The organism is Phocaeicola coprocola DSM 17136, from assembly GCF_000154845.1.
GTDB lineage: Bacteria > Bacteroidota > Bacteroidia > Bacteroidales > Bacteroidaceae > Phocaeicola > Phocaeicola coprocola.
Map to the genome: position 1 here is coordinate 1 of NZ_DS981459.1, position 54,210 is coordinate 54,210.

A 54,210-nucleotide genomic window follows, 5' to 3' on the forward strand; every position below is an offset into this window, starting at 1 on the left:
AAGTCGGTTGCCTGACAGTTCGTCATTCCGGCATGTTGCTTGGCATCGCGAAAGCAGAATTCGAGCTGGAAACGTGTCCTGTAGAAGTCTAAAACCTCCTTGGCATCCTGCATCTCGTCCGTGGAGAAATACAGCTGCCATTTGTCCGTTCTTCCATCCATAGGATACCATACAGCTAAGCTCACAAAACGTTTGAGTGCTTTGGAGTATGCTTTCAGTCCATAAAGTTTACCCTTGTTCACTTTATACTCGGTACATCTTGTGATGTCCAGATTTTCAAAATCAATCTTTCCGTCATACAATTTTGGACGTCCGCGTTTTCCTGTCCTATTTTCTAAGGTGGGATAAAACAACACTGCATCATTTCTGAAGCGGCTTATAACGTGGAATCCGTTCTCACACAATGGTTTGATGAAAGTTGCCTTTGAAAAGAACGCATCACATACGACAGTGCCAGAAATACGTTTCAGATGTTCCTGTATGCTGATAAGGTAAGAACTGTACCAGTCTACAAGATTCTTCCCGTAGCTTTCCAACGTTGCGTTATCAGGTGTCTGTACAGAGCCCAAAGTCATACATTCATGGTTGTCAACGTCTATAACTCCAATACCGGTTATTTCCAGTCCACGTTTGTATTCACCGGCACAACCGGACCAGAAATAGCCAATCCACGGCGTTTTGCTGCCTGATTTTGGAATGAAAGACGGATCAACGGCTATCGCCTTGCGACCACCTTTAAGGTGTTCCCTGATGATGGCTTCATTGAAGGAAAACCAGTCAAAGTCATCATTCTCAAAATTGTTCCGGTATGTCTGTTCCGAGAAACATCCATATCGTCCCATTTGAAGGAAATTGACGCGGTTAGGTATAGCCATGAACAATTTCATTGCATCCATGAATACTTTCTGAAAAGATTTGCTTATATTTACAACTGATTCGAGAGCGTTTCTGCACTCGGATTGGTATTGCATAAGGAGTGATTCTTTAGTCATAATTAAAAGTGGTGGAATACTTCTAATTTACTAATAATCAACAAATTATGCAATACTTTTTCTGTTGATTTTCAGCTGTTTAGCATATCTTTTTCATCCCTTTTCTTACTCCTTGACGATTCATTCTTGACAGTATTTCAATGATCTCTTGAATATATTTTTGAACCGGATTATGCCGATTCTATGTTTAATTTTAATTTATCGGTAAAAATTTACCGAAGTATTGCTTGTAAAAAAATTGTTATTAGTGTCTAATTTATAATTGATTATAGTTTGTATCTGATTCCCAGCATGAATGACTGTCCGTGCCATTCCTTGCGTTCAATTACATTTCCGTCTTTGCGTTCAGAATTTACACTTTCCGTATGAGGACCATTCTGTATAAATCTCAGCAACGGAGTATCCAGCAGATTGGATGCTTTAGCAAAAATACTGATACCGTTTTTAAAGCTTTTTTCAACAGAAGCATCCAGTTGTATGTAGCCGTCTTCCCAGATATCATCATTATACCAGTTGGAAATATCGCTTAGACGTTTTCCGGTATAGCTTCCGGCGAGCTGGCTTTCCCAGCCATATTTGGTACTCTTGAAGAGTAATGATAAATTGGCTACATGAGCTGCCTGTCCGAATAGCGGACGTGTCTGTGATACACTCTTCACATCATTGCCTTCCATGATACGCTTGTCGGTAGTAATAGAAGAGTGAGTATAGGTATAGTTGGCTTTGATTCCGAACCAGTTGAAGTACTTCATTATATCTACTTCAACTCCCAAGTTGGTAGCATTACCGAAGTTCATCGGTTTGTAGTATGTATCTTGACCTTCATTCAGCAAACCGTATTCTATCGGGTTCTGCAATCTTTTGTAGAACATACCTACCATGAACTGCTCGGATGATTTAGGGAAGAATTCATATCGCAGGTCGATGTTGTCGGCCACTGTATGTTTCAAATCCGGATTACCTTTTTCCTTGTAGTCTTCATTGATAATGCTGTAAGGTACAATCTCAAAGAAGCTTGGGCGGTTTATAGAACGTGCATACGAGAAGCGGAGGTTGGCGTTTTTATGTACTCCATATTTTACATGAAAGCTGGGAAGTACATCTGTATATTTCTGATTTCCTTCTGGATCTGCGTTTTCTGTTGGAAATTCCAAAACATATCCCTGATTTGTATGTTCAACACGTACTCCGGCGATAAACTCCCAGTTGAGATAGGTATATTTAGCCATTCCGTAGGCAGCACCTATTTTTTCGGAAGCGTCGTAGTTTAACGGGTCACTGATGTTGCCATATTTTTGTGCAGTAAACAGAATTTCATCATAGTTATTCCAGTCCTCACCTTGATATTGAGGATCTTCCACTCCTGTAGCCGAATTGAATTTATATTCATTGAAGAAACTGTCACGTTTTTTATCGCGGTACATACCTCCTACAGAGAAGTCGAATATAGAACCTCCGTCCAGTTTCAGTTTATACATCAAGTCAACATATCCAGACTTATCATTGTCGGAGTTGTGTTCCCACCGGCGTCTGGCCGCTTCTGATGTTCGTACGTGGCTACCTTGCATGAATATTTCTGCATTGTCTGGAGTTTCGCTGTATGCTTTTGAAATAACAGCCGACCAGTTCAGGCGCAGAGCTCCGTCATCCAGAAAAGCATGTTCACCTTTCAGGGTAGAGTTGACGATATACTGACGGTTCCATTTCATTCGTACAGAACCTTCTTTGTCATCATGCCCGTCGCGTACTTCTGCTTCACGCATATCCATGTATCCATTGTACCATGTCAACTTATGGTTGGCATTGATGTGGTAGTCCAGTTTAGCGTGTGCTCCGATGCGTGTTTGCTGTGAAGAATAATTACGATATTCAATACCGTCGTGGGTTGTTCCCGGCTGATAATATAGTTCGCTTTCTTTTCCTCGGTAAGTATTCAGAAAACTGCCGGCAAGCATAACACCCAATTTATCATCGAAGAAGCGGTCGCCGTAAGACAATCCGGCTGTCAAGTCGGGCAATGGCTTTTTCCATGTCATCCGTAAATTATCGGTGGTGAAATTATCCATTGTTACCCGGTTGTCTTCGGGCTTGCCCATTTGTTCGTAAGGTGATTGTTTTACGATTGCTCCGTGATTGAACGATTGAAAATCGCGGTCGAAATACATGGCGTTGTAACCTGTAGACAAGTTTACTGTAAATTGTCTTTCTGAAGGAGCATCCTTCATAATCAGGTTGACTGCACCTCCGATACCGTCGCCTTCCATGTTGGCGGTCAGTGATTTGGTAACTTCCAGACGGTCCAGCATTTCTGACGGGAAGATGTCTAACGGGACAAAACGGTTTTTATTATCTGGGCTAGGAATTTTTACCCCGTTTATCAATGTATAATTATAACGCTTGTCCATTCCTCGTAAAATGGCATACTGACCTTCGCCGCTGCTGTTTCGTTCGATTGTTACTCCAGACATTCGCTGAATAACATTTGCCACTGTGATATCCGGAGAAAGTTCTATAGCTTTAGCACTCATTACGTTTACCACATTCATCGCAGCGCGTTCGATGCCACGGGCACCAGCTTCTGTCCGTCCCGGATTATTGGCTATAACCGTGACACCTTCTAGCACTACATCATCACTTTTTAGCGGAATGACTATTTCTGTATCCTTATTCCCAATCTCTACCTCGCATTTCTTGTAGCCGACGTAAGAGCAGACTAGTGTATATTTAGGACGCGCAACCGACAGGTTAAAACTTCCATCCATACCTGAAACAGCACCTTTTCCCGGTTCTTCCTTTATAAGAATAGAAGCTCCTATTATCTCTTCTCCGGTTTGTGCATCCTTTACTTTACCTTTTATATCTCTTGCATTTATATTTGCAGTTGCAAGAAGTAGCAGACTTAATACCAAACTTGATTTCATTATGTTTTTTTATTTTGACGCTGCAAATGTATTCTTTGTGTTTTTCATGGTAGTTTCGAAGATGTTTCAAATGTAATACAAAGGCCGGAAATGTATGTTACTTATCTTATAGGATACGATATGAGCTGATCGAAATAAAAAGATGCTGAAGTCTTCAGAAAAACTTCAGCATCTTTTATTGAAAACTTCAGCATCTTTTATTGAAATATTGTACAAAAAATAAAAAAAGAAGAGCTTCTTTTTTTACGATCCAAGTATGTCGTTTAAAAGCTTCAGTATAATGTTGCTGACAAGTCGGTTGTATTACTGTCAACAGCAGGAAGCTCTATTGCATCAACTATTTTTTGCCAGTAATTTCTGACATCCTTCCAGTGATAATAGGGAGCTGTATCGGTAGGTAGTGGAAGTGTGACTTCATGTTCGTTGAGTAGTAGTTTAACCAGAATATCATCGTTGTCAAGCTTATGAAAGAAGATGAGCTGGATGTTTCCGCACATCGGAATGATACGGTAGGTTCGGTAGGTATCGGCTATTTTCTGCCAGTCGGCAGTTGCGAAAGACAGTTTGTCAATCCCCATCAGAGCTGCAAGCGGAGCCAGGTTAGTATCATGTCCGTAACGCAAGGTCACACAGTTTTTCTTCGAACTGATAACTGTATCAGCTGTTTCTATAAAGTTGCGCAACAGGTTACGTTCCAGCTTATACATGCATGAGCCACTTAGTGGAGAAGCTCCTTTCTCATAATACCATTCGAAGTTGTTTCTCTGCCAGAGGTCGTAACGTTCTTGTGAGGTAAACAGGAAAGATAAGTCTTCCTGATGGTAACTGCTCTGGCTGATACCGTGAAGCTCAAATAAGTCGGTCATGAGCTGTCTGGAGTCTTTTACGATATCTGCATTGATGAACAATTGTTTCATCAGGCGTTCCGGGTGAATGTATACACTGTCGGCAGCCTGATATACACTGTCGGCATTAGCTAGATGTGCTTCTTCGTATGTCGGATTTTTATATTTTATGTAATAGGCATCATGTTCGCTGACATCGGTTGTGATTACTAACCGGGGATTTAATCCTTTTAATTCGACACAAGCAGCTGCCATCGACAGGAAGGCACGGGTTTTGTAAGTAGAACGTGCATCGACATGTGTTCCGTCAGTGAATACTTGCGGGTAGTTTGTATACATACGGCGGATTAAATCTTTATGTTGCTGTGCCCCTTTAGGGGTCAGTTCGCCATATCTGCCTGCTGCTTCTTCAGCCAGCTTTTCGATTATGTTCAAGGCACGCTGTCCGTCGGTGGTGAGTTTATGTTGGCGTGCTGCTTCCTTTAATATACTCAACGGGCTATCGTATTTCTTTTTCTTTGTGAGATATCGTGAACCGTGACGTGCAAATGTGGAAATATAGAATGGAGTATATCCCTCAGGAACTGGGGTAAGTTTTGCCTCTGGTGCCTGGTAGGCATAATACTTGCCTGCGGAAAGTGCCGGATTGGCATTTATTTCCTCGAATGCACTTTGGGCAATTGCTGGCAGAGATACGATTCCAGCAAGTAGCATAGAAATAACTGTTTGTTTCATTTGTCTTTTCGTTTTTGTTCAGCGTGCAAAAATAGAGGCTTTCTGTACATAGTTATGCTTATGTTATAGTAAGATTGTTCAATCGGGGATAAATGAAACAAATGTGTAATATGGATGTAACATAAAGAAAGCCGTTTCAAACAACTGAACTGCTTGTTTGAAACGGCCTTATATAATTAAATGGATGTTGTATAGTTGATGTTCTCTTAAAAAATCCGCTATACGCTTGTTTATTTATATATCAGATATTTGATAAAGAAATATCCTCCGAAGACCTGGAGTGCCATACCAGGTAATCCGATTCGGAAATCCTGAAGTGCTGTATGCAGACTTCCACTTAAAGTCCATTCTCCCAATGTTCCTGCCAGCTGATAAAAGGCAACTACTGCCAGCAAGAGAAGTATAGAAACATGTTTACTGCGGTGTGCCACATATCCGGCTCCAGCAGCAAGAAGGAGAGATTTCATTAAAATGGCAGGAAGAACGGCAGGAGCAGGCATCCCGAACAGCCAGGAGTTGACGAGGGGAGAGGCTATAGCTGTGAGCAGTCCGGCTTTCCATCCGTATTTGTAGGCTCCGATGAGAGTAAAGAAGTAAATAGGAAGCCATGTTGTTCCTCCTGATGGAAAAAGGTGGAACAGTTGAGGCAGAACTACATTTCCTGCTACAAAAATCAATGCAGTAAGATATGTCCGTGTTTCGCTATAGTTTAATGAGTAAAGTTTTACAGTCGATTCCATAATTATGTTTTTATTTTTCTAGATTGTTGGTAGTTCTTATTTGTGCTACAAATTTTTCTATTATCGGATAGATTTCTTCTGCCGTGTCTGCTTCTGCACAAAGTGATTCCAGCGGACATCTTCCTGTCTGGGCACGATTGATGATAAATGGCACTTCTTTTCCGAACGAGGTTTTGATTCCTGCTGCTCGTAACAAAGAGAGAGCTGGAGTACTGATGATATCAGCATATACTTCTTTCATCTTTCCCAATACGATGAGTGCAGCAGCTCCTTTTCCTATAACTTTATCAGCCAACTGAGCGTTCTGCATAAAATCTCTTTCGTTTTGGTACAAGTCGTATAAATCAGCAACTCCATGCTGTCTGAATGCCCTGATTTCACCTTGGCTTTCTATTACACATGAGCAACCTTCCGAATGTAATAACTCAATGAGGCGTTTCATACTATACTTAGAGTGTTTCCTGTTTAAGTTGTTCTACATATCGGTCTATCCGGTGCAACTCCTTCGGTATATCGATTGATTGTGGATAATGAGGGTTGCATTGCCCGCATCCGATGCAATGGCTTGCCTGACGTAATTTGGGAACGCTTCGGTCGTAACCAACCAGAAAAGCACGTCGTGCTTTGGCGTAATTCTCGTCTTGTCTGCTTTTAGGCATATATCCTTCGTTTACGCATTTGTTGTAGTGTACAAGGATACCCGGTATATCAATCCCATACAGCGAAACATCATACAATCTCTATCTAATTGAAAATTAAACAGTTATTTCTGTTTAATTAATATCAGGTAACGATTTAGAAACGAGCGAATTACAATATTCTGTTTTCTTTTGCCTCTGTCAAAGAACGATTCTTTCAATGCAAAGTTACTACAAAAAAGTGAAATGCGGAAAGATATAGTGATAGAATTGAGTTACAAGGGTTTTGGTTGAAGTGGCGATAATCCGTGAAGCCATTACAATCCCTGCCGAAGCCAAATCCTGACGCCGCTACGTTACTTGTTCGTAACCATGCCCGAAAATGCGACAAACGGGTACGAATAGCGAAACAAGGCTCTAAGGAATAGTGAGTTATCCATAACTCATGCGAAAAATCAGGTTACGGAAAAAGATTGCGCCGTTCCTCCCCGTTTTGCGTACCAACACCGGACTCTTCACCAACTAATTTTGAAACCCAAAAATTAAGGACAATGAAGAGTACATTTTCAGTAATCTACTACCTCAAGCGTCAGGTAGTGAAAAAGGACGGGACAGTTCCCGTCATGGGACGCATCACGGTGGACGGCAGCCAGACACAGTTCAGCTGCAAACTGACTGTCGATCCGAAACTGTGGGACACCAAAGGTGGACGTGTCACGGGCAGAAGCACGGCGGCACTCGAAACGAACCGTATGCTTGACAAGATGCGGGTACGCATCAACAGGCATTATCAGGAAATCATGGAGCGTGACAACTTCGTCACGGCGGAGAAGGTGAAGAACGCCTTTCTCGGACTGGAACACCGCTACCACACGCTGATGCAGGTGTTCCGCCAGCACAACGAGGACTACGAGAAGCAGGTGGAGGCAGGCATGAAAGCCAAAGGCACGCTGCTGAAGTACCGCACCGTTTACAAGCACATGCAAGAGTTCCTCGACATCCGCTACCATGTGAAGGACATCGCCCTAAAAGAGCTTACCCCGGCTTTCATCTCCGACTTCGAGATGTTCCTGCGCACGGACAAGCACTGCTGCACCAATACCGTGTGGCTGTACGTCTGCCCGTTACGGACGATGGTATTCATCGCCATCAACAACGAGTGGCTGACGCGCGACCCGTTCCGCGAGTATGAAATCAAGAAGGAGGAAACAACACGCAGTTTCCTGACCAAAGATGAGATCCGCCTGCTGATGGAGGGGAAACTGAAAAACGCCAAACAGGAATTGTACCGCGACCTCTACCTGTTCTGCGCCTTCACGGGGCTGTCGTTCGCGGATATGCGCAACCTTACGGAAGAGAATATCCGCACCTACTTCGACGAACACGAGTGGATAAACATCAACCGCCAGAAAACGGGCGTGGTGTCCAACATCCGCCTGCTCGACATCGCCAACCGCATAATCGGCAAATACCGGGGACTGTGCGGGGACGGCAGGATATTTCCCGTTCCGCATTATAACACGTGCCTTGCCGGTATCCGTGCCGTCGCCAAGCGTTGCGGCATCACCAAGCATATCACGTGGCATCAGAGCCGCCACACGGCAGCCACGACGATATTCCTCTCCAACGGTGTTCCCATCGAAACGGTCAGCTCCATGCTCGGACACAAGAGCATAAAGACGACGCAGATTTACGCAAAGATAACCAAAGAGAAGCTCAATCAGGACATGGAGAACCTTGCCGCAAGATTGAACGGCGTCGAGGAATTTGCAGGTTGCACCATCTAAAAAGAAAAGCCATGAAACGTGACACAATCATCATCGAGGACAAGGCAGTCAGCGTAACCGGTAACGACGTGTGGATGACCGCCACCGAAATAGCCGGATTGTTCCATACGACCGTCCCGGCAGTGAACGCCGCCATCAGAGCCGTCCGCAAGTCGGACGTGCTGAACGACTACGAGGTGTGCCGCTACATGCAGCTTGAAAACGGGCTGCACGCGGACGTGTACGCCCTTGAAATCATCATCCCGGTCGCTTTCAGGGTGAATACCTACAACACCCACCTGTTCCGCACATGGCTGGTGGGAAAGGCACTCTCACAAGAGAAACGGCAGACATACGTGATGTTCATACAGAACGGAAAAGCCGGGTATTGCTGATTGCACATACCCCATAAGACAAGTAAACGGGTAGCACCACAAAAGGTGTCACCCGTTTACTTTTTCATGAAACCGCCTCACTCCAGCGGCTTGCGGTAGTTCGCTTCCAGTACCCCGCGCAGCCCCGTTTCCGGGTAAAGCACCTTCCCTCCCAAAAGTATGAAGGGCAACACGCGGTTGTTGCGGTATTCCTGCAAGGTGCGCCGGCTCACACGGAGCAGTTCCGACACCTCGCCGTCCGTCAGGTAACGTTCCCCGTCCAGCGGAGGACGGTAGCTTTCCAGAAATGCGGACAGCCATTTCGAGCCTTTGCGCATATCCTGCACCACAGAGGCTATCGGCTCGTCTTCCATCGTAAAAACATCGTTGTTCTCGTTCATCATAACTTCGGATTCAGTGGGTGAATAAATCAAATCATCTGCCGTGCGGATAGAGCGTGCCGACAAGCGGTATCAGCCGCTTCACCTCCTCTGGCTTGTAATAGAACCTGCGGTTTATCTGCGAGTAGCCGATAAGCCGCCTGTCACGCAGCGTCTGCAACGTGCGCGGGCTTATTCTCAACTGCCCGCAGACCTCCTCGCCCGTGAGCCATCTTTCCATGCGCCCCGTGTCGCTTTTGCGCCTCAGGGCGGCGACCTTCTCCGAGAGTGCGCCGAATGCCGCCACCATCATCTCGAAAGTCTTTTTCTCGATAGATACTATTTCCATATTCATGTCATTTAGAGTTTGCCGCAAAGGTAACGAAACGGCATACAAGACGTATCGTTTTCCGCTGAAAGGCTGCCTGTTGCGCCGTTTGACCGGGTTACGGAGCCATCTTCCGCAAAAATCTTACGTGAGTCACGTAGTGAGTTGTTAAAGCCCCTTTTGTTTATTGCCGAATTTTGTCGCAGAAACAAAAAGAAAGGACTGAACATGAAAGTGATAACAATGGAAAGTTCCGCCTACAAGGAGATGATGGCGCAGATTGCGAACATCGCAGGGTACATCCGCGAGGCAAGGGACGAGAAGAAACGGAAGCGGGAAACCGAAGACAAGCTGCTTGACACGGCACAGGCGGCGAAGATGCTCAACGTGAGCAAGCGCACCATGCAGCGTATGCGCACCGACCACCGTATCGAGTATGTGGTGGTACGCGGAAGCTGCCGCTACCGCCTTTCCGAGATACTGCGGCTATTGGAGGACAACACAGTAAGGAACGAGGAAGGGACAATAGACACCCTGTTCCACAACCACACGCTGCGCACGGGCGGCAAACCAAAAGGAAGGAGGACATAGGTCATGGAACTGCTCACACGAAACAACTTCGAGGGCTGGATGCAGAAGCTGATGGAACGGCTCGACCGTCAGGACGAACTGCTGCTGGCGATGAAGGCTGAGGGGAAACAGCCCACTATCACGGAAAGCATCCGCCTTTTCGACAATCAGGATTTGTGCATGTTGCTCCAGATAAGCAAACGCACCCTCCAACGCTACCGCAGCGTAGGCGCATTGCCCTACAAGACGCTGGGCAAGAAGACCTATTACAGCGAGGAGGACGTGCTGACATTCCTTTCCAACCATATCAAGGACTTCAAAAAGGAAGATATAGCCTTCTACAAGGCTCGTATCCATAATTTCTTTCATAAATAACCCATTAAAACATTTTTCAGATGGCAAAGAAAAAAGACGAAAAGGACGTGCTGGTAGTCCGTGACGAGAAGACAGGCGAGATCAGCGTGGTAGCCGGGCTGAACGCGGACGGCACACCCAAGCGCACCCCCGCAAAAGCGGAGAACGCGCAGAGTTTCCTGCAATTCGACCGACATGGCGACGTGCTGGACAACTTCTTCAAGAACTTCTTCCGGCAGTGCAAGGAACCCAGCCGCTTCGGTTTCTACCGCATTGCGGCAGACCAAGCTGAAAATCTCTTAGAGGTGATGAAGCAACTGCTGAAAGACCCCGAAGCGAACAAGGAGCTGCTCGCCCCTCACAAGGTGGACACCTCCGACTATGAGAAGAAGGTGCAGGAAGAGATGGCAGCACAACAGACAGAGAAACAAGAACCTCAAAAACAGGAGAACATGGAACAACGGAAAGAACAGCAACAGGACAAATCCGAACAGATGCAGGGCAAACGTGGCTACCAGCCCATCGACGAGAGTAAAATCAACTGGCAGGAGCTGGAGGACAGATGGGGCGTAAAGCGGGACAACCTTGAAAAGTCCGGCGACCTTACGAAGATGCTCAACTATGGCAAGTCCGACTTGGTAAAGGTCAAACCGACCTTCGGCGGCGAATCATTCGAGCTGGACGCCCGCCTCTCCTTCAAGAAGGACGGTGAGGGAAACATCAGCCTCGTGCCGCACTTCATCCGCAAGGAGCAGAAGCTGGATGAGTACAAGGAACACAAATTCTCCGACAATGACCGGAAGAACCTCCGCGAAACGGGCAATCTCGGTAGGGTCGTGGACATTGTGGACAGGGAAACGGGCGAGATCATCCCCTCCTACATCAGCATCGACCGCAAGACGAATGAAATCACGGACATTCCGGCAAGCAGGGTGCGCATCCCGGAGCGCATCGGCAAGACGGAAATCACCACGCAGGAGCGGGACATGCTCCGCGCCGGACTGCCCGTACGCGACAAGCTCATCGAGCGCAACGACGGCAGAAAGTTCGTCACCACCCTGCAAGTGAACGTGGAGCAGCGCGGCGTGGAGTTCGTGCCGGGAACCGGCAAGTCGCCCCGTACCGCACAGACACAGGAAACCAAAGGCGACACATCGAAAAGTCAGGCGCAGGGCGGGGAAAATGCCGCACAGACCAAGAAGGAGCAACGCCGCAACACGTGGACGAACGAGGACGGCAGCATCCGCCCCATCAGCAAATGGAGCGGCGTGAGCTTCACCGACCAGCAGAAAGCCGACTATGTGGCGGGTAAAGCCGTGAAGCTGGAGAACGTGACCGACAAGCAGGGCTTCCATGCCACGATGTATATCAAGTTCAACCCGGAGAAGGGACGCCCGTACCGCTACGACACGAACCCTGACAATGCACAGCAGGTTGCTCCGTCCAACGAGAGCCGCACGCAGGTGGCGGTGAACAACGATGGCAAGACCAACGAGGCTACAAAGAATCTGAGAGAGCCGTTGCAGAAAGGTCAGACCAACCCGAAGGACGCCCGCCAGCAACAGCAGCAGGAGAAGCCGCAGAAGAAAACGGGCAAGGGCATGAAAATGTAATCCCGTGTCCGCCACTGAATCCAAAATAAAATCCAAAGTATCAACAAAAAAGAAGAAGACATGAAGACAATCATTGCAGAAAAGCCCTCCGTGGCACGTGAAATCGCCCGCATCGTGGGCGCGACAAAGAGAGAGGAAGGATATTTCGAGGGAGGCGGTTATGCCGTGACATGGGCATTCGGACACCTCGTTCAGCTTGCCATGCCCGACGGCTACGGCGTGCGCGGATTTGTCCGTGACAACCTCCCGATTATTCCCGACACATTCACGCTCGTCCCCCGTCAGGTCAGGACGGAGAAAGGTTACAAGCCCGACAGCGGCGTGGTGTCGCAGATAAAAGTCATCAAAAGACTGTTCGACACAAGCGAACATATCATCGTGGCGACCGATGCCGGACGCGAGGGAGAGCTTATCTTCCGCTACCTCTACCACTATACGGGTTGCACCACTCCTTTCGTGCGCCTGTGGATCAGCTCTCTCACCGACAAAGCTATCCGCGAGGGACTGCGGAAACTCGAAGACGGCAGCAAATACGACAACCTCTACCTCGCCGCCAAAGCGCGGAGCGAATCCGACTGGCTCGTGGGCATCAACGGCACACAGGCGTTATCCATCGCCGCCGGACACGGCACGTATTCCGTGGGGCGGGTGCAGACACCAACGTTGGCTATGGTATGTGAACGCTACTGGGAGAACCGCCGCTTTACGTCCGAAGCATTCTGGCAGCTCCATATCGCAACGGACGGTTGCGACGGCGAAGTCGTGAAATTCTCATCCTCCGAGAAATGGAAAGAGAAAGAACCGGCGATGGAACTATATAATAAGGTAAAGGCGGCAGGTTGCGCCACTGTCACGAAAGCCGAGCGCAAGGAGAAGACGGAGGAAACTCCCTTGCTCTACGACCTGACCACGCTCCAGAAAGAAGCCAACGCCAAGCACGGCTTCACGGCGGAACAGACGCTTGAAATCGCGCAGAAACTCTACGAAAAGAAGTTGATAACCTATCCGAGAACGGGAAGCCGCTACATCCCCGAAGACGTGTTTGCCGAAATTCCCAAACTGCTCGCTTTCATCGGCACACAGCCCGAATGGAAAGACAAGGTGCGGGCAAAAGCCGCCCCGACACGCCGCAGCGTGGACGACGGCAAGGTGACAGACCACCATGCCCTGCTCGTCACGGGTGAGAAACCGCTCTTCCTCTCCAAAGAGGACAATACCATCTATCAGATGATTGCCGGGCGCATGGTCGAGGCATTCTCTGAGAAATGCGTCAAGGATGTGACCACTGTCACGGCGGAATGTGCCGGAGTGGAGTTTACCGTAAAAGGCAGCGTCGTGAAGCAAACCGGATGGCGTGCCGTCTATGGCGAGGAAAAAGAGGAAATTACCATCCCCGGCTGGCAGGAAGGCGACACGCTGACACCGAAAGGCTCGTCCATTACCGAAGGAAAGACCAAACCCAAGCCGCTGCATACCGAAGCCACCCTGCTCTCGGCAATGGAAACGGCGGGCAAGGAAATTGAGGACGACGCACTGCGGCAGGCGATGAAGGACTGTGGCATCGGTACTCCCGCCACACGCGCCTCCATCATCGAAACGCTTTTCAAGCGCGGTTACATGGAACGCTGCAAGAAGTCGCTTGTTCCCACCGAAAAAGGACTTGCCCTCAATTCCGTCGTCAAGACGATGCGCATCGCCGATGTTGCCATGACGGGCGAATGGGAAAAGGAGCTGGCGCGTATCGAGCGCGGGGAACTGTCCGACGACACCTTCCGCAAGGAGATAGAGGCGTACACACGTGAGATAACCTCCGAACTGATCTCGTGCGACAAGCTCTTCGGCAGCCGTGACTCCGGCTGCGCGTGTCCCAAGTGTGGCACGGGCAGGATGCGGTTCTACGGCAAGGTGGTACGCTGCGACAACACGGAGTGCGGACTGCCCGTGTTCCGGCTGAAAGCGGGACGCACCCTGTCCGACGATGAAATCAAAGACCTGCTCACCGAAGGGCATACCAAGCTGCTCAAAGGGTTCAAGAGCAAACAGGGCAAGAGTTTCGATGCTGTTGTCGCCTTTGACGGGGAATATAACACGACTTTTGTGTTCCCGGAGGCTAAAAAGGACAAGAAATTTTCAGGACGGAAGAAATAGTATTAACTTTGCCACTTGTTCAGAGTAATGAATTGTTCTTCGATACCGGATTACACTCATACTTTGGATTTAGTGGTGGCACTCGGAGGGATACCGAGTGCCTTTTTCTTCCTTTTTCCAACCGATTATCCCGTTAATTATCAATCCGCTAAATCCAAAGTAATGAACAACAAGAAGAAAAACGAGGGTCAGACCGACTTTTCCTATTACGGTCTGTACCTGCTGGACTATCTCCGCACGAACAAGTTTGAACAGGCTGACGACACCGCTTTCATACGGGAACGGGCCGACCGTGCCGCCGAAACGTATGAGAGGGCACGGCTTGAAGGCTATCCCGCCGATGGTGCGCAGGAACTGGCGATGGACACGCTGCTGCGCGGGCTGCATTATTCCCGTTACGCCATCCTCCGCGAAGTCGTGGAAAACGAGTTTGCCGATGAAGTGCCGGAAGAGAAGCGTGAAGCCTTTGTCCTGAAACTGCTGCCGCTTGTCGGCAACGTGTTCTCCGTCTATGACCTCTCGGATGACAATTTCGCCCTGTCTTCCGATTACGACCTGCTCTACACGGAGCTGACGGGAGCAACCGTCCTTTACTTAGACGAATATGGCGTTTAACCGCAAACAGAAACTGCGGGACAACATCGAGGCGATACGGACGGCATTCATCCTTGACAGGGAAAATAGGACAGCGACAACCGAAGAGCGTGCCATACTTCAAAGGTACTGCGGTTTCGGCGGTCTGAAATGTATCCTCAACCCTGCAAAGGAACTGACGGATGCCGTCCGGTGGGCGAAATCCGACCTCGAACTGTTCGCCCCGACGGTGGAGCTGCACAGGCTTATCCGTGAGAACAGCAAGGACGAAACAGAGTACAAGCGGTTTGTGGATTCGCTGAAAGCGTCCGTGCTGACCGCTTTCTACACCCCCAAAGAGATAACCGACACCATCGCGGACGTGCTGGCAGATTACAGCGTCCGCCCCGCCCGTATGCTCGAACCGTCGGCAGGTGTCGGCGTGTTCGTGGATTCCATGCTGCGGCACAGCCCCAATGCGGATGTGATGGCTTTCGAGAAGGATCTGCTCACGGGTACAATCTTGAGGCATCTCTATCCCGACCAGAAAATGCGCACCTGCGGTTTTGAGAAAATCGAAAGACCGTTCAACAATTATTTCGACTTGGCGGTGTCCAACATTCCGTTCGGTGACATTGCCGTGTTCGACGCGGAGTTTCAGCGGAGCGACTCTTTCGGCAGACGCTCCGCCCAGAAAACCATCCACAACTATTTCTTTCTCAAAGGACTGGATGCCGTGCGTGACGGCGGTATCGTGGCGTTCATCACCTCGCAAGGGGTATTGAATAGCACCAAGACCTCCGTGCGTAACGAGCTGTTCAGTCAGGCCAATCTGGTATCCGCGATACGCCTGCCCAACAACCTGTTCACGGACAACGCGGGCACGGAGGTGGGCAGTGACCTGATTGTCCTGCAAAAGAACCTCAGCAAGAAGGAAATGTCGCAGGACGAGCGGCTGATGACCGTGATACAGACGGACACGAAAACCGCCCTGACCGACAACGCCTATTTCATCCACCACCCGGAACGCATCGTGCATACGATGGCGAAACTTGACACAGACCCCTACGGGAAGCCCGCTATGGTTTATCTGCACGAGGGCAAGGCAGCAGGCATCGCCGGGGATTTGCGCCGTATGCTCGACGAGGATTTCCATTACAGGCTTGCCATGCGCTTGTATTCGGGTTCAATCCGGCAGGCAGGAACGGAAGAAAAAGTTGCCGTTCAAAATAAAGTAGAGCGTCCTGCCATAAAATTGGAAACAGTATCCTCGGCGCAGACGGTGGAAACTCCGACAGAAAAGCCGCAACCCGCAGATGAAAAGCCGGAGATAGAACCGCGCCCGCAATATTCCGCAGGCGTGCAGCTCACCCTGCTTGACCTCTGGGGGATGACGGAAGAGGTCAGCCAACCGAAAACCTCCAAAAAGAAAAAGACGGTGAAAAAGGCAGTTACGGCAAAGTCCACTCCGCCCAAACCGAAAGTCACGGTTACACCGACAGCTCCAACTGCAAAACCCGCAATGGAGAATAAGGAGGTGAAAGCGGAGAACACCGCCAAGCCTGCCGACCCGGACGACATCTATGCCACACTGGACTGGGATACCAATCCTCCCATCAACGGTTTCTATGAAATGATGATGGGTTTGACGCCGGAGCGTAGGAAAGAACTTCGGGAACTGGCAAGGCAGCATAACGAGAAACAAGTGGCGGAAAAGACGGAAGTGAAAGCCGTGCCGGAAACTTCCCGTGAGCAGCCACGACAGGAGGAAACACAGCCGGAGGCAGTCGCCGCACCTGCCGTTACAGATACCCCATCGGAAGCGGTGGGGACTTTCCTTTTCCCCGACATCGAAGCGGAAAAGCCGAAGGAGGAAGTCGTGGACCTTTCTCCGCGTGCCTACCACCGCACGCCGGAGATGCACCTGCGCGAAGGGTCGCTGGTGGCTGACCGGGGGCGTCATAACATCGGCTACCTGAAAGACATCACGCCATACGGGGCGACATTCCAGCCGCTCGACCTGAAAGGATACCAGAAGGAAAAGGCGTTGTTGTATGTGTCGCTGCGTGACGCCTACGAGCGTCTGTACCGTTATGAATCGCTCCGGCGCGAGGCAAATGTTCCGTGGCGAGAGCATCTGAATACCTGTTACGATGAGTTTGTCATGCGCTACGGCAACCTCAACGCCAAGCAGAACGTGAAGTTAGTGATGATGGATGCGGGCGGGCGCGACATCCTTTCGCTGGAACGGATGGAAAACGGAAAGTTCGTCAAGGCGGACATCTTCGAGCATCCTGTTTCCTTCGCGGTGGAGAGCCATGCCAACGTAGGCTCTCCCGAAGAAGCCCTGTCTGCGTCGCTCAACAAATATGGTACGGTCAATCTCGACTATATGCGGGAGATAACCGACAGCACGGCGGAGGATTTGCTCACTGCCCTGCAAGGGCGCATCTACTACAATCCGCTCGTGACCGGTTACGAAATCAAAGACCGTTTCATCGCCGGAAATGTCATAGAGAAAGCGGAACGCATAGAGGCATGGATGGGTGACAATCCCGAAAATGAGCGTATGCCGGAGGTGAAGCAGGCGTTGGAGGCTCTGAAAGATGCCGAGCCGCAGCGCATCGCCTTCGAGGATCTGGACTTCAATTTCGGGGAACGCTGGATTCCGACGGGTGTCTATGCCGCCTACATGAGCCGGCTGTTCGACACGGAGGTGAAAATCGCCTATTCCGCAAGCATGGACGAGTTTTCGGTGGTGTGCGGCTACCGCACCATGAAAATCACGGACGAGTTTCTGGTGAAGGGGTATTACCGGAACTATGACGGTATGCACCTCCTAAAACACGCCCTGCACAACACCTGCCCTGACATGATGAAGTCCATCGGCAAGGACGAGCATGGCAACGACATCAAGATGCGCGACAGCGAGGGAATACAACTCGCCAACGCCAAGATTGACGAGATACGAAACGGCTTCTCCGAATGGCTCGAAGAGCAGTCGCCGCAGTTCAAGGAGCGGCTTGTGACGATGTATAACCGCAAGTTCAACTGTTTCGTGCGCCCGCGCTACGACGGCTCCCATCAGACCTTTCCCGACCTCAACCTGAAAGGGCTGGCAAGCCGGGGTATCAAGAGCGTCTATCCCTCACAGATGGATTGCGTCTGGATGTTGAAACAGAACGGCGGCGGAATTTGCGACCACGAGGTGGGAACCGGTAAGACGCTGATAATGTGCATCGCCGCGCATGAGATGAAGCGTCTGAATTTGGCACACAAGCCGATGATTATCGGGCTGAAAGCCAACGTTGCGGAGATTGCAGCCACCTATCAGGCGGCATATCCCAACGCACGTATTCTGTACGCTTCGGAGAAGGACTTTTCGACCGCCAACCGTGTGCGCTTCTTCAATAATATAAAGAACAACGACTACGATTGCGTCATCATGTCGCACGACCAGTTCGGCAAGATACCGCAGTCGCCGGAATTGCAGCAGCGCATCCTGCAAGCAGAGCTTGACACGGTGGAGGAAAACCTCGAAGTGCTACGGCAGCAGGGAAAGAACGTGTCGCGGGCGATGCTGAAAGGATTGGAGAAGCGCAAGCACAACCTTGAAGCGAAGCTGGAGAAGGTGGAACACGCCATAAAGTCACGCACGGACGACGTGGTGGATTTCAAGCAGATGGGCATCGACCACATCTTCATAGATGAGAGCCACCAGTTCAAGAATCTGACTTTCAACACGCGCCACGACCGTGTGGCGGGATTGGGAAACAGCGAGGGAAGCCAGAAGGCACTTAACATGCTCTTTGCCATACGCACCATACAGGAGCGCACAGGAAAAGACTTGGGTGCGACCTTCCTCTCCGGCACGACTATCAGCAACTCACTGACTGAATTGTACCTGCTGTTCAAGTACCTGCGCCCGAAGGAGCTGGAACGGCAGGACATAAGGTGTTTCGACGCTTGGGCGGCGATATTTGCCAAGAAGACGACGGATTTTGAATTTAACGTGACGAACAATGTGGTCCAGAAGGAGCGTTTCCGCTACTTCATCAAAGTGCCGGAGCTTGCCGCCTTCTATAATGAAATCACGGACTACCGCACGGCGGAGGATGTGGGCGTTGACCGTCCTGCCAAGAACGAGATACTGCACCATATACCGCCCACGCCGGAACAGGAGGACTTCATACAGAAACTGATGCAGTTCGCCAAGACGGGCGATGCCACCTTGTTGGGCAGGCTGCCGCTTTCGGAAACGGAAGAAAAGGCGAAGATGCTCATCGCCACGGACTATGCCCGGAAAATGGCACTCGACATGCGCATGATAGACCCGAATTACGAAGATCATCCCGACAACAAAGCGAGTCACTGTGCCAAGATGATCGCGGAGTATTATCAAAAATACGACGCCCAGAAAGGCACGCAGTTCGTTTTCTCTGATTTGGGGACATACCAGCCGGGCGACGGGTGGAACGTCTATTCGGAAATCAAGCGCAAACTGACGGAGGACTACGGTATACCGCCAAGCGAGGTGCGCTTCATTCAGGAGTGCAAGACCGACAAGGCGCGGAAGGCGGTGATAGACGCCATGAACGCCGGGACGGTGCGTGTGCTGTTCGGCTCTACCTCTATGCTCGGAACGGGTGTGAACGCCCAGAAACGGTGTGTGGCTATCCATCATCTCGATACGCCGTGGCGACCGTCCGACTTGCAACAGCGTGACGGACGCGGAGTTAGGGCAGGTAATGAGATTGCCAAACATTTCGCCGGGAACAACGTGGATGTAATCATCTACGCGGTGGAGAAGTCACTGGACAGCTACAAGTTCAACCTCCTGCACTGCAAGCAGACTTTCATAAGCCAGCTCAAAAGCGGTGCGATGGGTGCGCGTACCATCGACGAGGGGGCAATGGACGAAAAATCGGGCATGAATTTCTCGGAATACATGGCGTTGCTCTCCGGCAATACCGACCTGTTGGACAAGGCGAAACTGGAAAAGCGGATCGCATCGCTCGAAGGGGAACGCAAGTCGTTCAACAAGGGCAAGCGTGATTCGGAGTTCAAGCTGGAGTCAAAGACCGGCGAGTTGCGCAACAACACGGCTTTCATAGATGCCATGACGGAGGACTGGAACCGCTTCCTGTCGGTGGTGCAGACCGACAAGGAGGGCAACCGCCTTAATATAATAAAGGTGGACGGAGTGGATTCCGCCGATGAGAAGGTCATCGGAAAGCGTTTGCAGGAGATAGCCAAGAATGCCACGACCGGAGGGTTGTACACGCAGGTCGGTGAACTTTACGGTTTTCCGATAAAGGTGGTGAGCGAAAGGATACTCAAAGAGGGATTGGAGTTCACCGACAACCGCTTCGTGGTCGAGGGGAACTACAAGTACACCTACAACAACGGGCATCTGGCGATGGCTGACCCGTTGGCCGCCGCCCGCAACTTCCTCAACGCGATGGAGAGGATACCCTCCATCATCGACCAGTACAAGGCGAAGAACGAGGTGCTGGAGATGGAGATACCGCAGTTACAGGAGATAGCGGGTAAGGTGTGGAAGAAGGAGGACGAGCTGAAGCAGTTGAAGTCCGAACTTGCCGCCCTTGACCGAAAAATTCAGCTGGAGCTTGCGCCACCCACGCCCGAAGTCGCAGAAAAGGAGAATGAAGGGCAACAGCTCAAGCCGGAAGCGGAAGATGTGAGGAACAGGCAGGCGCAATATCCCGAAAATGCACCGCCGCAGATACGCAGTCCGGCGGATAGTATCGTTGCCAACCATGTCATAATCGGGCGTCCGGGACTGTATGCCAAGGAGGAAACCCGGTCCAAAGGATTGAAAATATAACCTAAGGAATTTTATCTGAAGTATTAATAAGGGCTATCCCAAAAGGTCTAAAAGTAAATTTTATCCTTTCTGCAAGTATCTATAGGATGGCAACTGCATTTTTTTCTTTTTGGGCAGCCCTTATTAAAATTTATTCTTATTTTAGGTTATATACATTCATGTCCATTTATGTAAAAAATTCCTGCTGACCTTGTTTATGTCTTGTCAGTCACCATTTGCAAAACCATATTTGACCCTCAAAGAGGCTGAATTTGATAAGTAACTTGCTACATACTCATAATAAGGAGCTAAATAGAACACGAATGGGAAATACACAAATGCTAAACTAAAGAAGATATTGGCCAAAATAAACGCTATACCGAGAGAGAAACTTGATTTTTCAACTTCCTAAAACGGTGTTGTTCAAACATTTCTACTTATTTGTACTTGCCAGTTGAACCTACGCTTCCCTAATAAAATGTCTATGGTAAAAAGTTAAAAAATCCTCCCACTTTTGTTAGATATATTTTTTTGTGTAATTTTGTAATCGTTATGCGGCAGTAATAATATACATATTAATACGAGTTAGTAATCCTGTAGTTCTCATATGCTACGAGGAGGTATTAAAAGGTGCGTTTCGACAATGCATCTACTGTAGTATATTATTGCTTAATCCAAATGAATATTATAAATTTAGGAATTCTTGCTCACATTGATGCAGGAAAAACTTCCGTAACCGAGAATCTGCTGTTTGCCAGTGGAGCAACGGAAAAGTGCGGCCGTGTGGATAATGGTGACACCATAACGGACTCTATGGATATAGAGAAACGTAGAGGAATTACTGTCCGGGCTTCTACGACATCTATTATCTGGAATGGAGTGAAATGCAATATCATTGACACTCCGGGACACATGGATTTTATTGCGGAAGTGGAGCGGACATTCAAAATGCTTGATGGAGCAGTCCTCATCTTATCCGCAAAGGAAGGCATACAAGCGCAGACAAAGTTGCTGTTCAGTACTTTACAAAAGCTGCAAATCCCGACAATTATATTTATCAATAAGATTGACCGTGCCGGTGTGAATTTGGAGCGTTTGTATATGGATATAAAAACAAATCTGTCGCAAGATGTCCTGTTTATGCAAACTGTTGTCGATGGATCGGTTTATCCGGTTTGCTCCCAAACATATATAAAGGAAGAATACAAAGAATTTGTATGCAACCATGACGACGATATATTAGAACGATATTTGGCGGATAGCGAAATTTCACCGGCTGATTATTGGAATACGATAATCGCTCTTGTGGCAAAAGCCAAAGTCTATCCGGTGCTACATGGATCAGCAATGTTCAATATCGGTATCAATGAGTTGTTGGACGCCATTTCTTCTTTTATACTTCCTCCGGCATCAGTCTCAAACAGACTTTCAGCTTATCTCTATAAGATAGAGCATGACCCCAAAGGGCATAAAAGAAGTTTTCTTAAAATAATTGACGGAAGTCTGAGACTTCGAGACGTTGTAAGAATCAACGATTCGGAAAAATTCATCAAGATTAAAAATCTAAAGACTATTTATCAGGGCAGAGAGATAAATGTTGATGAAGTGGGTGCCAATGATATCGCGATTGTAGAAGATATAGAAGATTTTCGAATCGGAGATTATTTAGGTGCTAAACCTTGTTTGATTCAAGGATTATCTCATCAGCATCCCGCTCTCAAATCCTCCGTCCGGCCAAATAAGCCCGAAGAGAGAAGCAAGGTGATATCCGCTCTGAATACATTGTGGATTGAAGACCCGTCTTTGTCCTTTTCCATAAACTCATATAGTGATGAATTGGAAATCTCGTTATATGGTTTGACCCAAAAGGAAATCATACAGACATTGCTGGAAGAACGATTTTCCGTAAAGGTCCATTTTGATGAGATCAAGACTATCTACAAAGAACGACCTATAAAAAAGGTCAATAAGATTATTCAGATCGAAGTACCACCCAACCCTTACTGGGCCACAATAGGGCTGACTCTTGAACCCTTACCGTTAGGGGCAGGGTTGCAAATCGAAAGTGACATCTCCTATGGTTATCTGAACCATTCTTTTCAAAATGCCGTTTTTGAAGGGATTCGTATGTCTTGCCAATCTGGTTTACATGGATGGGAAGTGACAGATCTGAAAGTAACTTTTACTCAAGCCGAGTATTATAGCCCGGTAAGTACACCTGCTGATTTCAGACAGCTGACCCCTTATGTCTTCAGGCTGGCTTTGCAACAGTCAGGTGTGGACATTCTCGAACCGATGCTCTGTTTTGAGTTGCAGATACCCCAAGTAGCGAGTTCCAAAGCTATTACAGATTTGCAAAAACTGATGTCTGAGATTGAAGACATCAGTTGTAATAATGAGTGGTGTCATATTAAAGGGAAAGTTCCATTAAATACAAGTAAAGACTATGCCTCAGAAGTAAGTTCGTACACTAAGGGCTTAGGCATTTTTATGGTTAAGCCATGTGGGTATCAAATAACAAAAGACGGTTATTCTGATAATATCCGCATGAACGAAAAAGATAAACTTTTATTCATGTTCCAAAAATCAATGTCATTAAAATAATGGAGCGGTCAGGAAATTTCTATAAGGCAATACGGTTGGGATATATACTTATCTCCATTCTTATCGGATGTATGGCATATAATAGCCTCTATGAATGGCAGGAGATAGAAGCATTAGAACTTGGCAATAAAAAAATAGACGAGCTCCGAAAAGAAATAAACAATATCAATATTCAAATGATAAAATTTTCTCTATTGGGTGAAACAATACTGGAATGGAACGATAAAGATATCGAGCATTACCATGCACGGCGTATGGCAATGGACAGTATGCTCTGCCGTTTCAAGGCCACCTATCCAGCAGAGCGCATCGATAGTGTGCGCAGTCTTTTAGAGGATAAGGAACGACAGATGTTCCAGATAGTCCGGTTAATGGATGAACAACAATCTATTAACAAGAAGATAGCCAATCAAATTCCGGTTATTGTACAGAAAAGTGTGCAGGAACAGTCCAAAAAGCCAAAACGAAAAGGTTTCTTAGGCATATTCGGCAAAAAAAAGGAAGTAACTCCAGCAGTATCAACCACTATCCTTCATTCGGTCAATAGAAACGTAATCAGCGAACAGAAAGTGCAGGATCGCCAATTGTCGGAACAAGCCGACAGCCTTGCAGCTCGTAATGCAGAACTTAACAGACAACTGCAAGAATTGATTTGCCAAATAGAAGAAAAGGTACAAACCGAACTGCAAAGCCGGGAAAACGAAATAGTTGCCATGCGTGAAAAGTCATTTATGCAAGTAGGCGGTTTAATGGGATTCGTTCTTCTATTGTTGTTAATTTCCTACATCATCATACATCGTGATGCAAAAAGCATTAAACAATACAAGCACAAGACAACTGATTTGATAAGGCAACTGGAACAATCCGTACAACGGAACGAGGCACTGATAACGTCAAGGAAGAAGGCGGTACATACTATCACCCATGAACTGCGCACACCGCTGACAGCAATAACAGGCTATGCCGGACTGATACGGAAAGAACAGTGTGAGGATAAGTCCGGGCAGTATATCCAAAACATACTGCAATCCTCCGACCGTATGCGGGATATGCTTAACACTTTGCTTGACTTCTTCCGCCTGGACAACGGCAAGGAACAGCCCCGTCTGTCACCCTGCCGGATTTCAGCAATCACGCACACACTTGAAACGGAGTTCATGCCTGTTGCCGTGAACAAAGGGCTGTCCTTGTCCGTGAAGACTGGACACGATGCCATTGTATTGACCGACAAAGAGCGAATAATACAAATCGGGAATAACCTGCTGTCAAACGCTGTCAAGTTCACAGAAGAAGGCGGTGTTTCTTTGATTACTGAATATGATAATGGAGTTCTGACACTGGTCGTTGAAGATACAGGTACAGGCATGACAGAAGAGGAACAGAAACAAGCGTTCGGTGCGTTTGAACGTCTATCAAATGCCGCCGCAAAGGAGGGTTTCGGGCTTGGGCTTGCCATAATGCGTAATATTGTGTCGATGCTTGGCGGAACAATCCGTTTAGACAGCAAGAAAGGGAAAGGCAGTCGTTTCACAGTTGAAATTTCTATGCAGGAAGCTGAAGAACAGCTTGGATATACAAGCAATACACCTGTTTATCATAACAATAAATTCCATGATGTTGTCGCCATTGACAATGATGAGGTATTACTTCTGATGCTGAAAGAGATGTATTCCCAAGAAGGAATACACTGCGACACTTGCACCGATGCTGCGGCACTGATGGAAATGATACGCCAGAAAGAATACAGCCTGTTGCTGACAGACTTGAATATGCCCGATATAAACGGTTTCGAATTGCTGGAACTGTTGCGTTCGTCCAACGTGGGCAATTCACCAACAATCCCGGTGGTTGTGGCAACCGCTTCGGGCAGTTGTAACAAAGGGGAACTATTGGCAAAAGGCTTTGCCGGATGCCTGTTCAAACCGTTCTCCATATCGGAACTGATGGAGGTTTCCGACAGGTGTGCCATAAAAGCGACACCGGACGGGAAACCGGACTTTTCCGCCTTATTGTCCTATGGCAATGAAGCCGTCATGCTGGAAAAGTTGATAACTGAAACAGAAAAGGAAATGCAGGCGGTACGGGATGCAGCAAAAGAAAAAGACCTGCAAAAGCTGGATTCCCTGATCCACCACCTGCGCAGTTCGTGGGAGGTGCTCCGTGCCGACCAACCGCTGAATGTACTTTACGGATTGCTTCGTGGCGATGCTCTCCCGGATGGTGAAGCGTTAAGCCATGCCGTGACTGCCGTGCTGGATAAGGGAGTGGAAATAATACGGTTGGCAGAAGAGGAAAGGAGAAAATACGAAGATGAATAAGACAAAAATAATTGTGGTGGAAGACAACATCGTGTATTGCGAATATGTCTGCAATATGCTGTCACGGGAGGGCTACCGCAATATGAAGGCTTACCACCTCTCAACCGCGAAGAAACATCTGCAACAGGCAACAGATAATGATATCGTGGTTGCCGACCTGCGTCTGCCTGACGGCAGTGGCATAGACCTTTTGTGCTGGATGCGAAAGGAGGGAAAGATGCAGCCCTTCATCATTATGACCGACTACGCCGAAGTTAATACCGCCGTGGAAAGCATGAAACTCGGCTCGATAGACTATATTCCCAAACAGCTTGTGGAGGATAAACTTGTCCCCCTGATCCGTTCCATACTGAAAGAACGTCAGGCAGGACAACGCCGTATGCCTATATTCGCCCGTGAAGGTTCCGCCTTTCAGAAAATCATGCACCGCATAAGGCTGGTAGCCGCCACCGATATGAGCGTGATGATATTTGGTGAGAACGGCACGGGCAAGGAGCATATTGCCCACCTGTTGCATGACAAGAGCAAACGTGCAGGCAAGCCATTTGTGGCGGTGGACTGCGGTTCACTCTCCAAAGAGCTTGCACCGTCGGCTTTCTTCGGACACGTCAAAGGTGCATTTACAGGTGCGGACAATGCCAAGAAAGGATATTTCCATGAGGCGGAAGGCGGCACGTTGTTTCTGGACGAGGTAGGAAACCTCGCGTTGGAAACCCAACAGATGTTGCTCCGTGCCATACAGGAGAGGCGGTATCGCCCGGTCGGAGACAAGGCAGACCGGAATTTCAATGTCCGCATCATCGCTGCTACCAATGAAGATTTGGAGGTATCGGTGAATGAAAAGCGTTTTCGGCAGGATCTTCTGTACCGCCTGCACGACTTCGGGATAACCGTTCCTCCGTTGCGTGACTGTCAAGAAGACATTATGCCGCTGGCAGAGTTCTTCCGTGATATGGCAAACAGAGAGCTGGAGTGTAGCGTGAGCGGGTTCAGTTCCGAAGCACGTAAAGCGTTGCTGACACACGCATGGCCGGGCAACGTGCGGGAACTTCGGCAGAAAGTTATGGGTGCTGTATTGCAGGCGCAGGAAGGTGTTGTCATGAAAGAGCATCTGGAACTTGCCGTGACGAAACCGACCTCTACTGTCAGCTTCGCCTTGCGCAATGACGCGGAGGATAAGGAGCGGATATTGCGTGCGTTGAAACAGGCAAACGGCAACCGGAGTGTCGCCGCAGAACTGCTCGGCATAGGCAGGACAACACTATACAGCAAACTTGAAGAGTATGGACTTAAATATAAATTCAAGCAATCATAGCCCGTAATTCACTGAATTTGGCTATCTTTGCATAACATTTGAGAAAAACGGCGATTGGCAGGAGCTTTTCGCCGCCAACATATAGGATAAGACCGCAAGGCGTTTCAAGCGAAAATCTGGTAAATTGGAACTACGGAGACGATTGCGTGATGCTTATGCTATGCTTACGCATAGCGTGCATTCACGTACTCTCCGTAAAGGCTTTACCAGAGCCATCGCTTGAAGGTAGTGTGAATTGCACGCTACTTTTTTACCCTTGCCTAACGAAAGGAAACGATTATGGGTAAAGTTCAGATTCTCGCCGTACTGACGATGGACGGATGTCTTTCTTCAGAGTTATATGATAAAGCACATCAGGATTTGTGCCTTGACCGTTGCGGTCTTGATGAAATCAGGAAGAAAGCCTTTTACCGTGTGACACCGGACTATTCCATTTCAATGCTGCACGAATGGAGAAAAGACTGCACAAACATCCGTTACCTCGCGGAAGCCACACCGGACACGGCAGACTATATAAACGGACTGCTGCGGATGCACGCTGTGGATGAAATCATACTATACACCGTTCCTTTCATATCCGGAAGCGGACGACATTTTTTTAAGTCGGCTCTGCCAGAGCAACACTGGACGCTTTCCTCTTTGAAAAGCTATCCCAACGGTGTATGTCGCATTATCTATATCCTTGATAAAAAAGCAAGATAGCCAAAATGTGCGGCAAGCATACATTTCTATTTTCAGGAATAGAATAAATGTTCCGATTACAAACAATTTAAGTCGGAGATAATTTGTCCTTGTGAAAAAATACTGAATTTTATACCTCTGAAATCCAGCACTTTGTAAAATTGAGTGTTGGATTTTTTATTTTCTGCCGCGTTTTTTGCCAATTATATTCATGTGCGCACGCAGAAAACAAAGTGTAATTTTCAAAATTGACAGAACCATGAATTATTTCTTGCTGGCGGAAACCGACTTTTTCCGCCTGATAAACGAAGCCGGCGACTGCAATATGGAAACGGCATACACGGCTTTCGCCACCCAAGTGATCGAACTGTGCAACGGCGGCATGGACATGAACCTTACCGTCATCGCGCTTGCCTACATCGAAATCGAGTTGCAGCACCATCCCGTACGTAATCTGTCAGAAGAAAAAAGAGAGATTGCCGCCTACGTCAGCAAGGCTCTGTCTTTCGTAAGAAAGATGCAGAAATTCCTTGCCACGCCCCAAGTGCCACCACTAATATCCGCCAACAACGCAACAGAAACCACCGCCAGCCTTCTTCAATGGACGGGCAATGCCATCGACCTCGTGGAACTTATCTACGGCATAGACGTGATGGGCTGCATCAACAACGGCAATATGCCGCTCAAACAGCTCGCCCCACTTCTCTATAAGATATTCGGGGTTGATTCTAAAGACTGCTACCGCTTCTACACTGATATCAAACGCCGGAAGAACGAAAGCCGCACCTATTTCATTGACAGGATGCAGGAAAAACTGAACGAGAGAATGTTGCGTGATGAGGAGTTGGAGCGGATGAGAAAATAAAAAAATATCCATTACATATGAGAAGACAGGAATACTCGTATCCTGTCTTTTTATTTTCATTTAATTATCCTTAATTCCGCAACATAATTGATAATTATTTTTATAAGTTCCTGAGCAACATTTTGTTGCCCAGGTTTTTGCCATGTCAGCGTTTTCACTTACCTTAGTGTTGCGAATCCAAAGACAAAGAAAACCGCAACAGGCATGGCAAAGGTAGCAATAAAATCCGAAAGACTCACTCCTTTTGGAGGCATATTTCCAATCATGGAGCAATTTACCTCCCTTCTCTCCTCTACAATTGACTCAACACTTGGGTTGAGATGCAAACTCTATGGTTATCAATACAGCGAAATCATCCGCTCCCTCCTATGCGTTTACTTCTGCGGCGGTTCTTGCGTTGAGGATGTCACCGCCCACTTAATGAGTCATCTTTCCCTTCACCCCACACTCCGCACCTGTAGCGCCGACACCATCCTTAGGGCAATAAACGAACTGACCCGGGAAAACATCTCATACACGTCTGATGCCGGAAAGTCCTATGATTTCAATACGGCAGACACACTCAACACATTGCTCCTGAATTGCCTGTTGTCCACAGGGCAGTTGAAAGAGGGCGGGGAGTATGACGTTGACTTTGACCACCAGTTCATTGAGGCGGAGAAGTACGATGCAAAGCCCACGTACAAGAAATTTCTTGGTTACAGGTCCGGTGTGGCCGTTATCGGCGACATGATTGTCGGCATAGAGAACAGCGACGGCAACACCAATGTACGCTTTCACCAGAAGGACACGCTAAAGAGGATTTTGGAGAGACTTGAAGAGAAGAAGCTGACAGTCAAACGCTTCAGGGCCGACTGCGGCTCATGCTCTGAAGACATTGTGGATGAGGTCAGGAAGCATTGCAGGACATTCTACATACGCGCCAACCGCTGCTGCTCGCTCTATGATGACATCTTCGCGCTCAGAGGGTGGAAGAAGGAAGAGATAAACGGCATCGTGTTTGAGTTGAACTCCATTCTCGTTGAGAAGTGGAAGGGCAAACCGTATCGCCTGGTAATCCAGAGACAGAGACGCATGGGCAGTGGACCGGACCTGTGGGAGGGGGAATATACATACCGCTGCATCCTGACCAACGATTACGAATCATCCATGAGGGACATCGTGGAGTTCTATAACATGCGCGGTGGCAAGGAACGCGTCTTTGATGACATGAACAATGGGTTTGGATGGGACAGACTGCCTAAATCCTTCATGGCGGAAAATACCGTGTTCCTGCTCCTGACGGCACTGATACGCAATTTCTACAAGGCCATCATGCAAAGGATTGAAGTGAAGAAGTTCGGGCTCAAGGAAACCAGCCGTATCAAGACGTTTGTCTTCAAATTCATTTCAGTACCTGCCAAGTGGATTAAGACCGCAAGGCAATGTGTGCTGAATATCTACACCGACAACCATGCATATGCAGAAGCCTTCAAAACTTCTTCCGGATGATTTACATCACTTGATGGCCACTGATTGCGTATTGCCTCAAGTCGCTTTATGGGGTAAGGGGATGGTATGCGCATTGAAACGGACGCGAGGACTTAATGGTTATCTTACGAATCAAAAGTCCATTTCTCTTTATGTAGGTAGCACTTCGGGAATGGAGTTGCGGATTTAAGGATTATATATTAATTAGCACAATATATGTGAGTTTTTCATTCCTATAAGGACAAATTTCAGAAACGTATGTCTGGTAAATTATTGAGTCATCATAGTATGAACATATATCATTACTAAAAACAATGAAACAACTTCCATAAGATTGTGGTTGTAAAAATCGCCATTTAATAGCCCGTTTTTTTTGTAAAATTCGCCAATTAAAAAAATATGATTATCTTTGCATTATATTTTATAAGGTATGGAAACAGTAAATAGAATACTTCAAGAGAAGATTACAGCACGAATCGCGCCCAATAAAGCAGTACTGATTTTTGGTGCTCGCCGTGTTGGTAAAACGGTAATGATGCGTAAAATTGTGGACAACTATTCAGGTAGGACGATGATGCTCAACGGCGAAGACTACGACACATTAGCACTATTGGAGAATCGCTCAATAGCCAATTATCGGCATTTATTGGATGGTATTGATTTGCTGGCTATTGATGAGGCACAGAACATACCACAAATCGGTAGTATTCTGAAGTTGATAGTTGATGAAATACCGGGAATAAGTGTCTTGGCAAGTGGTTCTTCGTCATTCGATTTGCTGAATAAGACTGGTGAACCGTTGGTCGGCCGCAGTACGCAATTTCTCCTTACACCATTCTCGCAACGGGAAATCGCACAGACGGAAACGGCACTTGAAACCCGCCAGAACCTCGAAGCGCGCTTGATTTACGGTTCCTATCCCGAAGTAGTAATGATGGAGAACTATGAACGTAAAACAGACTACCTACGTGATATTGTCGGTGCATACCTGCTTAAAGATATCTTAGCAATTGACGGCTTAAAAAATTCGAGCAAGATGCGCGATCTACTGCGATTGATAGCTTTTCAGTTGGGCAGCGAAGTTTCTTACGAAGAGTTAGGTAAACAACTCGGCATGAGCAAGACGACCGTTGAAAAATACCTCGACCTATTGGAAAAGGTCTTCGTTATCTATCGTCTGGGGGCTTATTCGCGTAACCTACGCAAGGAGGTTACAAAAGCTGGCAAGTGGTACTTCTACGACAACGGCATTCGCAATGCCATTATCGGGGCTTTCTCACCGCTGGCCATTCGGCAGGATGTCGGTGCGCTGTGGGAGAACTACATCATCGGAGAGCGGCGCAAAGCGAACTTCAATGAGGGACTGCACAGGGAGTTCTATTTCTGGCGCACCTACGACAAACAGGAAATCGACCTGATTGAGGAGAGTGCCGACAGTCTTACCGCCTTGGAGTTCAAGTGGGGAAATAAAATGCCGGCCGCACCGAAAGCCTTCCAAGAAGCCTATCCCTATGCCGAGTTTCATGTGGTAAATCGGGAGAATTATTTGGAGTTCGTATAATCAATAAATTACGTATATGGAAACAAAACTACAATCCAAACAGCAATATCCGCGGTTTATCCAAAATAAACCGTGTGGTATTGACAAATTCGATGGAGGTTCGCAAGAAAGGTTGGCAAAAACTATTGCTCGCCATTTTTGTCAGAATGATTCATTGGATGAGGAATGTACTTTACCTCGAATTATCGGCATCGAAGGTATTTGGGGATCTGGAAAATCCAACGTGGTTAAAATGTTGGAACGTGAATTATCAGACGACTATTACTTTTTTGAGTATGACGCATGGGGACATCAAGAGGACTTGCAACGCCGCTCTATATTGGAATTGCTTACAAGCAAACTTATTGATGATGGTATCCTATCTGGAAATGCAACAATAAAAGTCAAAGGTGGAGGTACGAAAACCGTATCATGGTCTGAAAAGCTGAAATATTTATTAGCCCGTAAAACGGAGACCGTAACCGAAAAATATCCCCTTATCAGTAATGGTATGGTTGCGGCATTTTTGGTTGCAGTTTTAACTCCGATATTTACATTTATTGCGTATGCAGTAAAACCTACACCCACAACATGGTGGTTTTCTTTATTGTCTATTATCATAGCTGCACTGCCAGTTCTTATTGCATTGTGCGTTTGGAAATGGGCATATAGCAAAGATCATAAATATGGATGGAGTTATATGTTAGCTATTTATCAAGATAAAGTCGAAAAGGACGTTTGCTATGAGACTTTGAGCGAAGACGAACCAACGGTTTACGAGTTCAAAACATGGATGCAAGACATTTCTGATTTTATCAAGGAAAAAGGACAACGTAAATTAGTCCTTGTTTTTGACAACATGGATCGTCTCCCCGCTGAAAAAGTAAAAGAATTATGGTCTTCTATCCATACGTTCTTCGCCGATAGCGGTTTTGAAAATGTTTGGGCTGTTATTCCTTTCGATGAAACACATTTAGCTTGTGCATTCGGAGATGAGACCGACGAACAAACGAAACAACTGACCAAGTATTTTATCAATAAAACTTTCCCTATTGTTTATCGTGTTGCTCCTCCTGTTATTACCGACTATCGAAGTATATTCAACAAACTGTTTGTTGAAGCATTTGGAGAAACAGAAAATGAAGCGAAAGAAACTATAAATCGGATATTCAGATTGGTAAATCCTAATGCCAATGTTAGGGAAATTATATCATATATCAATGAGATGGTCGCTCTTAAACAAGAGTGGTGTAACGAAATTTTGATGATAAACATAGCATTGTTCTGTTTGAAGAAGACGGATATTCTGGCAAATCCAGTAGAACAAATATTGTCCGGCGACTATCTGAATGGCATTCAAACAATAATTAACAATGATCTGCAAACACAACGCGAAATTGCAGCTTTGGTATATGGTGTCGATGTTGAAGATGCTCGACAAATTCCATTGAAAAAATATATTGAAGGCTGCATCAACGGAGAAGAAGACCACGACATAAATCAATATGCAGAGACTAATAAACAATTTGACACTGTATTAGAAGAAGTTATACAATGTATGGACAATGCGCTTATCGATAAGATTATACATTGTTTGCATAAATTAACTCGAAAGAGCGATGTTATTCTGCGTGTATGGCAAAGAATAGCACAATTGAAATTAAAAGAATCCATAGAGAAGCAGGTGTTCCCTGTCGAATACCAAGAACTGCTGTTGCATTTAGACACGGAAAGCCAAAACCATGTGATTGCTCAATTATATAAGAAGATAGTTCGGTTCAATGACTTCAATGGCGGCGACTATTTCAAAACGTTAGATGCAATAGACAGGTTTATTGCGCAAAATAAGTTGGCGTGCGATTTTACGTCATTGATTGAAGCAAAAACAGTCAAGCCAAATACATTTATCGATTATATTCAAGCTGCAAATGCAACAGATGCTGCCTATCGGGATAACGCGACAACTAAAGCATATAAATATTATCAAGTAGCAACAAATTCGGAGGCGCTCGATAATTATTTGGCAAACTTACTACCCGATAATTTCGACCATGCAGATATTGTAAAAACGTTAAAAGATAATTCTACCTATACGTTTCCAACGCTTTTGCAAGCGATCACGAATTGCATTGATGAACAGAATGTAAATAAAGATAATATAGGGGCTATATTTACAACCTATCGTTTATTGGCATCTGACGAAGAAAGACCTTTACCTGTAACGTTAGATTCAACCTACATAAATCAGTTGCATTCTGAATTAGAAACTGATGGCCGAAACATTAAAGAGTCTGGATATTACGATTTAGTCGCCATGCAATTGGCACATGGTCATTCCGTTTCCTTAATAGAGGGTGGAGATATAAAATATGTTGCAGAACTCATGGACTATTATGTGGATCATGGAGACTTATTAGTAAATAGTGTGGGATGGAATATACCGCTATTAAATGAAACACTACAATACATGGTAAATCATAAACTTGGCTATAAATTATTGCTCTCAGACATATTGCCCCAATTTGAAGATATTAAGAACAGAATAGGTGTAACGGATGAGGTATTTATCGAGCATTTAGCAGAGTGGAATACCGATTTGGATAAGTATATCACTAAGAACAATATTAAAGATGTAATTCCTGACGCATCTTTTTACGATTTGACCACTAAAATAAGCAATGTCCTGACCGATCATATCAATAAAATAGCGTTCGAAGCGTTGTCTGAAATAAGTGTTGATACATTATACGCCCAAAGAACAGCACATACATCATATTATTGGTTTGTCGCAATAAAACATTTACTGGCTAAAATCAAATCCTTGCCAGATAACTTGACTGAATTTGGCAAAAAGATTCTGATGGATATTGCTTCTGGAACTCAAAGTTTGAATCCTTTCCCTAATTGTTTCAAGAATATAGTTGAAAGATTGGATAAACGAAAAATTAAATCGACAGTTACCGATATAAGAAATGATTTCTGCATCGGTAAAAAGACTATCAATGCAATAAAGTTTCAATTTTTCGAAACATGGCTTAGATCGCATGGTAATTTGAAAAGTCAAGCTGGAGACGTTATTGATAAAATAGTGAAACCTGTAATTTCCGATGGGGCATGCCGTTCATTGATTCTGCAAAACAAAGATTTTTATATGGATTTAATAAATACAGCAGGGGATGATGCTTATGAATTGAAAAAGAGTCTCCGAAACCTCATACAAAAAGATTCAGATCCGCAATTGGTTAAATTTGTCAATTCGATAGATTCAGTACCTGAGGTTGAAACCGCGTAAGTATTTGTCTAACAAGTCCGAATTTTACGATTTTACCCGTCAGAACTGAAGTGCCCCCCAAAAAAATTGTATCCAACTTTTGGGGGTCACTTCAAACTTCGATAGGGATAATTTTCAATTTTGGGGACTTGTTAGACAGTCTCATTATCTGGTAGCAGTTTACACAGCACCGGATCGTTTTTGATACGCTCCAGTTCCTCCTGCACAATCTGCTTCACCTCTTCCTTGATGCGCCGGTAGTTCGCCTGCACCGTTTCCTTCATGCGGTCGTTGCCGTCCTCGTCCGTGAAGTTTGTAATGACGGGAATTTTCTTGTAGGCACTTTCTTCCCGTTTCACCTTTTCGGCATCCACCACAATCTCGCAATGAAAAATCTTCTGCTCGATACGCTCGTTGAAGTTGTCGGATACAGAACCGACAAACATTCCCTGCGTAAGCCCGGAAATCTTACTCGGTGGAATGAGCGCGTCCATCTGCGTGTTGATGGAGGTGGAAACATCCTGCCGGTTGATGGAGATGGACTGCCGTTTCTGCAACACCTTACCGAACCGCTCGGAGAGCGTCTTGGCTGTTTCCCCCACCACCTGACCGGAGAAAATATTGCCGACAGTGTTCATCACCACTTTCGCCTCTTTGTCCCCGTAGTCACGCACTAACTGGCTGAAATCCTGAAAGCCCAGACACACGGCAACCTTGTTGCTTCGGGCGGTAGCTATAAGATTGTCCAACCCTTTGAAGTATATTGTGGGCAACTCGTCGATGATGACCGATGACTTCAGCATCCCCTTCTTGTTGATGAGCTTCACGATACGGGAATTATACAGACCGAGTGCCGCACCGTAGATATTCTGACGGTCGGGATTGTTACCCACGCAGAGGATTTTCGGCTCTTCGGGATTGTTGATGTCCAGCGTAAACTCGCTGTCTGACATCACCCAGTAGAGCTGCGGTGAAATCATCCTCGAAAGCGGGATTTTTGCCGACGCTATCTGACCCATGAGCTGCTCCGCAGCCCCTCCAAGCCACGCATCCATGAACGGCGAAAGGTAGTTCTCCAGCTCCGGATAAGAGGTCAGTATCGGAAATATATCCTCGTAACGGCGGTTCAGAAACTCGATAGCATGGGGAAACGTGCAAAACTTCCCGTTCTGATAGATTTTGAGATACCAGATAATACTGGCAAACAGAATGATAGGTGACTCCACGAAGAAGTCGCCCTGCTTTTGCACCCACGTTTTATTGAGGTTGAGCATTATTGTGTAGGCACTCTCATAGGCATCCGTAATATCTTCCATAAAATCCGGGTGAATGGGATTGCACCGATGAGAGCGTCGCGGGTCGTCGAAGTTGATCACATAGAACTTCGGCTTTACCTTGTAGCCGTCCGGGTGGTTCAGCAAATGGTTGTAGGCAATAGTAGATAGGTCGGGATACTTGAAATCGTAGATGTATTGACTAAAGCCCTTTTCAATCTGTTGCTTGATAAAATTGTTTACCACGGCATAGGACTTGCCGCTGCCCGGCGTACCCAACACGATGGACGCACGGAAGGGATTAACTACATTGATCCAACCGTTGTTCCAGCGTTTCCTGTAATAGAAACGTGTCGGCAGATTGACCGAATACTCGCTTTCGATAAGCCTCGTTTCCTGCATGAAACTCTCGTTCTCGTTGTTGAAAACATCCTCCATCAAATTGTGTTTCAACAGGCGGCTCATCCACAGACCACCCATCAACAGGCAGACATAGCCCGTTCCAATGGTAAGGACATACAGTCCCGTCACCGCTTCAAGCGGCAGCGGCAGGGGCAGCAACCACCAGTTCAGGAAAAACAGCACGAACCCGACGGCAAATGCTGTCCAGATTCTCCCCCAAGTGATTTTCTCACCCTTGACACCCTTCGTACCCAGACAGGACAAGGCAAGCAAAAGGACGGAAAACAGCTTCGTGTAGAGAATGGAATGGAACAGCCCCGCCGTGCGGTCGAAGTTCAGAAGGATTTTGTCCACCACGCCGATGTTCACGCCCCACAGCCGGATGGCTTCGTAGCAGAACCAGTACACGTTCATGACCACTAAAATGATACTCACGGCACGCAGAAAATCCATGATTTTCGCCAATGCCCTCAAATCGTCTTCTTGTTGTGACATACATTGATTTTTTAATTGTTGATACTCTGATTACATACCCAAGCCCTTGCGTTTTTTCTTCTTTTTGCGCTTCATCGCCCGGATGAAAGCCTCTTCCTCGGCATCTACCGCCGGACCTTCGGGAGTGAGCAAGCCCATACCGCCCGATATATCTTCACTGTCGTAGGCGGTCTGCCCGTGTGCCTTGTCCGCAGCATCCACAGGGATGGATAGCGGTATCGGCGGTTGTCCGGCGTATGGCAGGGTGAAGTGTTCCTGCAAGGCATTCGCCGAAAGCTCCTTACCCATGCGCGAACCGTTCAGCACGCATCCCGTGCGGTGGTCGATGAAGGTAGCCCCATAGATGCGCCCTTCCTCTGTGTAGCGCAGTACGGTGTCGATGCCCTTCTCTTTGAGTTGGGATACAAATTTGTCCTTGTCATAAGTGCCTTGCAGCACGGAAAGGACGGTGCGTTTCGTCATGTCTGCCAGTTTCCTATCCTTGATTTCCGATTTGGAACGGACAAACTTCTTCTGTACGGCTTCATAGCCTGCGGACTTCCCGAAAAGCGAGGATTTGAACGGGTTGCCCACCTTGTTACCCTTGTCGTCCGTGACGGAATAGACCAGCCCGTGATACTCCCGTCCGCGCACGTTGCCCCTCGCTTCCTCCACCGTCATATTATATAAGGAAAGGAGCGCACGGTATTCGCCCATCGTCTGGAAACGGTACTGCCCATTCAGAGCCTTCACGGTGTTGCCTACCTGCTTCTTCACATCACCTGCCGATGCGGCCACCTTGCGCAACGGATTATCCAATCTCTGATTTTTACGTTCTGCCGGATGCAATCCGTACTTCTGTTCCAGTTCCCTGCGGATACGGTCGCTGCGGCGGTAGAGAAAATCCCGGTTGAGCCTTTTCCCGTTCTCGTCCACGTTGACCGTCACGATGTGCAGGTGGTGGCGGTCGATGTCCTCGTGCTTGAATACAAGATAAGGCTGGTTTCCGAAACCGAGTTTTTCCAGATACTCGCGGGCGATATTCTGCAACTCAATATCGGTCAGCACATCCTCCGGGTGCGGGTTGAGAGAGATATGCACCACCGGCTTCTCGATCTTCATCTGCGGTGGCAGGAAGGTGAGAAAACCCTCCATCGCCTTGCCTATGTCCACCGTTCCCGAACCGTCATTGTAGATGCGGTTGGTGGTGAGAAGCCGCCCCTGCGCCTCGTTAATCTTCTCCCCGTTGTAGGCAATCGCGCCGTACAACGAACTTCCTACACTGATTTTTGCGACCATTTTGCCTCCATTTCCCTTGAAAGTTCCACAATCCGGCGGCTCAGTTTCACGAGTTCGACGGTGTGTTGCTCTAATTTGTAGAGCAACGCCATCGCCTTTTTCTCTGAAAAATGCAGCCTCAGTTCCTTCACGACTTGGTTGTAATTCGTACCCACGGCACGGAATTGTGCATGAAAATCCGACAGTTTGGTGTAATAGTCCACCAACGTCTTGTCCACCTTCAGCACCTTGAACGGTTGCCCGAAGAAGTGCGCTTTGAGGAAAACAGACCGTGCATAGACACCCGATTTTCCGAACATGGCGAGGAAACGGTTGTGTTCCTCCTCGTTGAAACGGACGGTGTACCGGTACACCGCCGGATCAAGTTTGGGATTTCTCCCTGATTTGCTTTTCCTTTTCTCTTTCATATTACTTTGGATTTAGCGGATTGACGGCATAAGCCGCCGCTTCGGATTACAGCACCGCAGTTCTGAAAGGCTTCCCGACTTCGGAGGGAAAGCCCGCCCCCTGCAAGGGCAAGTGCTTTTCGTGGCTGCTCAAAATATTTTGAGCGGCTGAAAAGACATCTTGCTATGTTCAGGTGAACATAAAAATCCGTCAGGGGACGGATTGGGAAAATACCTTTCAGGACTCCGGGCCGCGCGTCATCGGCGAACCCTGCTGTCCGGGTGCAAAGTTACGCCCTTAAAGCGGTATCGGACAGATGCTTGACCCGGTCAATGACTGCCAACCGGCGCAACGTGCCGCCACTTGCCGGAGAAGTGATACAGGTTCCAAAATATACTTGTTTATTTGCAGCATGATTCAAGAAACGAACGATTTGAAGATATGATAAACGGAACATTCAAATACCCGGAAATCCGCTTCTTCGGATACTTGCCGAAACGGATACCCGAACCGTCGGAAACCCGGTTCTCCGACAATTCGGTGACGTATGGATTCAATGACTTCATGACGCAATGTCGTCAATCACCATTTGTCCGACGCACCGCTTCACCACAGAACCGGATACGCGACGACCCGCCTGCGTGTGTAGTCACGGAAGCGGATGGTGCGACAGCCAAATCCGTATGGAAACAGAAAAACAAATCATCAACAATTAAAATAAATGGAACTATGAGTAAGGAAATCTTCGTTGCATTCGCAACACAGAAAGGTGGCATCGGCAAATCCACTGTCACGGCACTTGCCGCCAGCTACCTGCACAACGTGAAAGGCTACAATGTCGCCGTCGTGGACTGCGACGACCCGCAGCACAGCATCCACGGGCTGCGCGAACACGAAATGGGGCTTATCGACAGCAGCACCTACTTCAAGGCTCTCGCTTGCGACCATTTCCGCCGGATCAAAAAGAACGCCTACACCATCGTCAAAAGCAATGCGGTGAACGCCCTCGACGATGCCGAGAGGATGATTGCCACTGAGGACGTGAAACCCGACGTGGTGTTCTTCGACATGCCCGGCACACTCCGAAGCAACGGCGTGATAAAGACGCTCTCGCAGATGGACTACATTTTCACTCCGCTGAGTGCCGACCGCTTTGTCGTGGAGAGTACCCTGAAATTCGTCACGATGTTCCGCGACAGGCTGATGACTACCGGACAGGCGAAAACAAAGGGGCTGCATCTGTTCTGGACGATGGTGGACGGCAGGGAGAGGAACGACTTGTACGGCATCTACGAGGAAGTGATAGCCGAAATGGGCTTTCCGGTACTTTCCACCCGCTTGCCCGACAGCAAGAAGTTCCGCCGTGACCTTTCGGAAGAGCGCAAGAGCGTTTTCCGCTCCACCATCTTCCCGATGGACACGGCACTGCTGAAAGGGAGTGGCATCCGGGAGTTTTCCGAAGAGATAAGCGACATCATCAGACCGCAGTGAGCATGGGCAGCAGGAAAGTGAACACGGAAGGCATCGACGAGGAACTGCTGTTAGCCTCCATCGGGCGGCGCACACAGGACGGGACACTGCGCCCCGCACAGGAAGTACCCGCAGCTGCACCGACCGAAGAGGACACCGCCGCACCGGAACCATCTCCTGTGCAACCCGTAACACGGGAAAAAGCGCAGAGGGAAAGTGGACGCCGGAAAAGGCAGGACGAGGACTACAACGAGCTATTCCTGCGCCGCAACGAGATAAAGACCCGCCAATGTGTCTATATCAGCCGTGACGTCCACGGCAAGATCCTCAGAATCGTGAACGACATCGCCGGAGGGGAAATCTCAGTAGGCGGATATGTGGATACCGTGCTGCGCCAGCATCTGGAACAGCACAAGGAGAGAATCAACGAACTGTACAAGAAACAACGTGAAGATCTGATTTGAAAATGGAAAAAGAAATGACACCGAATGAAAAAAGACCACAGCAAGACTGCGGAGGTATGTTTACCCAAGTGCAGGCGAGTGTGGAAATACTGTCGCCTGTCCCGGTAAGCGGCAAATGCAGTGAGAAGGACTATGAACGCCTGTTCATCCGCGACCCGGAAGTAAAGGCACGTGAGGGGAAGATGGCGTATGTGCGCCCGGAGTACCACGAGCGTATCATGCGTATCACCCGTGTAATCGGGCATGACCGGCTTACGCTGTCCGCTTACATCGACCATGTGCTGACGCACCACTTCAACCAGTGCGAAGATGCGATAAAGAGCCTTTATGCCCGAAATTACAATTCAGTATTCTAACCAAAAACGGAAGGATATGAATTACACAATCAGCATGACAGACATTCTGCTGGCGGTATCGGTCGGCTGCAACCTCTGGTTCCTGTTCCTGCTCCTTTACGAGCGCATCATGGACACGCGGATTGTCCGCTTCTTCAAGGGCATTGTCGGATTATGGCGGTCACTGGACGGGAATGAGGCTAAACGCATAGCGGCACACGAGGAAGTCCCTGCGGAAAAGGCGGACATCATCGGCAAGAGCCGTTTCAGGATGGCATCCACCCGGACAACCGCTGCCATACCGACGCAAGAAGCCGCCACTATTGAAAAAGGCATTGAGCTGTCGGAGGAAGAGGCTACTTTTGACGACGGAAAAACGGGAAACGCATCCCGCCCGGCACAAGTCCCGGAGGAAAAACTCGATGAGACCTTCACGAGCATACCGCCGGAGGAACTGGGATACGGGGACGACGAACCGGAAGAGGACGCCTCGGACACGCCACGGGCTTCGGGCAGCAGCTTTGACGAGATTGACGACGCCTGCAAGACCGCCAAAAACCCGGACGCGACACAGGCGGAACGTGAAAAGGCGGCTAAGGTGTTCACCGACATGGAGGGCACGGAGTTGTACGAGAAAATGATGGAAGGCTCTTCGGAGATAGGCATCCGCATCAAGGGGCTTATCGAGATTCGGCTGAAGAAATCTGAAAAGGAGTTCGTCGTGCCGGACAACATCGAGGAGTTCGACATTCGCAACTATGTATGACAACAATAAAAGAAATGAACATGAAAGAATGACATCAACCCACGCGGCGAGGAAACGCAAGGCGCATCCCCATCCGCAACGGACACGCCCACGTCCGTGGAAACAAACGGGCATCCACTAAAACCAAAGTAAAGAAACAAAGTATCAACCGCCCGACAAAGGACCATCCACCCTTTTGACGGCAAAAAACAAGAACAGTTTATGAACAAGAACATCTTGAAAAACAGAAAAGCAATCCTCTCCGCGGCACTTGTCATCGCCGCAACCGCCTCCGCTTTCGCGCAGGGAAACGGCATCGCGGGCATCAACGAAGCCACCTCTATGGTGAGTTCTTATTTCGACCCCGGAACTAAACTGATATACGCCATCGGTGCAGTCGTCGGGCTTATCGGGGGCGTAAAAGTGTACGGCAAGTTTTCATCGGGCGACCCCGACACCAGCAAGACAGCCGCCTCGTGGTTCGGCGCGTGCATCTTCCTGATTGTTGCCGCCACCATCCTGCGCTCATTCTTCCTTTAATAAATAATGTATGGCTGAATACCCAATCAACAAGGGTATCGGCCGTCCGGTAGAGTTCAAGGGCTTGAAGGCACAGTACCTCTTCATCTTCTGCGGAGGTCTGCTGGCTCTCTTCGTCCTGTTCGTCATCCTCTACATGGTCGGTATCGACCAGTGGATATGTATCGGCTTCGGCGCGGCATCGTCCTCCCTCCTTGTATGGCAGACCTTCGCGCTGAACGCCCGGTACGGTGAACACGGGCTGATGAAATTAGGAGCGGCACGGAGCCATCCCCGATACCTTATCAACCGGCGGCGGATAACCCGTCTGTTCAAACGACAACGAAAGGAAGAAAGACAATGAGGAATACATCGAAAATGACAACACTGGAAAACAGGTTCCCACTTTTAGCGGTGGAGCATGGCTGCATCATCTCAAAGGACGCCGACATCACGGTGGCTTTCGAGGTGGAACTACCGGAACTTTACACCGTGACGGGTGCGGAGTACGAGGCGATACACAGTTGCTGGTGCAAGGCTATCAAGGTGCTGCCGGACTACTCCGTCGTCCACAAACAGGACTGGTTCATCAAGGAACGCTACAAACCGGAGCTTCAGAAGGACGACATGAGCTTTTTAAGCCGCTCTTTCGAGCGTCACTTCAACGAGCGTCCGTACCTGAAACACACCTGCTACCTCTACCTGACCAAGACAACAAAGGAGCGTAACCGGATGCAGAGCAATTTCAGCACGCTGTGCCGGGGACATATCATCCCGAAGGAGCTGGACAGGGAAACCACGACCAAGTTCTTGGAAGCCTGCGAACAGTTCGAGCGCATCATGAACGACAGCGGGCTTGTCAGGCTGCGCCGCCTCTCCACCGATGAGATTGTGGGTACTGAGGGAAAGACGGGACTTATTGAACGCTACTTCTCGCTCATGCCGGAAGGTGACACCACCTTGCAGGACATCGAGCTTTCGGCAAGGGAGATGCGCATCGGCGACAACCGCCTGTGTCTGCACACCCTCTCCGACGCGGAAGACCTGCCGGGCAAGGTGGCTACCGACACCCGTTACGAGAAGCTCTCCACCGACCGGAGTGACTGCCGACTGTCATTCGCCTCCCCGGTGGGGCTTCTGCTCTCCTGCAACCATATCTACAACCAGTATGTGCTGATAGACAACAGTGAGGAAACCTTGCAGAAGTTCGAGAAGTCCGCCCGTAACATGCAGTCGCTATCTCGCTATTCAAGGAGCAACAGCATCAACCGCGAGTGGATAGACCAATACCTGAACGAAGCCCATTCCTACGGACTGACCTCGGTACGGGCACACTTCAACGTCATGGCGTGGAGCGACGATGCGGAGGAACTGAAGCATATCAAGAACGACGTGGGCAGCCAGTTGGCAAGCATGGAATGCGTGCCGCGCCACAACACCATCGACTGCCCGACACTCTACTGGGCGGCGATACCCGGCAATGCGGCGGACTTCCCGGCGGAAGAGAGTTTCCACACCTTCATCGAACAGGCGGTGTGCCTGTTCACAGAGGAAACCAACTACCGCAGCTCGCTCTCGCCCTTCGGCATCAAGATGGTGGACAGGCTCACGGGAAAACCGCTGCACCTTGACATCTCCGACCTGCCCATGAAGCGAGGTATCACGACCAACCGCAACAAGTTCGTGCTGGGTCCTTCGGGCAGCGGCAAGTCTTTCTTCATGAACCACCTCGTGCGCCAATATTATGAGCAAGGCGCACATGTGGTATTGGTGGACACGGGAAACTCCTATCAGGGCTTGTGCGGCATGATCCGACGCAAGACAGGCGGAGCGGACGGTGTGTATTTCACCTACACGGAAGATAAGCCCATCAGCTTCAACCCGTTCTACACCGACGATTACATCTTCGACGTGGAGAAGAAGGACAGCATCAAGACCCTGTTGCTGACGCTCTGGAAGTCGGAGGACGACAAGGTGACAAAGACGGAGAGCGGCGAGCTGGGCAGTGCCGTGAGTGCCTATATTGAGCGCATCCAATCCGACCGTAGCATCGTGCCGTCGTTCAACACCTTCTACGAGTATATGCGTGACGACTACCGCAAGGAACTGGCACAGCGTGACATCAAGGTGGAGAAGTCCGACTTCAACATCGACAACATGCTCACCACCATGCGGCAGTATTACCGGGGCGGGCGTTACGATTTCCTGCTCAACTCCACGGAGAACATCGACCTGCTCGGCAAGCGGTTCATCGTCTTCGAGATAGATTCGATTAAAGAAAACCGCGAACTGTTCCCCGTCGTGACCATCATCATCATGGAAGCCTTCATCAACAAGATGCGGCGGCTGAAAGGCGTGCGGAAACAGCTTATCGTGGAAGAGGCTTGGAAGGCCCTCTCATCGGCGAACATGGCTGAATATCTGCGCTATATGTATAAGACGGTCAGAAAATATTACGGCGAGGCAATCGTGGTGACGCAGGAGGTGGACGACATTATCAGTTCTCCGGTGGTCAAAGAGAGCATTATCAACAACTCGGATTGTAAAATCCTGCTTGACCAAAGGAAATATATGAACAAGTTCGACCAGATACAGGCGTTGCTCGGACTGACGGAAAAGGAGAAGTCGCAGATACTCTCCATCAACATGGCGAACAACCCTTCACGGCTCTACAAGGAGGTGTGGATAGGCTTGGGCGGCACGCAGTCGGCGGTCTATGCCACGGAGGTCAGCGCGGAAGAGTATCTGGCGTACACCACCGAGGAAACGGAAAAAGTGGAGGTTTACCGTCTGGCGGAGAAGCTGGGCGACGACATCGAAGCCGCCATCCGGCAGCTTGCCGAAAGGCGGAGAAACAAGGAATAACTAAAAAACAGAATGTATCAACCAAAAAAGAAAAACGCGTATGAATTTACCAAAAGTGAAAATGCTGCAAGTCAGCAAGTGCCTTATCGGATTGGCGGTCATGATGCTGCAATCCTGCGACGTGGCCGACAACCGCCGCGACATGCTGTGCGGGAACTGGGAGAGCGTGGAGGGAAAACCTGACGTGCTTATCTACAAGGAGGGCGAAGCCTACAAAGTGACGGTGTTCCGTCGTAGCGGTCTGCGCCGCAAGCTCAAGCCGGAAACCTATCTCTTGCAGGAGGAGAACGGCAACCTGTTCATGAACACCGGCTTCCGCATCGACGTGTCCTACAACGAGGCCACGGATGTGCTGACTTTCTCGCCAAACGGGGACTATGTGCGGGTGAAGCCGCAGCCGGGACATCCGACCGAAGAATAACAACCACTAAAATCCAAAGTAACATGAGAACAAGAATAACAATGATTATCTGCCTGTGCCTGCTTTTCGCGGGCAGGGCAAGCGCACAGTGGGTCGTAAGCGATCCGGGCAATCTAGCGCAGGGCATCATCAATGCCTCCAAAAACATCATCCATACCTCCAAGACCGCCACGAACATGGTGAGCAACTTTCAGGAGACGGTGAAAATCTATCAGCAGGGCAAGAAGTATTACGATGCCCTCAAATCGGTGAACAATCTGGTCAAGGACGCCCGCAAGGTGCAGCAGACCATCCTGATGGTGGGCGACATCACAGACATCTATGTGAACAGTTTCCAACGGATGCTCCGTGACGGGAATTTCAGACCCGAAGAGCTTTCCGCAATCGCTTTCGGCTACACGAAACTGCTGGAGGAAAGCAACGAAGTGTTGACGGAACTCAGGAACGTGGTGAACATCACCACGCTCTCCATGACCGACAAGGAGCGCATGGACGTGGTGGAACGCTGCCACTCGAAGATGAAGCGTTACCGCAACCTCGTGAGCTACTACACGAACAAGAACATCTCCGTGAGTTACCTGCGTGCGAAAAAGAAGAACGACCTCGACCGCATCATGGGGCTGTACGGGAACATGAACGAAAGATACTGGTAGCCTATGAAGTTCGACAACCTTCATCAGATTTTACGTTCACTTTATGAGCAGATGATGCCGCTGTGTGGGGACATGGCTGGTGTGGCGAAAGGCATCGCCGGGCTGGGTGCGCTGTTCTACGTCGCCTACCGGGTATGGCAGTCGCTGGCGAGAGCTGAACCGATAGACGTATTCCCGATGCTCCGTCCTTTTGCCATCGGTCTGTGCATCATGTTCTTCCCGACTGTGGTGCTGGGCACGATAAACAGCATCCTCTCACCCGTCGTACAGGGCACGGCAAAGATGCTGGAGGCGGAAACGCTGGACATGAACCGATACCGGGAGCAGAAGGACAAACTGGAATACGAGGCGATGGTACGCAACCCCGAAACCGCCTACCTCGTGTCCAACGAGGAATTTGACAAGCAACTGGAGGAACTCGGCTGGTCGCCCTCCGACATGGTGACGATGGCGGGAATGTATATCGACCGGGGAATGTACAACATGAAGAAGAGCATCCGCGACTTCTTCCGCGAGATACTCGAACTGCTGTTCCAAGCCGCCGCCCTCGTGATAGACACCGTCCGCACCTTCTTTCTCGTGGTGCTGGCGATTCTCGGTCCGATAGCCTTCGCCCTGTCGGTATGGGACGGTTTCCAAAACACGCTCACGCAGTGGATATGCCGCTATATACAGGTCTATCTGTGGCTACCGGTATCGGACATGTTCAGCACCATACTGGCGAAGATACAGGTTCTGATGCTGCAAAACGACATCGAGCGGATGCAGGCAGACCCGAACTTCTCGCTGGATTCGAGCGACGGGGTGTATATCGTATTCCTCTGCATCGGCATCATCGGCTACTTTACCATTCCCACCGTTGCGGGCTGGATTATCCAAGCCGGAGGCATGGGCGGTTACGGTCGCAACGTGAACCAGATGGCGGGACGAGCCGGAAGCATGGCGGGCAGCGTGGCGGGTGCAGCCGCAGGAAACGCAGTCGGACGTGTCGGCAAATTGCTGAAATAATCAATGTGCAATCATAAATTGGAAAATATAAATGGAATTCAAATCACTTAGAAACATCGAATCGTCGTTCAGGCAGATACGCCTGTTCGGTATCGTCTTCCTCTCGCTGTGCGCCGTGGTGACGGTGTGGAGCGTGTGGAACTCCTACCGTTTCGCAGAGAAGCAACGGGAGAAAATCTATGTGCTGGACAACGGCAAGAGCCTGATGCTCGCCTTGTCTCAGGATTTGTCGCAGAACCGCCCGGCGGAGGCACGGGAACATGTGCGCCGTTTCCACGAGATGTTCTTCACGCTATCACCTGAAAAAAGCGCGATTGAACACAACGTGAAACGTGCCTTGCTGCTGGCGGACAAGAGCGTGTACCACTATTATTCGGACTTCGCGGAGAAGGGGTACTACAACCGCATCATCGCCGGGAACATCAACCAAGTGCTGAAGGTGGACAGCGTGGTGTGCGACTTCAACGCCTATCCCTACCGTGCCGTGACCTACGCCACACAGAAAATCATCCGGCAGAGCAACGTCACCGAGCGCAGCCTCGTGACCACCTGCCGCCTGCTGAACGCATCGCGGTCGGATGACAACCCGAACGGTTTTACCATCGAGGGTTTCACCATCATTGAGAACAAGGATTTACAGACTATCAAACGGTAACAGGACATGAAAAGTATCAGAAAATCAATGTGGGGCATGTATTGGAAACTCCACGACAAACGGAAACGCTTGGCGGCAAGTCTCAAAGGGTATCTGGACGGCTTGCCGCCGGAAACACGCCGCCGCATCGTGCTGGGGATGTTCGCCGCCTTCGCGGTGCTTGCCCTTTACACCTTCGGCAGAGCCGTCTATGACATCGGCAGGAACGACGGCTCACATATGGAAACGGGACACGCCGGACGGGTGGAACTGCCGACCCCGGCGGAAACAGGCAATCACTTAACACCTTATTTATATGGAACAGACAAAGAATGAACCGACGAAAGAGAACAAAGCTGCTCCCGAAACGGGGAAACCGAAAAAGGAGCGCGAACCGCTGACAGAGGCGCAACGGCTGAAACGGCAGAAGATGATCGTGCTGCCCGCTATGGTGTTGGTGTTCATCGGGGCGATGTGGCTGATATTCGCCCCGTCCTCCGGCAAGGAGCAACCGCCGGGAACGGACGGATACAACACCGAGATGCCCGACGCTGACAAGGCGAACCGGCAGATTATCGGCGACAAGCTGAAAGCCTACGAGCATGGGGAGATGGAAGAGCGTCAGGAGAGCCGCAACCGTGCCATCGGGCAGCTGGGCGACATGTTCGACCGCGAGATAGCGGGAACGGAGAACGGAGTGGACTTCGACCTCGCCAATCCGGGCGGCAAGGAAGAAAGGGCAAAGCCAGCCACGCCGCAGACCATCCAGTCCTCCGCAGCCGCCTACCGTGACCTGAACGCCACGCTCGGAAACTTCTACGACCAGCCGAAAAACGACAATGCGGAGATGGACGAATTGTTGGAGCGCATCGCATCGCTGGAGTCGGAACTGGAAAGCGAGAGGGGCAAGGCTTCCTCTATGGACGAGCAGGTGGCTCTTATGGAGAAGTCCTACGAGCTGGCGGCAAAGTACATGGGCGGTCAGAACGGAGGACAGCCATCGGCGGAACAGAGGGCAGAGCCAACTACCGTGCAGAAAGGGAAGAAGAACAAGGCAATGCCTATCAGACAGGTGGAGCATCAAGTAGTTTCTTCACTCTCACAGCCTATGAGTAACGCGGAGTTTGTCGCCGCCTTATCGCAGGAACGCAACCGGGGTTTCAACACGGCTGTCGGCACGGCGGAGGTATTGGACAGGAACACCATACCGGCGTGCGTGCATGGGGCGCAGAGCGTGACGGACGGGCAGACGGTAAGGCTGCGCCTGCTGGAGCCTATGGCGGTGGCAGGCAGGACAATACCCCGGGGTGCGGTGGTGGTCGGCACGGGCAAGATACAGGGTGAGCGGCTCGACATCGAGATTACCTCGCTGGAATACGACGGCACGATTATCCCCGTGGAGCTTGCGGTCTATGACACGGACGGACAGCCCGGCATCTTCATCCCGAACTCGATGGAGATGAACGCCGTCCGGGAGGTCGCCGCCAACATGGGCGGCTCGCTGGGAAGCAGCATCAACATCTCCACCAATGCCGGGGCGCAGCTCGCCTCCGACTTGGGCAAGGGGCTGATACAAGGCACGAGCCAGTACATCGCCAAAAAGATGCGAACCGTCAAGGTGCATCTGAAAGCCGGGTACAGGGTCATGCTTTACCAAGAAAAATATTGAAAACAATAAAAATTACCACTAAAATCCAAAAGTAATGAGAAAAGTAATCATCATGTTTGCCCTCGCTATGGGCATCATAACTGCCAACGCGCAGGAGAATGTAACCGTTGAAACGACCAACGGAAGTGAACAACCGACCTTGACGAAGGAGGTCTATCCGCAGAAGGAGGCGGACGGCGACCTATATCACGGGCTGTCACGCAAGCTGACCTTCGACCGCATGATACCGCCGCACGGTCTGGAAGTGACCTACGACAAGACCGTCCACGTCATTTTTCCGGCGGAGGTGCGCTATGTCGATTTAGGCTCGCCCGACCTGATTGCCGGGAAAGCCGACGGAGCGGAGAACATCATCCGTGTGAAGGCTACCGTAAGGAATTTTCCCAACGAAACGAATATGTCCGTCATCACGGAGGACGGCAGTTTCTACACCTTCAACGTGAAGTACGCCGCCGAACCGCTGTTGCTCAACGTGGAGATGTGCGACTTCATCCATGACGGCAGCACGGTGAACCGCCCGAACAACGCGCAGGAAATCTATCTGAAAGAGCTGGGCAGCGAAAGCCCGATGCTGGTGCGCCTTATCATGAAGTCCATCCACAAACAGAACAAGCGCGAGGTGAAGCATATCGGCTGCAAGCGTTTCGGCATCCAATACCTGTTGAAAGGCATCTACACGCACAACGGCTTGCTTTATTTCCACACGGAGATAAAGAACCAGAGCAACGTGCCTTTCGATGTGGACTACATCACTTGGAAAATCGTGGACAAGAAGGTTGCGAAGCGTACTGCCGTGCAGGAGCAGATTATTCTGCCGCTCCGCGCGCAGAACTACGCCACCCTCGTGCCGGGCAAAAAGAGCGAGCGCACGGTCTTCACGATGGCGAAGTTCACCATCCCCGATGACAAGTGCCTCGTGGTGGAATTGAACGAGAAGAACGGCGGCCGTCACCAGTCCTTCGTGATTGAGAACGAGGATTTGGTACGCGCGGGTACCATCAACGAACTTCAAGTACGCTGACCATGAGAAAGTACATCGCAATAATCATCGCGTCGCTTGCCCTTTTTACAGGGCAGGCGCACGCCCAGCGGTGTCTGCCGAAGATGCAGGGCATCGAGGTGAGGGCGGACATGGCGGACGGCTTCAATCTCGGCGGCAAGGACGGCGGGTACAGCTTCGGGGCGGCTCTCTCCACCTACACGAAGAAGGGGAACAAGTGGGTGTTCGGTGGCGAATACCTGTTGAAGAACAATCCCTACAAGGACACCAAGATACCCGTGGCGCAGTTCACGGCGGAGGGCGGCTATTACTTCAAGATACTGTCGGACGCCCGAAAGATTGTTTTCGTCTATGCCGGGGCTTCGGCTCTCGCCGGATATGAGGCGGTAAATTGGGGGAAGAAGGTGCTGCATGACGGCTCCACGCTGCACGACCGGGACGCCTTCATCTACGGCGGTGCGCTGACGCTCGATGTGGAGTGTTACGTGGCAGACCGTATCGCCCTGCTTGCCAACCTGCGGGAGCGTTGCCTTTGGGGTGGCGACACACGGAAGTTCCACACGCAGTTCGGGGTCGGTATCAAGTTCATCATCAACTGACACGGGCATGGAAAGGACGGAAATAGATGCTGTCAGAAGGATGCCGCTTGCGGATTTTCTCGCACGGCTGGGGCATGAGCCTGTCAGAAGGAGCGGTAACGAGCTGTGGTATCTTGCCCCGTACAGGGGCGAGCGCACATCCTCTTTCCGTGTGAACGTGGCGAAACAGCTCTGGTACGACTTCGGTTTGGGCAAGGGCGGCGACATCTTCACGCTTGCCGGGGAGTTTCTGCAAAGCGATGACTTCATGAAGCAAGCGAAGTTCATAGCGGAAGCCGCCAATATGACGGTTGCCGGATGGGAAAAGCCCGTCTATCTCTCGAAGCCGACCGAATCCGTTTTTGAGGATGTGGAGGTCGCTCCGCTGCTCCGCTCACTGCTGACGGAGTATTTAGAGGAACGGGGCATCCCTTACGCCATCGCATCCCGTCACTGCTGCCGCTTGAACTACGGTGTGCGTGGGAAACGGTATTTTGCCGTTGGCTTTCCGAACATGGCAGGTGGCTATGAAGTCAGAAGCCGATATTTCAAGGGTTGCATACCTCCGAAGTCTGTATCACTGGTAAAGGCGAATGACATCCCGGCTGACGAGTGCCTCGTGTTCGAGGGCTTCATGGACTTTCTCTCTGCCGTGACGCTTGGTGTAACCGGTAACGCTGACTGTCTTGTGCTGAACTCAGTCGCCAACGTGGAGAAGGCGGCGGGATTGCTGGACGGATACGGGCGCATCGGCTGCTTCCTCGACCGTGACGAAGCCGGACGGCGGACGCTTGCCGCACTTACCATGCGATACGGGGAACGTGTCACCGACCGTTCCTCCCTCTATGGCGGTTGCAAGGACTTGAACGAGTACCTGCAACTGACAACGAAAAAACAGAAAAACAACCATCTAAAAATCGAAGAACAATGAACATACTGAACAACAGAAACAAGAGAACATCAATATTCAAGGCAGTGGCGTTATGCCTGATAGCCGCCATGTCATTCACCCTCGTGTCATGTGACGATGACATGGACATCCAGCAGTCCTATCCCTTCACGGTGGAGGTCATGCCCGTGCCGAACAAGGTAGTAAAGGGGCAGACAGTGGAAATCCGCTGTGAACTGAAAAAGGAGGGCGACTTTTCGGGTACGCTCTATACCATCCGCTATTTCCAGTTCGAGGGGGAAGGCTCGCTCAAAATGGATAACGGCATCACCTTCCTGCCTAACGACCGCTACCTGCTGGAGAACGAAAAATTCCGCCTGTACTACACGGCGGCGGGTGATGAGGCGCATAATTTCATCGTGGTGGTGGAGGATAACTTTAGCAACTCCTACGAACTGGAATTTGACTTCAACAACAGGAATGTAAAGGACGACGATCTTACCATCGTTCCCATCGGCAACTTCAGCCCCTTGTTGAAATGATGCGTGTATTCATGACAATGCTCTGTTCACTTCTGACGGTCTGTTCTGTGTCCGCGCAGATCAGCCGCCAAGAGGGAACGGACGGGCAGGCGGCAATCTACCGACTGCCGCTTATGGAACGTGCTTTTTTATGCTGCCGCTACTTTGAAGGCTGGCACTCAGAAAAACACTACCCATACGTCGGTTGGGGTCACAAACTTTTGCCAAACGAGAAGTATTCGGCACGAACCATGACAAAACGGGATGCGGATGAACTTTTGCGGAAAGACCTGCGCAAATTTGTCGCCATGTTCCGTAAATTCGGGGTTGATTCGATTTTGCTTGGCACGTTAGCTTACAATGTGGGACCGGCGAAGCTGTTAGGCAGCAAAACAATCCCCAAAAGCACCTTAATCAAGAAGCTGGAAGCTGGTGACAGGAACATCTACCGTGAGTATATAGCCTTCTGCAACTACAAAGGAAAACGCCACGCCATGCTGCTCAAACGGAGAAAGGCGGAGTTTGCGCTGTTGTATATCCCATAAAAGGACTGACAAAACTGGCAAAAGACGTGCCATATTTAACTTGGCACGTCTTTTGCTCTATCACTTGATAGATTATCGTAGGATTTTCTCGTTAATTGACATCGTTGAGCCATTTTTGCCTATCGGTTTCCAAATAACACTTCAAGTTGTAAGTGTTGTGAGAGCAATACAAAACATAGTTATTAACCATAAAAAGTATAGCGAAATTATGGAGAAAGTATTTATCCTTAAATCCGCAACTCCATTCCCGAAGTGCTACCTACATAAAGAGAAATGGACTTTTGATTCGTAAGATAACCATTAAGTCCTCGCGTCCGTTTCAATGCGCATACCATCCCCTTACCCCATAAAGCGACTTGAGGCAATACGCAATCAGTGGCCATCAAGTGATGTAAATCATCCGGAAGAAGTTTTGAAGGCTTCTGCATATGCATGGTTGTCGGTGTAGATATTCAGCACACATTGCCTTGCGGTCTTAATCCACTTGGCAGGTACTGAAATGAATTTGAAGACAAACGTCTTGATACGGCTGGTTTCCTTGAGCCCGAACTTCTTCACTTCAATCCTTTGCATGATGGCCTTGTAGAAATTGCGTATCAGTGCCGTCAGGAGCAGGAACACGGTATTTTCCGCCATGAAGGATTTAGGCAGTCTGTCCCATCCAAACCCATTGTTCATGTCATCAAAGACGCGTTCCTTGCCACCGCGCATGTTATAGAACTCCACGATGTCCCTCATGGATGATTCGTAATCGTTGGTCAGGATGCAGCGGTATGTATATTCCCCCTCCCACAGGTCCGGTCCACTGCCCATGCGTCTCTGTCTCTGGATTACCAGGCGATACGGTTTGCCCTTCCACTTCTCAACGAGAATGGAGTTCAACTCAAACACGATGCCGTTTATCTCTTCCTTCTTCCACCCTCTGAGCGCGAAGATGTCATCATAGAGCGAGCAGCAGCGGTTGGCGCGTATGTAGAATGTCCTGCAATGCTTCCTGACCTCATCCACAATGTCTTCAGAGCATGAGCCGCAGTCGGCCCTGAAGCGTTTGACTGTCAGCTTCTTCTCTTCAAGTCTCTCAAAATCTCTTTAGCGTGTCCTTCTGGTGAAGCGTACATTGTGTTGCGTCGCTGTTCTCTATGCCGACATCATGTCGCCGATAACGGGCACAACCGGACCTGTTACCAAGA

At 49.2% G+C, this 54,210-nt stretch carries 45 protein-coding genes and 2 pseudogenes; 34 read left to right on the forward strand and 13 right to left on the reverse strand.

Features of this window, described 5'->3' with window-relative positions:
• From BACCOP_RS05490 to BACCOP_RS05515, 6 genes and pseudogenes are all read right to left on the reverse strand, one after another.
• Positions 1–992 (reverse strand): transposase (locus tag BACCOP_RS05490; RefSeq protein WP_007567138.1); only part of this gene is annotated, 992 nt, incomplete at its 3' end.
• A gap of 266 nt (positions 993–1,258) precedes the next feature.
• Entirely contained in the window at positions 1,259–3,913 is a 2,655-nt protein-coding gene (locus BACCOP_RS05495; RefSeq protein ID WP_007567140.1) for a TonB-dependent receptor domain-containing protein, read from the reverse strand.
• A 272-nt stretch (positions 3,914–4,185) separates the two neighbouring features.
• Positions 4,186–5,493 carry a histidine-type phosphatase gene (locus tag BACCOP_RS05500; protein ID WP_007567142.1) on the reverse strand — a complete coding sequence of 436 codons (1,308 nt, stop codon included), beginning with the start codon at positions 5,491–5,493 and terminating at the stop codon, positions 4,186–4,188.
• Positions 5,494–5,723: 230 nt separating this feature from the next.
• Positions 5,724–6,233 carry a hypothetical protein gene (locus BACCOP_RS05505; protein WP_007567145.1) on the reverse strand — a complete coding sequence of 170 codons (510 nt, stop codon included), beginning with the start codon at positions 6,231–6,233 and terminating at the stop codon, positions 5,724–5,726.
• Between the two features lie 10 nt (positions 6,234–6,243).
• Positions 6,244–6,675, reverse strand: a complete 432-nt coding sequence (locus tag BACCOP_RS05510; protein ID WP_007567146.1) for a DUF1893 domain-containing protein — start codon at positions 6,673–6,675, stop codon at positions 6,244–6,246.
• Between the two features lie 7 nt (positions 6,676–6,682).
• Positions 6,683–6,952: pseudogene (locus tag BACCOP_RS05515) on the reverse strand (aldo/keto reductase); the annotation flags it as partial.
• A gap of 470 nt (positions 6,953–7,422) precedes the next feature.
• On the opposite strand from BACCOP_RS05515, the gene BACCOP_RS05520 reads away from it, so the two are divergent.
• Positions 7,423–8,658, forward strand: coding sequence for a site-specific integrase (locus tag BACCOP_RS05520; RefSeq protein ID WP_004291422.1), 1,236 nt, complete (start codon positions 7,423–7,425; stop codon positions 8,656–8,658).
• Between the two features lie 11 nt (positions 8,659–8,669).
• Positions 8,670–9,032, forward strand: coding sequence for a hypothetical protein (locus tag BACCOP_RS05525; protein WP_004291423.1), 363 nt, complete (start codon positions 8,670–8,672; stop codon positions 9,030–9,032).
• Between the two features lie 77 nt (positions 9,033–9,109).
• Here the strand turns inward: BACCOP_RS05525 and BACCOP_RS05530 are convergent, their stop codons facing one another.
• Entirely contained in the window at positions 9,110–9,415 is a 306-nt protein-coding gene (locus tag BACCOP_RS05530) for a helix-turn-helix domain-containing protein (RefSeq protein WP_004291424.1), read from the reverse strand.
• Between the two features lie 31 nt (positions 9,416–9,446).
• The gene (locus tag BACCOP_RS05535) at positions 9,447–9,746 is read right to left on the reverse strand and encodes a helix-turn-helix domain-containing protein (RefSeq protein ID WP_004291426.1); all 300 of its coding nucleotides are present in this window, start codon (positions 9,744–9,746) and stop codon (positions 9,447–9,449) included.
• A gap of 138 nt (positions 9,747–9,884) precedes the next feature.
• Between BACCOP_RS05535 and BACCOP_RS05540 the strand changes: the two genes are divergently transcribed.
• The 14 genes from BACCOP_RS05540 (at position 9,885) to BACCOP_RS05605 (ending at position 34,889) form a co-directional block, all read left to right on the forward strand.
• Positions 9,885–10,310: a helix-turn-helix domain-containing protein gene (locus BACCOP_RS05540; RefSeq protein ID WP_004291432.1), complete on the forward strand. Its 426-nt coding sequence runs from the start codon at positions 9,885–9,887 to the stop codon at positions 10,308–10,310.
• A gap of 3 nt (positions 10,311–10,313) precedes the next feature.
• Complete coding sequence (locus BACCOP_RS05545) at positions 10,314–10,664, forward strand: helix-turn-helix domain-containing protein (protein WP_004291454.1); 351 nt, start codon at positions 10,314–10,316, stop codon at positions 10,662–10,664.
• A 20-nt stretch (positions 10,665–10,684) separates the two neighbouring features.
• Entirely contained in the window at positions 10,685–12,256 is a 1,572-nt protein-coding gene (locus tag BACCOP_RS05550) for a DUF3945 domain-containing protein (protein WP_004291455.1), read from the forward strand.
• Positions 12,257–12,316: 60 nt separating this feature from the next.
• A complete protein-coding gene (locus BACCOP_RS05555; RefSeq protein WP_004291456.1) occupies positions 12,317–14,404 on the forward strand; it encodes a type IA DNA topoisomerase in 2,088 nt (695 codons plus the stop codon).
• A 162-nt stretch (positions 14,405–14,566) separates the two neighbouring features.
• A complete protein-coding gene (locus BACCOP_RS05560) occupies positions 14,567–15,019 on the forward strand; it encodes a DUF1896 domain-containing protein (RefSeq protein ID WP_004304266.1) in 453 nt (150 codons plus the stop codon).
• Positions 15,009–20,825 carry an N-6 DNA methylase gene (locus BACCOP_RS05565; protein ID WP_004291462.1) on the forward strand — a complete coding sequence of 1,939 codons (5,817 nt, stop codon included), beginning with the start codon at positions 15,009–15,011 and terminating at the stop codon, positions 20,823–20,825. The genes BACCOP_RS05560 and BACCOP_RS05565 overlap by 11 nt, the downstream gene beginning before the upstream one ends.
• 657 nt (positions 20,826–21,482) lie before the next feature.
• The gene (gene tet(Q), locus BACCOP_RS05570) at positions 21,483–23,408 is read left to right on the forward strand and encodes a tetracycline resistance ribosomal protection protein Tet(Q) (protein WP_004291466.1); all 1,926 of its coding nucleotides are present in this window, start codon (positions 21,483–21,485) and stop codon (positions 23,406–23,408) included.
• Positions 23,408–25,726, forward strand: a complete 2,319-nt coding sequence (locus BACCOP_RS05575; protein WP_004291467.1) for a hybrid sensor histidine kinase/response regulator — start codon at positions 23,408–23,410, stop codon at positions 25,724–25,726. The genes tet(Q) and BACCOP_RS05575 overlap by 1 nt, the downstream gene beginning before the upstream one ends.
• Positions 25,719–27,041, forward strand: a complete 1,323-nt coding sequence (locus tag BACCOP_RS05580; protein WP_004291471.1) for a sigma-54-dependent transcriptional regulator — start codon at positions 25,719–25,721, stop codon at positions 27,039–27,041. Before BACCOP_RS05575 ends, BACCOP_RS05580 begins: the two co-directional genes overlap by 8 nt.
• A 279-nt stretch (positions 27,042–27,320) precedes the next feature.
• Positions 27,321–27,743 (forward strand): dihydrofolate reductase family protein, encoded by a 423-nt coding sequence (locus BACCOP_RS05585; protein WP_004291474.1) that lies wholly within the window; start codon positions 27,321–27,323, stop codon positions 27,741–27,743.
• 238 nt (positions 27,744–27,981) lie between these two features.
• Positions 27,982–28,587 (forward strand): RteC domain-containing protein, encoded by a 606-nt coding sequence (locus tag BACCOP_RS05590; RefSeq protein WP_004304269.1) that lies wholly within the window; start codon positions 27,982–27,984, stop codon positions 28,585–28,587.
• 204 nt (positions 28,588–28,791) lie between these two features.
• On the forward strand, positions 28,792–30,078 hold the full coding sequence (locus BACCOP_RS05595; protein ID WP_007567149.1) for an IS1380-like element IS615 family transposase: 1,287 nt from the start codon (positions 28,792–28,794) through the stop codon (positions 30,076–30,078).
• A 409-nt stretch (positions 30,079–30,487) separates the two neighbouring features.
• Positions 30,488–31,618, forward strand: coding sequence for an ATP-binding protein (locus BACCOP_RS05600; RefSeq protein ID WP_004291480.1), 1,131 nt, complete (start codon positions 30,488–30,490; stop codon positions 31,616–31,618).
• 16 nt (positions 31,619–31,634) lie between these two features.
• The gene (locus BACCOP_RS05605) at positions 31,635–34,889 is read left to right on the forward strand and encodes a P-loop NTPase fold protein (protein WP_004291481.1); all 3,255 of its coding nucleotides are present in this window, start codon (positions 31,635–31,637) and stop codon (positions 34,887–34,889) included.
• A 131-nt stretch (positions 34,890–35,020) separates the two neighbouring features.
• Here the strand turns inward: BACCOP_RS05605 and mobC are convergent, their stop codons facing one another.
• The 4 genes from mobC to BACCOP_RS20995 all read right to left on the reverse strand — a co-directional run bounded on the left by mobC (position 35,021) and on the right by BACCOP_RS20995 (position 39,270).
• Entirely contained in the window at positions 35,021–37,039 is a 2,019-nt protein-coding gene (gene mobC / locus BACCOP_RS05610) for a conjugal transfer protein MobC (RefSeq protein ID WP_004291482.1), read from the reverse strand.
• A gap of 30 nt (positions 37,040–37,069) precedes the next feature.
• Positions 37,070–38,317, reverse strand: a complete 1,248-nt coding sequence (mobB, locus tag BACCOP_RS05615; RefSeq protein WP_004291483.1) for a conjugal transfer protein MobB — start codon at positions 38,315–38,317, stop codon at positions 37,070–37,072.
• Positions 38,296–38,724: a conjugal transfer protein MobA gene (mobA, locus tag BACCOP_RS05620; protein ID WP_004291488.1), complete on the reverse strand. Its 429-nt coding sequence runs from the start codon at positions 38,722–38,724 to the stop codon at positions 38,296–38,298. Before mobA ends, mobB begins: the two co-directional genes overlap by 22 nt.
• 381 nt (positions 38,725–39,105) lie before the next feature.
• A complete protein-coding gene (locus tag BACCOP_RS20995; protein ID WP_196029218.1) occupies positions 39,106–39,270 on the reverse strand; it encodes a hypothetical protein in 165 nt (54 codons plus the stop codon).
• Here BACCOP_RS20995 and BACCOP_RS05625 point away from each other — a divergent pair.
• From BACCOP_RS05625 to BACCOP_RS05710, 18 genes are all read left to right on the forward strand, one after another.
• On the forward strand, positions 39,269–40,195 hold the full coding sequence (locus BACCOP_RS05625) for a ParA family protein (RefSeq protein ID WP_005783105.1): 927 nt from the start codon (positions 39,269–39,271) through the stop codon (positions 40,193–40,195). The genes BACCOP_RS20995 and BACCOP_RS05625 overlap by 2 nt on opposite strands.
• A gap of 2 nt (positions 40,196–40,197) precedes the next feature.
• Entirely contained in the window at positions 40,198–40,638 is a 441-nt protein-coding gene (locus BACCOP_RS05630; protein WP_004291503.1) for a DUF3408 domain-containing protein, read from the forward strand.
• 2 nt (positions 40,639–40,640) lie between these two features.
• Entirely contained in the window at positions 40,641–40,994 is a 354-nt protein-coding gene (locus BACCOP_RS05635; protein WP_004291505.1) for a DUF3408 domain-containing protein, read from the forward strand.
• A gap of 16 nt (positions 40,995–41,010) precedes the next feature.
• On the forward strand, positions 41,011–41,739 hold the full coding sequence (locus BACCOP_RS05640; RefSeq protein WP_004304280.1) for a hypothetical protein: 729 nt from the start codon (positions 41,011–41,013) through the stop codon (positions 41,737–41,739).
• 201 nt (positions 41,740–41,940) lie between these two features.
• Positions 41,941–42,258 (forward strand): DUF4134 domain-containing protein, encoded by a 318-nt coding sequence (locus BACCOP_RS05645; protein ID WP_002560983.1) that lies wholly within the window; start codon positions 41,941–41,943, stop codon positions 42,256–42,258.
• Between the two features lie 10 nt (positions 42,259–42,268).
• Positions 42,269–42,601, forward strand: coding sequence for a DUF4133 domain-containing protein (locus BACCOP_RS05650; protein ID WP_004291514.1), 333 nt, complete (start codon positions 42,269–42,271; stop codon positions 42,599–42,601).
• Complete coding sequence (locus tag BACCOP_RS05655) at positions 42,598–45,102, forward strand: TraG family conjugative transposon ATPase (protein WP_004291515.1); 2,505 nt, start codon at positions 42,598–42,600, stop codon at positions 45,100–45,102. Before BACCOP_RS05650 ends, BACCOP_RS05655 begins: the two co-directional genes overlap by 4 nt.
• 40 nt (positions 45,103–45,142) lie before the next feature.
• Complete coding sequence (locus BACCOP_RS05660) at positions 45,143–45,523, forward strand: DUF3876 domain-containing protein (RefSeq protein WP_004291516.1); 381 nt, start codon at positions 45,143–45,145, stop codon at positions 45,521–45,523.
• A gap of 23 nt (positions 45,524–45,546) precedes the next feature.
• Positions 45,547–46,176, forward strand: coding sequence for a DUF4141 domain-containing protein (locus tag BACCOP_RS05665; RefSeq protein WP_004304283.1), 630 nt, complete (start codon positions 45,547–45,549; stop codon positions 46,174–46,176).
• 3 nt (positions 46,177–46,179) lie between these two features.
• Complete coding sequence (gene traJ, locus BACCOP_RS05670) at positions 46,180–47,184, forward strand: conjugative transposon protein TraJ (protein WP_004291518.1); 1,005 nt, start codon at positions 46,180–46,182, stop codon at positions 47,182–47,184.
• Positions 47,185–47,215: 31 nt separating this feature from the next.
• Complete coding sequence (gene traK / locus BACCOP_RS05675) at positions 47,216–47,839, forward strand: conjugative transposon protein TraK (protein ID WP_004291519.1); 624 nt, start codon at positions 47,216–47,218, stop codon at positions 47,837–47,839.
• A 27-nt stretch (positions 47,840–47,866) separates the two neighbouring features.
• Positions 47,867–48,154, forward strand: a complete 288-nt coding sequence (locus tag BACCOP_RS05680; RefSeq protein ID WP_018697145.1) for a TraL conjugative transposon family protein — start codon at positions 47,867–47,869, stop codon at positions 48,152–48,154.
• Positions 48,135–49,487, forward strand: a complete 1,353-nt coding sequence (traM, locus tag BACCOP_RS05685; RefSeq protein ID WP_004291521.1) for a conjugative transposon protein TraM — start codon at positions 48,135–48,137, stop codon at positions 49,485–49,487. The genes BACCOP_RS05680 and traM overlap by 20 nt, the downstream gene beginning before the upstream one ends.
• 34 nt (positions 49,488–49,521) lie before the next feature.
• A complete protein-coding gene (gene traN / locus BACCOP_RS05690; RefSeq protein ID WP_004291522.1) occupies positions 49,522–50,508 on the forward strand; it encodes a conjugative transposon protein TraN in 987 nt (328 codons plus the stop codon).
• Positions 50,509–50,510: 2 nt separating this feature from the next.
• Positions 50,511–51,086, forward strand: a complete 576-nt coding sequence (locus BACCOP_RS05695; RefSeq protein WP_004291523.1) for a conjugal transfer protein TraO — start codon at positions 50,511–50,513, stop codon at positions 51,084–51,086.
• A 7-nt stretch (positions 51,087–51,093) separates the two neighbouring features.
• Positions 51,094–51,996 (forward strand): toprim domain-containing protein, encoded by a 903-nt coding sequence (locus BACCOP_RS05700; protein WP_007567154.1) that lies wholly within the window; start codon positions 51,094–51,096, stop codon positions 51,994–51,996.
• Complete coding sequence (locus BACCOP_RS05705) at positions 51,993–52,496, forward strand: DUF3872 domain-containing protein (protein WP_004291525.1); 504 nt, start codon at positions 51,993–51,995, stop codon at positions 52,494–52,496. The genes BACCOP_RS05700 and BACCOP_RS05705 overlap by 4 nt, the downstream gene beginning before the upstream one ends.
• Positions 52,493–53,020 carry a glycoside hydrolase family protein gene (locus BACCOP_RS05710; protein ID WP_004291526.1) on the forward strand — a complete coding sequence of 176 codons (528 nt, stop codon included), beginning with the start codon at positions 52,493–52,495 and terminating at the stop codon, positions 53,018–53,020. The genes BACCOP_RS05705 and BACCOP_RS05710 overlap by 4 nt, the downstream gene beginning before the upstream one ends.
• Before the next feature lie 396 nt (positions 53,021–53,416).
• On the opposite strand, the pseudogene BACCOP_RS05720 reads toward BACCOP_RS05710, so the two are convergent.
• Positions 53,417–54,210, reverse strand: a pseudogene (locus BACCOP_RS05720) (IS1380 family transposase); the annotation flags it as partial.

Excerpts from the sequence above, each read along its gene's own strand:
- BACCOP_RS05525 (WP_004291423.1), top strand. The coding sequence starts at position 8,670 with ATGAAACGTGACACAATCATCATCGAGGACAAGGCAGTCAGCGTAACC.
- BACCOP_RS05510 (WP_007567146.1), bottom strand. The coding sequence starts at position 6,675 with ATGAAACGCCTCATTGAGTTATTACATTCGGAAGGTTGCTCATGTGTA.
- BACCOP_RS05660 (WP_004291516.1), top strand. The coding sequence starts at position 45,143 with ATGAATTTACCAAAAGTGAAAATGCTGCAAGTCAGCAAGTGCCTTATC.
- BACCOP_RS05530 (WP_004291424.1), bottom strand. The coding sequence starts at position 9,415 with ATGATGAACGAGAACAACGATGTTTTTACGATGGAAGACGAGCCGATA.
- BACCOP_RS05505 (WP_007567145.1), bottom strand. The coding sequence starts at position 6,233 with ATGGAATCGACTGTAAAACTTTACTCATTAAACTATAGCGAAACACGG.
- BACCOP_RS05655 (WP_004291515.1), top strand. The coding sequence starts at position 42,598 with ATGAGGAATACATCGAAAATGACAACACTGGAAAACAGGTTCCCACTT.
- BACCOP_RS05585 (WP_004291474.1), top strand. The coding sequence starts at position 27,321 with ATGGGTAAAGTTCAGATTCTCGCCGTACTGACGATGGACGGATGTCTT.
- BACCOP_RS05645 (WP_002560983.1), top strand. The coding sequence starts at position 41,941 with ATGAACAAGAACATCTTGAAAAACAGAAAAGCAATCCTCTCCGCGGCA.
- BACCOP_RS05495 (WP_007567140.1), bottom strand. The coding sequence starts at position 3,913 with ATGAAATCAAGTTTGGTATTAAGTCTGCTACTTCTTGCAACTGCAAAT.
- mobB (WP_004291483.1), bottom strand. The coding sequence starts at position 38,317 with ATGGTCGCAAAAATCAGTGTAGGAAGTTCGTTGTACGGCGCGATTGCC.
- traN (WP_004291522.1), top strand. The coding sequence starts at position 49,522 with ATGAGAAAAGTAATCATCATGTTTGCCCTCGCTATGGGCATCATAACT.
- BACCOP_RS05580 (WP_004291471.1), top strand. The coding sequence starts at position 25,719 with ATGAATAAGACAAAAATAATTGTGGTGGAAGACAACATCGTGTATTGC.
- BACCOP_RS05695 (WP_004291523.1), top strand. The coding sequence starts at position 50,511 with ATGAGAAAGTACATCGCAATAATCATCGCGTCGCTTGCCCTTTTTACA.
- BACCOP_RS05560 (WP_004304266.1), top strand. The coding sequence starts at position 14,567 with ATGAACAACAAGAAGAAAAACGAGGGTCAGACCGACTTTTCCTATTAC.
- BACCOP_RS05680 (WP_018697145.1), top strand. The coding sequence starts at position 47,867 with ATGTGGGGCATGTATTGGAAACTCCACGACAAACGGAAACGCTTGGCG.
- BACCOP_RS05665 (WP_004304283.1), top strand. The coding sequence starts at position 45,547 with ATGAGAACAAGAATAACAATGATTATCTGCCTGTGCCTGCTTTTCGCG.
- BACCOP_RS05625 (WP_005783105.1), top strand. The coding sequence starts at position 39,269 with ATGACGCAATGTCGTCAATCACCATTTGTCCGACGCACCGCTTCACCA.
- BACCOP_RS05700 (WP_007567154.1), top strand. The coding sequence starts at position 51,094 with ATGGAAAGGACGGAAATAGATGCTGTCAGAAGGATGCCGCTTGCGGAT.
- BACCOP_RS20995 (WP_196029218.1), bottom strand. The coding sequence starts at position 39,270 with ATGAAGTCATTGAATCCATACGTCACCGAATTGTCGGAGAACCGGGTT.
- BACCOP_RS05705 (WP_004291525.1), top strand. The coding sequence starts at position 51,993 with ATGAACATACTGAACAACAGAAACAAGAGAACATCAATATTCAAGGCA.
- traM (WP_004291521.1), top strand. The coding sequence starts at position 48,135 with ATGGAACAGACAAAGAATGAACCGACGAAAGAGAACAAAGCTGCTCCC.
- BACCOP_RS05600 (WP_004291480.1), top strand. The coding sequence starts at position 30,488 with ATGGAAACAGTAAATAGAATACTTCAAGAGAAGATTACAGCACGAATC.
- BACCOP_RS05710 (WP_004291526.1), top strand. The coding sequence starts at position 52,493 with ATGATGCGTGTATTCATGACAATGCTCTGTTCACTTCTGACGGTCTGT.
- BACCOP_RS05545 (WP_004291454.1), top strand. The coding sequence starts at position 10,314 with ATGGAACTGCTCACACGAAACAACTTCGAGGGCTGGATGCAGAAGCTG.
- traJ (WP_004291518.1), top strand. The coding sequence starts at position 46,180 with ATGAAGTTCGACAACCTTCATCAGATTTTACGTTCACTTTATGAGCAG.
- BACCOP_RS05500 (WP_007567142.1), bottom strand. The coding sequence starts at position 5,493 with ATGAAACAAACAGTTATTTCTATGCTACTTGCTGGAATCGTATCTCTG.
- BACCOP_RS05550 (WP_004291455.1), top strand. The coding sequence starts at position 10,685 with ATGGCAAAGAAAAAAGACGAAAAGGACGTGCTGGTAGTCCGTGACGAG.
- BACCOP_RS05650 (WP_004291514.1), top strand. The coding sequence starts at position 42,269 with ATGGCTGAATACCCAATCAACAAGGGTATCGGCCGTCCGGTAGAGTTC.
- mobA (WP_004291488.1), bottom strand. The coding sequence starts at position 38,724 with ATGAAAGAGAAAAGGAAAAGCAAATCAGGGAGAAATCCCAAACTTGAT.
- traK (WP_004291519.1), top strand. The coding sequence starts at position 47,216 with ATGGAATTCAAATCACTTAGAAACATCGAATCGTCGTTCAGGCAGATA.
- BACCOP_RS05595 (WP_007567149.1), top strand. The coding sequence starts at position 28,792 with ATGGCAAAGGTAGCAATAAAATCCGAAAGACTCACTCCTTTTGGAGGC.
- BACCOP_RS05535 (WP_004291426.1), bottom strand. The coding sequence starts at position 9,746 with ATGAATATGGAAATAGTATCTATCGAGAAAAAGACTTTCGAGATGATG.
- BACCOP_RS05565 (WP_004291462.1), top strand. The coding sequence starts at position 15,009 with ATGGCGTTTAACCGCAAACAGAAACTGCGGGACAACATCGAGGCGATA.
- BACCOP_RS05605 (WP_004291481.1), top strand. The coding sequence starts at position 31,635 with ATGGAAACAAAACTACAATCCAAACAGCAATATCCGCGGTTTATCCAA.
- mobC (WP_004291482.1), bottom strand. The coding sequence starts at position 37,039 with ATGTCACAACAAGAAGACGATTTGAGGGCATTGGCGAAAATCATGGAT.
- BACCOP_RS05635 (WP_004291505.1), top strand. The coding sequence starts at position 40,641 with ATGGAAAAAGAAATGACACCGAATGAAAAAAGACCACAGCAAGACTGC.
- BACCOP_RS05575 (WP_004291467.1), top strand. The coding sequence starts at position 23,408 with ATGGAGCGGTCAGGAAATTTCTATAAGGCAATACGGTTGGGATATATA.
- BACCOP_RS05630 (WP_004291503.1), top strand. The coding sequence starts at position 40,198 with ATGGGCAGCAGGAAAGTGAACACGGAAGGCATCGACGAGGAACTGCTG.
- BACCOP_RS05590 (WP_004304269.1), top strand. The coding sequence starts at position 27,982 with ATGAATTATTTCTTGCTGGCGGAAACCGACTTTTTCCGCCTGATAAAC.
- BACCOP_RS05555 (WP_004291456.1), top strand. The coding sequence starts at position 12,317 with ATGAAGACAATCATTGCAGAAAAGCCCTCCGTGGCACGTGAAATCGCC.
- BACCOP_RS05520 (WP_004291422.1), top strand. The coding sequence starts at position 7,423 with ATGAAGAGTACATTTTCAGTAATCTACTACCTCAAGCGTCAGGTAGTG.
- BACCOP_RS05640 (WP_004304280.1), top strand. The coding sequence starts at position 41,011 with ATGAATTACACAATCAGCATGACAGACATTCTGCTGGCGGTATCGGTC.